This window comes from Tenuifilum sp. (genome assembly GCF_037481895.1).
Lineage (GTDB): Bacteria > Bacteroidota > Bacteroidia > Bacteroidales > Tenuifilaceae > Tenuifilum > Tenuifilum osseticum.
This window is the reverse complement of record NZ_JBBFKU010000010.1, coordinates 1-57671: the sequence shown is the minus strand read 5'-3', so window position 1 is coordinate 57671 and position 57671 is coordinate 1. Positions and strand designations below refer to the sequence as shown.

The 57671-nt window shown below is 39.1% G+C and carries 48 protein-coding genes (1 of these 48 running past the window's edge); 19 read left to right on the top strand and 29 right to left on the bottom strand.

Features of this window, described 5'->3' with window-relative positions; translation table 11 throughout:
* Positions 1-1127: the 5' portion of a DPP IV N-terminal domain-containing protein gene (locus WHS63_RS04605; RefSeq protein WP_445204091.1), read on the bottom strand. The gene continues 1000 nt to the left of window position 1, outside the view; only the first 1127 of its 2127 coding nucleotides appear in the window; its start codon is at positions 1125-1127; the stop codon falls past the left edge of the window.
* Between the two features lie 176 nt (positions 1128-1303).
* Here WHS63_RS04605 and WHS63_RS04600 point away from each other — a divergent pair, with 176 nt between their 5' ends.
* From WHS63_RS04600 to WHS63_RS04590, 3 genes are read left to right on the top strand one after another with little or no spacing between them, the layout of a single operon-like run.
* On the top strand, positions 1304-2212 hold the full coding sequence (locus WHS63_RS04600) for a hypothetical protein (RefSeq protein ID WP_445204090.1): 909 nt from the start codon (positions 1304-1306) through the stop codon (positions 2210-2212).
* Positions 2213-2222: 10 nt separating this feature from the next.
* Positions 2223-2633, top strand: a complete 411-nt coding sequence (locus WHS63_RS04595; RefSeq protein ID WP_369489866.1) for a hypothetical protein — start codon at positions 2223-2225, stop codon at positions 2631-2633.
* A gap of 13 nt (positions 2634-2646) precedes the next feature.
* Positions 2647-5748, top strand: coding sequence for an ATP-binding cassette domain-containing protein (locus tag WHS63_RS04590; RefSeq protein WP_445204089.1), 3102 nt, complete (start codon positions 2647-2649; stop codon positions 5746-5748).
* Between the two features lie 62 nt (positions 5749-5810).
* Here the strand turns inward: WHS63_RS04590 and WHS63_RS04585 are convergent, their stop codons facing one another.
* From WHS63_RS04585 to rpsA, 9 genes are all read right to left on the bottom strand, one after another.
* Positions 5811-6191, bottom strand: a complete 381-nt coding sequence (locus WHS63_RS04585; protein ID WP_369489864.1) for a DUF1987 domain-containing protein — start codon at positions 6189-6191, stop codon at positions 5811-5813.
* Positions 6192-6207: 16 nt separating this feature from the next.
* The gene (locus WHS63_RS04580) at positions 6208-6750 is read right to left on the bottom strand and encodes a SiaB family protein kinase (protein ID WP_369489863.1); all 543 of its coding nucleotides are present in this window, start codon (positions 6748-6750) and stop codon (positions 6208-6210) included.
* A 131-nt stretch (positions 6751-6881) separates the two neighbouring features.
* Entirely contained in the window at positions 6882-8036 is a 1155-nt protein-coding gene (locus WHS63_RS04575) for a THUMP domain-containing class I SAM-dependent RNA methyltransferase (protein WP_445202200.1), read from the bottom strand.
* A 14-nt stretch (positions 8037-8050) separates the two neighbouring features.
* Positions 8051-9628, bottom strand: coding sequence for a DEAD/DEAH box helicase (locus WHS63_RS04570; RefSeq protein WP_445200260.1), 1578 nt, complete (start codon positions 9626-9628; stop codon positions 8051-8053).
* 74 nt (positions 9629-9702) lie between these two features.
* Positions 9703-11295 (bottom strand): S41 family peptidase, encoded by a 1593-nt coding sequence (locus tag WHS63_RS04565; RefSeq protein ID WP_445204088.1) that lies wholly within the window; start codon positions 11293-11295, stop codon positions 9703-9705.
* Between the two features lie 16 nt (positions 11296-11311).
* On the bottom strand, positions 11312-12841 hold the full coding sequence (gene guaA / locus WHS63_RS04560; protein ID WP_445204087.1) for a glutamine-hydrolyzing GMP synthase: 1530 nt from the start codon (positions 12839-12841) through the stop codon (positions 11312-11314).
* A 105-nt stretch (positions 12842-12946) separates the two neighbouring features.
* Entirely contained in the window at positions 12947-13876 is a 930-nt protein-coding gene (locus tag WHS63_RS04555; protein WP_445204086.1) for a ribonuclease Z, read from the bottom strand.
* A complete protein-coding gene (locus WHS63_RS04550; RefSeq protein ID WP_445204085.1) occupies positions 13873-14235 on the bottom strand; it encodes an STAS domain-containing protein in 363 nt (120 codons plus the stop codon). Before WHS63_RS04550 ends, WHS63_RS04555 begins: the two co-directional genes overlap by 4 nt.
* A 41-nt stretch (positions 14236-14276) precedes the next feature.
* Positions 14277-16106, bottom strand: a complete 1830-nt coding sequence (gene rpsA / locus WHS63_RS04545; RefSeq protein ID WP_445204120.1) for a 30S ribosomal protein S1 — start codon at positions 16104-16106, stop codon at positions 14277-14279.
* A 192-nt stretch (positions 16107-16298) separates the two neighbouring features.
* On the opposite strand from rpsA, the gene WHS63_RS04540 reads away from it, so the two are divergent.
* The 6 genes from WHS63_RS04540 (at position 16299) to WHS63_RS04515 (ending at position 21803) form a co-directional block, all read left to right on the top strand.
* Positions 16299-17237, top strand: coding sequence for a UDP-glucuronic acid decarboxylase family protein (locus WHS63_RS04540; protein WP_445204084.1), 939 nt, complete (start codon positions 16299-16301; stop codon positions 17235-17237).
* Positions 17238-17309: 72 nt separating this feature from the next.
* Positions 17310-18188 (top strand): glucose-1-phosphate thymidylyltransferase RfbA, encoded by an 879-nt coding sequence (gene rfbA / locus WHS63_RS04535; protein WP_445204083.1) that lies wholly within the window; start codon positions 17310-17312, stop codon positions 18186-18188.
* 11 nt (positions 18189-18199) lie between these two features.
* A complete protein-coding gene (gene rfbC, locus WHS63_RS04530; RefSeq protein WP_445204082.1) occupies positions 18200-18766 on the top strand; it encodes a dTDP-4-dehydrorhamnose 3,5-epimerase in 567 nt (188 codons plus the stop codon).
* 5 nt (positions 18767-18771) lie between these two features.
* Positions 18772-19629 (top strand): dTDP-4-dehydrorhamnose reductase, encoded by an 858-nt coding sequence (gene rfbD / locus WHS63_RS04525; RefSeq protein WP_445204081.1) that lies wholly within the window; start codon positions 18772-18774, stop codon positions 19627-19629.
* A 21-nt stretch (positions 19630-19650) separates the two neighbouring features.
* Positions 19651-21384 carry a phospho-sugar mutase gene (locus tag WHS63_RS04520; RefSeq protein ID WP_445204080.1) on the top strand — a complete coding sequence of 578 codons (1734 nt, stop codon included), beginning with the start codon at positions 19651-19653 and terminating at the stop codon, positions 21382-21384.
* 2 nt (positions 21385-21386) lie between these two features.
* The gene (locus tag WHS63_RS04515; protein WP_369489850.1) at positions 21387-21803 is read left to right on the top strand and encodes a secondary thiamine-phosphate synthase enzyme YjbQ; all 417 of its coding nucleotides are present in this window, start codon (positions 21387-21389) and stop codon (positions 21801-21803) included.
* Between the two features lie 39 nt (positions 21804-21842).
* Here the strand turns inward: WHS63_RS04515 and WHS63_RS04510 are convergent, their stop codons facing one another.
* Together WHS63_RS04510 and WHS63_RS04505 are read right to left on the bottom strand one after the other, a co-directional pair.
* Positions 21843-23624 (bottom strand): aminopeptidase P family protein, encoded by a 1782-nt coding sequence (locus WHS63_RS04510; protein ID WP_445204079.1) that lies wholly within the window; start codon positions 23622-23624, stop codon positions 21843-21845.
* 54 nt (positions 23625-23678) lie between these two features.
* Complete coding sequence (locus WHS63_RS04505; protein ID WP_445204078.1) at positions 23679-26162, bottom strand: response regulator; 2484 nt, start codon at positions 26160-26162, stop codon at positions 23679-23681.
* 237 nt (positions 26163-26399) lie between these two features.
* Here WHS63_RS04505 and WHS63_RS04500 point away from each other — a divergent pair, with 237 nt between their 5' ends.
* Positions 26400-26603, top strand: coding sequence for a hypothetical protein (locus WHS63_RS04500; protein ID WP_369489847.1), 204 nt, complete (start codon positions 26400-26402; stop codon positions 26601-26603).
* An 8-nt stretch (positions 26604-26611) separates the two neighbouring features.
* Here the strand turns inward: WHS63_RS04500 and WHS63_RS04495 are convergent, their stop codons facing one another.
* The gene (locus WHS63_RS04495; RefSeq protein WP_445204077.1) at positions 26612-29068 is read right to left on the bottom strand and encodes a TonB-dependent receptor; all 2457 of its coding nucleotides are present in this window, start codon (positions 29066-29068) and stop codon (positions 26612-26614) included.
* A 121-nt stretch (positions 29069-29189) separates the two neighbouring features.
* Here WHS63_RS04495 and WHS63_RS04490 point away from each other — a divergent pair, with 121 nt between their 5' ends.
* The 5 genes from WHS63_RS04490 (at position 29190) to WHS63_RS04470 (ending at position 34656) form a co-directional block, all read left to right on the top strand.
* Positions 29190-29615: an arsenate reductase/protein-tyrosine-phosphatase family protein gene (locus WHS63_RS04490; protein ID WP_445200255.1), complete on the top strand. Its 426-nt coding sequence runs from the start codon at positions 29190-29192 to the stop codon at positions 29613-29615.
* A gap of 1 nt (position 29616) precedes the next feature.
* Positions 29617-30024, top strand: coding sequence for a secondary thiamine-phosphate synthase enzyme YjbQ (locus WHS63_RS04485; protein ID WP_445201165.1), 408 nt, complete (start codon positions 29617-29619; stop codon positions 30022-30024).
* A 273-nt stretch (positions 30025-30297) separates the two neighbouring features.
* On the top strand, positions 30298-31914 hold the full coding sequence (locus tag WHS63_RS04480) for a thiamine pyrophosphate-dependent enzyme (RefSeq protein WP_445204076.1): 1617 nt from the start codon (positions 30298-30300) through the stop codon (positions 31912-31914).
* Between the two features lie 18 nt (positions 31915-31932).
* On the top strand, positions 31933-32514 hold the full coding sequence (locus tag WHS63_RS04475) for an indolepyruvate oxidoreductase subunit beta (protein WP_445198761.1): 582 nt from the start codon (positions 31933-31935) through the stop codon (positions 32512-32514).
* A 90-nt stretch (positions 32515-32604) separates the two neighbouring features.
* The gene (locus tag WHS63_RS04470; RefSeq protein ID WP_445204075.1) at positions 32605-34656 is read left to right on the top strand and encodes a cation:proton antiporter domain-containing protein; all 2052 of its coding nucleotides are present in this window, start codon (positions 32605-32607) and stop codon (positions 34654-34656) included.
* Here the strand turns inward: WHS63_RS04470 and WHS63_RS04465 are convergent.
* On the bottom strand, positions 34618-36294 hold the full coding sequence (locus tag WHS63_RS04465) for a nucleoside-triphosphatase (RefSeq protein WP_445204074.1): 1677 nt from the start codon (positions 36292-36294) through the stop codon (positions 34618-34620). The genes WHS63_RS04470 and WHS63_RS04465 overlap by 39 nt on opposite strands.
* A complete protein-coding gene (locus tag WHS63_RS04460) occupies positions 36281-36622 on the bottom strand; it encodes a hypothetical protein (protein ID WP_445202778.1) in 342 nt (113 codons plus the stop codon). The genes WHS63_RS04465 and WHS63_RS04460 overlap by 14 nt, the downstream gene beginning before the upstream one ends.
* A 104-nt stretch (positions 36623-36726) precedes the next feature.
* Between WHS63_RS04460 and WHS63_RS04455 the strand changes: the two genes are divergently transcribed.
* Together WHS63_RS04455 and WHS63_RS04450 are read left to right on the top strand one after the other, a co-directional pair.
* Positions 36727-38439, top strand: a complete 1713-nt coding sequence (locus WHS63_RS04455; protein ID WP_445204073.1) for a M20/M25/M40 family metallo-hydrolase — start codon at positions 36727-36729, stop codon at positions 38437-38439.
* Between the two features lie 21 nt (positions 38440-38460).
* On the top strand, positions 38461-39291 hold the full coding sequence (locus WHS63_RS04450) for a hypothetical protein (RefSeq protein WP_445204072.1): 831 nt from the start codon (positions 38461-38463) through the stop codon (positions 39289-39291).
* A 68-nt stretch (positions 39292-39359) separates the two neighbouring features.
* On the opposite strand, the gene WHS63_RS04445 is transcribed toward WHS63_RS04450, so the two are convergent.
* Entirely contained in the window at positions 39360-39617 is a 258-nt protein-coding gene (locus tag WHS63_RS04445) for a hypothetical protein (RefSeq protein ID WP_445202781.1), read from the bottom strand.
* 72 nt (positions 39618-39689) lie between these two features.
* Positions 39690-41705 carry a TonB-dependent receptor gene (locus WHS63_RS04440; protein WP_445204071.1) on the bottom strand — a complete coding sequence of 672 codons (2016 nt, stop codon included), beginning with the start codon at positions 41703-41705 and terminating at the stop codon, positions 39690-39692.
* Between the two features lie 631 nt (positions 41706-42336).
* On the opposite strand from WHS63_RS04440, the gene WHS63_RS04435 reads away from it, so the two are divergent.
* Positions 42337-42567, top strand: a complete 231-nt coding sequence (locus WHS63_RS04435; RefSeq protein WP_445204070.1) for a hypothetical protein — start codon at positions 42337-42339, stop codon at positions 42565-42567.
* A 584-nt stretch (positions 42568-43151) separates the two neighbouring features.
* Here WHS63_RS04435 and galE read toward each other — a convergent pair.
* Complete coding sequence (gene galE / locus WHS63_RS04430) at positions 43152-44174, bottom strand: UDP-glucose 4-epimerase GalE (RefSeq protein ID WP_445204069.1); 1023 nt, start codon at positions 44172-44174, stop codon at positions 43152-43154.
* Between the two features lie 76 nt (positions 44175-44250).
* Between galE and WHS63_RS04425 the strand changes: the two genes are divergently transcribed.
* On the top strand, positions 44251-45240 hold the full coding sequence (locus tag WHS63_RS04425) for a hypothetical protein (protein WP_445204068.1): 990 nt from the start codon (positions 44251-44253) through the stop codon (positions 45238-45240).
* 83 nt (positions 45241-45323) lie between these two features.
* On the opposite strand, the gene WHS63_RS04420 is transcribed toward WHS63_RS04425, so the two are convergent.
* From WHS63_RS04420 to WHS63_RS04370, 11 genes are all read right to left on the bottom strand, one after another.
* Entirely contained in the window at positions 45324-46583 is a 1260-nt protein-coding gene (locus WHS63_RS04420) for an O-antigen ligase family protein (RefSeq protein ID WP_445204067.1), read from the bottom strand.
* Positions 46584-47134: 551 nt separating this feature from the next.
* Complete coding sequence (locus tag WHS63_RS04415) at positions 47135-47725, bottom strand: sugar transferase (RefSeq protein ID WP_445204066.1); 591 nt, start codon at positions 47723-47725, stop codon at positions 47135-47137.
* Positions 47722-48936 carry a DegT/DnrJ/EryC1/StrS family aminotransferase gene (locus WHS63_RS04410; RefSeq protein WP_445204065.1) on the bottom strand — a complete coding sequence of 405 codons (1215 nt, stop codon included), beginning with the start codon at positions 48934-48936 and terminating at the stop codon, positions 47722-47724. The genes WHS63_RS04415 and WHS63_RS04410 overlap by 4 nt, the downstream gene beginning before the upstream one ends.
* A 2-nt stretch (positions 48937-48938) precedes the next feature.
* On the bottom strand, positions 48939-49985 hold the full coding sequence (locus tag WHS63_RS04405; RefSeq protein WP_445204064.1) for a glycosyltransferase family 2 protein: 1047 nt from the start codon (positions 49983-49985) through the stop codon (positions 48939-48941).
* A gap of 248 nt (positions 49986-50233) precedes the next feature.
* Positions 50234-51370, bottom strand: a complete 1137-nt coding sequence (locus WHS63_RS04400; protein ID WP_445204063.1) for a glycosyltransferase — start codon at positions 51368-51370, stop codon at positions 50234-50236.
* A gap of 2 nt (positions 51371-51372) precedes the next feature.
* Positions 51373-52224 carry a glycosyltransferase family 2 protein gene (locus WHS63_RS04395; protein ID WP_445204062.1) on the bottom strand — a complete coding sequence of 284 codons (852 nt, stop codon included), beginning with the start codon at positions 52222-52224 and terminating at the stop codon, positions 51373-51375.
* Positions 52225-52239: 15 nt separating this feature from the next.
* Positions 52240-53406, bottom strand: a complete 1167-nt coding sequence (locus WHS63_RS04390) for an O-antigen polymerase (protein ID WP_445204061.1) — start codon at positions 53404-53406, stop codon at positions 52240-52242.
* 10 nt (positions 53407-53416) lie between these two features.
* Positions 53417-54679 (bottom strand): oligosaccharide flippase family protein, encoded by a 1263-nt coding sequence (locus tag WHS63_RS04385; protein WP_445204060.1) that lies wholly within the window; start codon positions 54677-54679, stop codon positions 53417-53419.
* 210 nt (positions 54680-54889) lie between these two features.
* Entirely contained in the window at positions 54890-56110 is a 1221-nt protein-coding gene (gene wecC, locus WHS63_RS04380) for a UDP-N-acetyl-D-mannosamine dehydrogenase (RefSeq protein WP_445204059.1), read from the bottom strand.
* 19 nt (positions 56111-56129) lie between these two features.
* Positions 56130-57185 carry an NAD-dependent epimerase gene (locus WHS63_RS04375; protein WP_445204058.1) on the bottom strand — a complete coding sequence of 352 codons (1056 nt, stop codon included), beginning with the start codon at positions 57183-57185 and terminating at the stop codon, positions 56130-56132.
* Positions 57186-57308: 123 nt separating this feature from the next.
* Positions 57309-57671, bottom strand: a 363-nt coding sequence (locus WHS63_RS04370; RefSeq protein ID WP_445204057.1) for a four helix bundle protein, incomplete at its 5' end; no start/stop codon positions are given.

The following is a 57671-nucleotide window of genomic DNA, read 5'->3' as shown; positions in this document are numbered from 1 at the left end:
GACGTAAAGTAAATCAAGCCATTCTTAAAGTCCGTGGCATCTATACTTGTAACCTCCCATTCCCCTCTGGTGAGCTGTTTAACAAACTTACCATCAGCCAAATACAGGTAAATATGATTCCATCCATCGCGACGGCTAAGCCACAAAAATGAGTTACTGTCAATGAACAAAGGCGGTTCAAGTGGTTCAACATACTTACTACTGCTCTCCTCAAACAGGGTTAACTCAAAATCGCCAGTGCTTACGTTGTAACGATTCATGCACATGTGGTTTTGTTCCCTATTCAGAACAGCAATCAGTATGGAACGCTCATCCGGAGTCCAAGCAATATTGGTCAAGTACTGCTCACGGGGTTCACCGGTTTTTAGTTCAACCGTTGAACCGTTTTGAGTATCATAAACCCTAACGGTTACCACATGGCTTTGCATGCCAGCCATAGGATACCGAATGTTCACCAACTCGCCAACACGCTTTGAGATATCAACCAATGGATATTTGGTAACCATACTCTCATCCATGTGGTAATATGCCAGATATCGTCCAGAAGGCGACCAAAACGTACCCTTGTTAATTCCAAACTCATTTCGGTGAACACTCTGCCCGTTAACAATTCCATCAGTAGTATCGTTTGTTACTGTAATAACCTCACCCAGAGCGTTTGCAAGGAAAAGGTTGTTACCAATGGTATATGACATCCACCTGCCATCAGGGCTAAACTCGTGGTTTTCAGAATTATCGGCCACAAGAAACTTTGACGCAATGCTTTTGGTTACAGGGTTATACAACACAAAGTAGTTACCTGCCATGAAGCGGAGCTGCTTGCCATCGCCCCACGCCGATGGTACCCTTTTTAGAGGCTGGAGGCTATTGGCCATAAGAGCCTCATTTACTTCCGATAAGGTAACAGCTCGGTTTTTCTTTGAATCAGTAACATTGACAATGATTAAGCTGTCGTTGCTAACAAAGGAATACTCATCGGTTCCAGGCAACCAGCTAAAACCGGGTAGGGTTTTAGGGCGAAACTCCGTACCCTGGCGCAAAACAGCCTGCTCCAGAGTAAGTTCCTTTTGCCCAAAAACTGTAAATACCAGTGTAATAATCAAAAAGGTTGAAAAAAATCTTTTCATATCTAAAATTTTTAGGGATTGCACTATTGAAATTTAAGCTAAAATAGTTAACTTTATTGTTTAAATTGATACTAAAAAGTTTGTATGGTTTAAAATGTAAAGCAGAAACCTACATATTTCAACATTTGTGGTATTTTTGCTTAGTAAACATTTCGTTAAAAAGCTATTTTTCTTTTATGATTGAAACACTGACAATGAGCTTACGATTACCCAAATCAAAATTAGCCCTAGTACTTATAAGCGCTTTTTTAGCATCCTGTAAACCCTCACCCAAACAGGATAACGAAACAACCCAACCCACAGCCGATACGCTATCGACACTGGTTAAGGTTGAAAATGCCATTTTCCCAATTCCTTCGCCCTGGCAGGTGGTTAACCTGATTCAAAAGAACAACATCCCATTCAATGAATCATGCATTAATAGTACAAAAAATTATCAGCGCTACACTACCTCTTTTAAGCAAGCGGTAAACCTTGGTATTTATGGTACCGACTTAAGCTACCTAAACATATACGATAAAACTCAGGAGTCGCTCCAATACCTAGGTGTAATAAAAAAGCTAAGTGAGCAGCTAAGAATCACTGAATCGTTCGACGAAAAGATATTTGAAAGGATTGAGAACAATATCGAAAATAAAGACTCACTGATAAAAATAATATCGGATACCTACGCAAGTTCTGATTTGTACCTGAAAAAGAATGAACGTTACGATATAAGTGCATTGGTTGTAGCTGGTTGTTGGGTGGAAAGCCTGTTCATTATGACAAAAATTGCCCAGGAGCACAATGATAGAGAGATTATTAACCGTATTGGAGAACAAAAACACCCACTCGATAACCTGGTTGAGCTGTTAACGCCGTTCTACTATAAATCAACCGAATTTGCCAATTTGCTCGACAGCCTTATTGACCTTGCCTATGAGTTTGATGGGATAATCTACTCCTACACATACCGCGAACCAATTGTTGACGAGGCAAATAGGGTTATAACCATTAGAAGCCAATCGCGGGTGGTAATGTCAGAATATCACCTTAAAATTATCAGCAAAAAGATTGAGCAAATACGCTCTTCGCTAACCGAATAAATATTCCAATATGCAGCGCATAGTAATCATATTAACCCTAACACTTTTCAGCCTAAACTCATTCTCACAGATTGAGCAGCTAAAAAAAACATGCTCTATCAATTTCCCATCGAACTACATAAGCGATGGGCAGGAATACTTTGCAGCCCTTAAACCCGACCAGCGGATTGAGTTTAGAACAACCTTTTATGCCGATAATACTTATAGAATATCGGCCTGCACTAATGCCAAAAAGGGAAAACTGGTTTTTACCGTTTACGATACAGAAAAGAACCTACTGTTTACCAATGAAAGTTTCAACTACTCCCCTTTCTGGGATTTTCGGTTTACATCAACAGTAACCTGCATAATTCAGGTAGATGTTAAAAATCCCCAATTCATTCCTGGCTACGTAATGCTACTAATAGGCTTTAAGCAGTAAATTCCTGTAAACCATGAGCGAGTCGATTCTAAAAGCTCTCATGCAACTTTTTGCAATTATTGCCCGCCCGGTTTCCCTGGACGAGAAGGAGAATAACGATTATGCCGACCGGCGAAAGGTTGTGGAAGAGTTCTTGAGGAATCAGCTTAATATCGACCTGGTTAAAGAGTACCTCAAGGTTTTTGACTACTACTATAACCTTTACCAGGAAAAGCAAAGCGAAAAAAGCAAGTCAAAAAAAAGAACATCTTCCAGCTCGGTTAGGGTTCTTAAAATATGCTCCCAAATAAATGAGGAACTACAGCAACAACAAAAAATTGTTGTACTAATCAGGCTGCTTGAATTTGTAAAACCTGACGAAGGCGAGGTTACTGAACAGGAAATGGCTTTCATAAGCACTGTGGCTGAAACCTTTTACGTTCCTGAGAACGAGTTTCAAAACCTTAAGGATTTTGTGCTCTCTGGTTTCGATTCAGTAATCCCGCACCTGAATATCTTGCTTATAAACGACTCTAAAGAGCCTCCCTATGACGATTTGAGGCACCTTTACGCCGAAGGCCTTCATGAACCCATAAAAATTCTTTTTGTTGAGTCGGCAAATATCTTTTTCCTACGCTACAATGGCTTACACGAGCTTTACCTAAATGGGCACTTGCTGGTTAAGGATAAAATTTTTGTTTTAAATAACGGTTCATCAATCCGAAATTCAAAGATAAAGCCAATATACTTTAGCGATATTGTTGGCCGCTTTGTTCAGGATAAGATTAAAGAGAAAATCGTTTTTGAGGCCATCGATATCGAATACCGATTCAAAAGCGGCAAGATTGGGTTGCACCCCATGTCGTTTGTTCAGGAGAGTGGCCACTTGGTTGGGATAATGGGCGCATCGGGCGCCGGTAAAACCACTCTACTCAACGTTTTGAACGGGAGCGAGAAGCCAACAAAAGGGAGTATCCTAATTAATGGCATTGACATACACAACCAAAAGGAACTGGTTGAAGGACAAATAGGATTTGTTTCGCAGGACGATTTACTGATTGAGGAACTAACCGTTTACCAGAACCTATACTTTAACGCCCGCCTTTGCTTTGATAACTACACCCATGAGCAGCTCGAGGCTGCTGTAAACCAAACCCTACAAAACCTTGGGCTATATGAGATCAAGGATATGCGGGTGGGTTCACCCCTAAACAAAAAGATTAGCGGTGGGCAACGCAAGCGACTTAACATTGCGCTGGAACTCATCAGGGAACCGGCAATCCTTTTCCTCGATGAACCTACCTCAGGATTAAGTTCAAGGGATTCCGAGAACATTCTTGACCTCCTAAAGGAACTAACGCTTAAAGGCAAGCTGGTATTTGTGGTTATCCACCAACCCTCGTCGGAAATTTTCAAGATGTTCGACAGGTTACTTATACTGGATACAGGTGGATACCTTATTTACAATGGCGATCCCATTGAATCCATTATCTACTTCAAATCACGAGTACAGCAGGCCAACTGGAACGAGAGCGAGTGCCCCGTTTGCGGTAACGTAAACCCGGAACAAATTTTCAACATAGTTGAATCGAATGTGCTCGATGAGTACGGAAACCCAACCAGAGCAAGAAAGATAAGCCCTTTTGAGTGGAACGAGTACTTTAAACGATTTGCCCCCGAAAACCCTACCCCTGATACACAACCAAAGTCACTCCCTCAAATTCACTTTAAAATTCCTAACTGGGTTAAACAGCTTCGAATTTTTGTAAAGCGCGACATTTTAAGCAAGCTGGCCAATAGCCAGTATATGATAATTAATATCTTTGAAACGCCTCTACTTGCTTTACTATTAGCCTATATCATAAAGTACTACAACGTTGACGTATCAAATAAGCTTGGCTATACACTCCTAGAAAACAGCAACTTACCGGTTTACCTATTCATGTCAGTTATAGTAGGGATTTTTGTGGGGTTAACCGTAAGCGCTGAGGAGATAATAAAAGATAGAAAGATTCTGAAACGCGAAGCGTTCCTGAACCTGAGCTGGTCGAGCTACCTTATGTCAAAAGTTACCATACTTCTGGGCATATCAGCCTTTCAAGCCCTGATGTTTGTAGCTATTGGCAACAGTATAATGGAAATTAAAGGGATGTACTTTGAGTACTGGCTAGTTCTTTTCAGCACATGGTTCTCAGCAAACATGATGGGGTTAGTAATATCGGATAGCTTTAAAACGGTAGTTACCATATATATTCTTATACCTTTCCTTGTAATACCACAAATAATACTTAGCGGTATCATTGTTAAGTATGAGAAACTAAACCCAACCATCTCCTCGCCAAGTAAAATACCAATTTACGGGGAACTAATAGTATCCCGATGGGCCTATGAAGCCTTGGCAGTATACCAGTTCAAGGAAAACAGATACATGAAGCCGCTTTACCGTTTCGATGAAGCAATGAGCTTATCGGACTACAAGCGTAACTATTGGCTAAAATCAATTCAGAATAAGGTTGATTTCTGTATCCGAAACCTTGACGATAAGGAAAAGAAAGCCGAATTCAAAAATGCTCTGGAGCTCATTAGGAATGAACTAATAAAGGAGATGACCGCCGCAAGAACCTCACGTCTTATTTTTAGCAAGTACACCATGCTAACCCCGGAGGAGGTTAATGCTGATATTCTTAAAGAGCTTAACGATTTTCTTGAGCAACTCCGAAAGCACTACGTTAAGCTGTATAACAAAGCAAGTGCGGAAAAAGATAACTATATTACAAGGTTCCAGAATAGCCAACCCAACGGACAACAACTATTCATAGAGCTAAAAAGGCGTTATCACAACGAAAGTTTAAGTGAGTTTGTACGAAACTCGGGCGAGGTTGAGCGAATCATTGAGTATAAGAATCAACTAATCCAGAAGATAGACCCCATATACCAGTTCCCCGAATCAAAATTTCTACGTGCACACTTTTACGCCCCGGTAAAACCCTTCTTTGGTAACTATTTCGGTACTATTTGGGTTAATGTAATTGTGATTTGGCTATCGAGCATTCTGATGTACTTGGTACTCTACTACCGACTCCTCAAACGCTTACTTGAGTGGCTGGAAAGTTTGGGTGGTGAAACGGAAAGTTGATGAACTTGATATAAAAAAGGGGCAACATAATTTGCCCCTTATTTTTTTATACTAATTACTGATTAATCCACTATCTGAATCATCTTAAAGGGAACTTTGATGATTGACTCGTAATCCTCCCCAGCTTCAAGCATATCCTCATCATCCTCCTCGTAGTACCAGTTAATAATTACATCTTTCTGGTTTTTCTTAAGAACCTCAAGCTTTTTAAAAACATCAAGAATACACTTTGATGAGGAAGTGTTGAAATACTCCAACTGAACGTTAACAACCGTATTAGGCTGGGGATTTTTTATGTATTCATCGAGCCATTCCACAACAGGACGATAGAATTCAATTGAATTCTCAGGGATTGATCGACCCTTTATTTCAATTACTCCGGTACTGGGGTTAAGTATAACGGTCGGAGTTTTTGGCGTTCCCTCAATGTTCAGTAATTCCATAATATTGTAGTTTTAATTATTCACTTACTAATACACTTAAATTAAAAAAAGAGTACTCATCGTTATATGGAGTAAACTCGTAATTCAGCTTGTTACCCGTTTTCCTGGCAATATCAATAAGGCCTAACCCCCCACCACCTTTTTCAGAAAACGTCTGATTATTCAGAACAAATTTATAAAATTCTTTCAACTCATCCTTTGAAAGAGAATTAATCTTGTCAATTTTTTCTTTAAGGATATTACTTTTATCGTTACGTACAAGGTTACCGGTGGCAATTCTATACCCATCATTGGTTTTGGAAAGGATAAAAGCACCCATTTTGGGCTCATTCTCTGAGAGCGTTACTTTATCAACATGATGAAAGAGATTTTGGAGGCACTCCACCATCACATTGTAAAGTTTTTTCCGAACCAAGTTTTCAACCATCTCGTGCGAAAGTTTTGCTTCTACCAATCCAAGTGTATCGGCAATGATATTTGCATTAATCTCACCCTTATAGGCTACAATTACATCGCCACTATGCATTTTGGCATAGCATTTTGAAATAAAATCGCTCATCGAATGGTTTGTACTTGATTCAAGCAACACCTATGTAATTTATATTTAAACAAATATAATAAAATTTTAATTGATAAATGCAAGAAAGTACGCACGATTTTTAAACAAAAAAAGCCGTATTTAAATACGGCTTAGCTCTGCTTTGATTTTAAACTTCCCTTATACATTGAAAATCGCTGGTACTTACACTCCAAAGCTCCATTGAGTAAGTTGATTTTTTTTGAGGGACGAAGTCCAAAACTTCTGAGCGCTTCCTGGTTTGAGCTTATAATCCAAACATCGTACCCTGCATACTTATTCTTAAAAACATCGGAGAGCTGCTTATAGAAATTTTCAATCTGCTCCTTCTTTAGCCTTTCGCCGTAAGGCGGGTTGGTTATTACAATGCCCTTATCAACCCTGGGAGGGTTGTAATCGAAAATTGAGGCCACCCCCAAATCAATCTTTTTATTCAACCCCGACTCTTTGATATTTTCCATGGCCGAGGCAATAGCCTGCTTTGATATATCGCGGCCTAGTATCAGGTACTCAAAATCACGTTCCCTACTATCATCGTTGTAAATGGATTGCAGTAGTTGCTCATCAAAATCGAGCCAGTTCTCAAATCCAAAGTGTTGGCGAAAAATACCCGGAGCAATACCATAGGCAATTAGTGCTGCTTCAATCAGAATGGTGCCTGAACCACACATGGGGTCAATAAACACGGAATCGCCATTCCACCCCGATAGCTTGATAAGCCCTGCTGCAAGAACCTCGTTAATTGGAGCAACATCCTGTGCTACCCTATACCCTCGCCTGTGTAGCGACTCGCCCGATGAATCGAGCGATACGGTACAAACATCGTTATTCACATGGATATGAAAGGTGATGTGAGGTTTTTTGGGGTCGACAAAAGGACGCTTGCCAAACCTATCGCGGAACTGGTCGGCAATTGCATCTTTCAGCTTTAAAGCAATGTACCGTGAATGTGGGAATAACTCCGAGTTCACAACGCTCTCCACTGCAAATTTGTGGGAAAGCTCCATTACTGAAGTCCAATCGAACTTGCGGGCATTCCCATAGAACTCATCGATTGTACGGGCGTTGAAAACATAAATGGGTTTTAAAACTCGCAGAGCGGTTCTTAGCCAAAAATTTGATTTATAGAGAGTTTCCTTGGTTCCGTAATAGGAAACCGAACGGCAACCAACCTCAATGTTTTCAGCTCCAATTTCCTTTAGCTCTTCGGCCAATACTTCTTCCAAACCCTGAAGGGTTTTGGCTACCATTTGAAATTTCTCGCTCATGATTACTAAGCTATCTACTTCTTGGGTTTTGCTTTTGTTACCAAAGGTTTACCATCCTGGGTTCTGTTTGAGAATGCTGAGAGAATTTTCTCGGCATCAGTAAACGGTACTGTGATGAACGAAAAGTCATCGCGAACAAGTATATCGTCGATATTCCTATCGGGTATTTTCACCTCTTTACGAATAAACTCTGAAATCTTTTTGGGAGTCATACCATCCTTTTTGCCAAGTCCAATGAACAAGCGTGTTGTTCCCTTGGTATCGACACGGAAGGTTCTAATTTCAGTGTAACTCGATACATCGAGCTGGCTTTTGAAGGCAAGCTTTAGCAGGGCTGCCAGGGCTACCTCTGGACTGTTGGTCTCAATAAGATCATCGGCCATTCCAAGGTAATCCATATAGTTGCCCTGGTTTATAATCTCAACTAACTCCTCTTTAATCTTTTCGCGCTTAACAGCAACAATATCCTCAGCCGTTGGAAGCAACTCTTTACGAATATTAACCTTTGTGGCTTTCTGGAAATAGTTCAGCTTTCGATATTCCTCGGGCGAAACAAATGTAATGGCTGTTCCCTGCTTTCCGGCACGTCCTGTACGCCCTATACGGTGAATGTACGATTCGGGATCCTGTGGAAGGCTGTAGTTAATCACATGGGTTAAATCAACAATGTCGATACCCCGTGCAGCCACATCGGTAGCAATAAGAATATTTATATGCTTTTTACGAAAACGGCTTAAGGTTTTTTCCCGCTGTGCCTGCGAAATTTCACCATGTAATCCCTCAGCAGCATAACCACGTTCAATTAGCTTTCCGGTAACTACATCCACATCGTTGCGGGTACGACAGAAGACCAGTCCGTAAAATTCGGGCTCAATATCAATAATCCGGGTTAGGGCATCAAACTTATCGCCTTCGCGCACCTCAAAGTAAATCTGATCCGTTAAGCCAGTGGTGGGTTTTGCCTTGTCAACCTCAAGCCTCTTGGGCTCCTTCATGTAGTTTTTAGCCAGCTTCACAATACGATCGGGCATTGTAGCCGAGAAAAGTAGCACCCTTTTCTCCTTGGGAGTGTGACGCATAATCTCCTCAATATCCTCAATGAAACCCATGTTAAGCATTTCATCGGCCTCATCGAGAACAAATATCTGGAGCTGACTAAAGTCGAGATCGCCACGGTTGATCAAGTCGAGAATGCGACCGGGTGTGCCAACCACCACATCTACACCTTTTTTTATACGGCGCTGTTGCTCCGAGATTGATTGCCCACCGTAAACTGCGGTAATAATAATTCGCTTATCGGCCAGCGATAGCATCTCGTCGCAAACCTGAAGTGCGAGCTCGCGGGTTGGCACAAGGACTAATGCCTTAATTCCCTTAGGTTGACCATCGAGTAAATCGATTATTGGTAAGCCAAAGGCTGCTGTTTTACCAGTACCTGTTTGAGCTTGGGCTATTATATCGCAGCTTTCACTCAGCAATACCGGAATGGTTATTTTCTGGATAGGCGATGGTTGCTCAAAACCCTTTTTCTTAATTGCTAGAAGGGCTTTTTCCGATAAACCCAACTGCCTGAATTCATTATTTATCTCCATAACATAATTAATTGGTCAAAAAACGACCTGTGAAAAGTATTAAAACACTTAAAATTTAAAAAAAAACTGAAAAATTATTGTACTAAATGCTTATATCGAGTCCAATTGTTAATCACCTCAAGGCTTTTAATGAACGATTCGTTGTGTTCATTGGTAACCTGATAGTAAAAACCTGAACCAAAAAGCGATTGGGCAAACAAACCTTTCAGCTGGAGTTTTAGTTCAGCTTTGGAAGTTTGAATACCAGTGCTATCGCGAGCTATTTGCCGGGATTCGGCATAGGAATAGAGTTCATCCAATATGTTATCGGTAACCTCAAAGTTTTTGTTGTAGACTTCAAACTTCGGGTATTTCTTCTTAAGCAATTCACGGTTAGCATCAACCCAGGTTATAGCAAACTGGTTAATTAAACCTGATCGAACAAGTTTACCGTAGTATTCGGAGTAGTAAGTAGTATCGAGAGGAACAAAAACATCGGGCATTATGCCGCCGCCACCATAAACCACTTTCTTTTTAACCAAAGTGGTGTACTTAAGCGAATCGGGAAAATGGACACTATCCTGATTGAAAAACTCACCTCTACTATACCGTTTATCCAAATCGGAATAGTAATCCTTTACATCACCCATTTTGTATGGTTTCTGGATGGCTCGGCCGGTAGGTGTAAAGTATTTGGCCACGGTTAACCTAATCATGGAACCATCGGGCAAGGGGAGCTGATTCTGGACAAGCCCTTTGCCAAAAGTTCTGCGACCAACAACTATACCACGATCCCAGTCCTGAATTGCACCAGCAAGAATCTCGCTTGCCGAGGCTGAACCCTCGTCGGTTATTATCACAAGCCGGCCCTTAAATGGCTTACGGCCACGGAAATGGGAGAAGTAGTCGGTTCGGGGGCTATTTCGGCCCTGGGTATAAACCACTAGCTTACCGGGTTCAAGAAGGTAGCTTGCCAGCTCGTATGCCGAGTTAAGGAAGCCTCCTCCATTGTTCCTTAAATCGATTATTAAGTCGGCCATTTTCTCCTTCTCAAGTTTCTCAAGAGCCTCAACAAACTCCTGCTCGGTTGTGGCAGCAAATCGATTTATTTTGATATACCCAATACCCGGACGAGCCATGTATGAAGCATCAATACTGTAAATGGGTATTTTATCGCGGATTATGGTAAAATCTAGTAGCTGGGAAACACCCTTACGTAAAATTTTCACATCAACCCTGGTACCTTTGGGCCCACGCAGTAGCTTATGGACATCGGGGATTTTTAACCCAATATTGGTAATTGGCTTCCCGTCAATTTCAACTATCCTGTCACCGGCCATAATACCAACACGTTCCGATGGCCCTCCGGAAATGGGATTAACTACTATTAAGGTATCGTTAAGGATGTTAAACTCAACACCAATACCTTCAAAGTTTCCCTCAAGGGGTTCGTTCATGGCCTGAACATCTTCCTTTGAGATATAGATTGAATGGGGATCGAGCTGTCCCAGAATTTCAATAATGGCATCGTCAACCAGCTGATTTACGTTGATGGTATCAACATAGTTCCCTGATAGGTACTGAATAAAGCGAACAAATTTATATGCGCTAAAGCTAGAATTGTTTTGAGCGCCTGCCGAGTAAAACAGGGCAAAAACTAAAAGAAAAATTGACAATAATTTTTTCATACACAGTAATAAAATTTTACTCCCACTCTATTGTGGCGGGGGGTTTTGAGCTGATATCGTAAACCACTCTATTAATGCCTTTTACCCTATTAATAATCTCGTTTGAGATACGAGCCAGGAATTCGTGAGGGAAATGGAACCAATCAGCGGTCATTCCATCTGTAGAGGTAACAGCACGTAAGGCTACCACAAATTCGTATGTGCGTTCATCGCCCATTACACCCACTGACTGGACGGGAAGTAGAATGGCTCCGGCCTGCCAAATCTTATCGTACAGACCTGCTTCGCGTAATCCTTGTATGTAAATGCTATCGGCCTCCTGCAAGAGTCGTACTTTTTCTGGTGTAACTTCGCCAAGTATTCTAATCCCCAGACCAGGCCCGGGAAAAGGATGGCGATTAAGGATGCCCCCGGGTAAACCCAACTCCTTGCCAACCCTGCGAACCTCATCCTTAAAAAGTAGGCGTAAAGGCTCAATTACCTTTAGGTTCATTTTTTCGGGAAGCCCGCCCACATTATGATGCGATTTTATGGTGGCTGATGGACCATTAACCGATACCGATTCAATTACATCGGGGTAGATAGTTCCCTGACCAAGCCATTTTACATCCTTAATCTTATGCGCTTCCTCGTCAAAAACCTCAATGAAGATTCGCCCAATAATTTTCCGTTTCTGCTCCGGGTCGGAAACGCCCTTTAGCTCACTATAGAATCGTTGACTGGCGTCAACGCCAATTACATTGAGACCCAAATTTTTGTAGGATTCCAACACCTGCGAAAACTCGTTTTTACGAAGTAGTCCATTATCAACAAATATACAGGTCAAATTTGGGCCTACAGCTTTATGCAGCAGCATAGCGGCAACCGATGAGTCCACCCCACCAGAAAGGCCCAGAACAACCTTATCATTACCTAACTGGTTTCTGAGATTCGAGACTGTTTCATCGATAAACGATGCGGGTGTCCAATCCTGGTTGCAGCCACAAATATCAACTACAAAATTTTTGAGTAGCTTTGATCCCTCAACGCTGTGATACACCTCCGGGTGAAACTGAATACCGTAGGTTTGCTCGCCCAACACGCTAAATGCGCCTACTTTTACATCGGCAGTGCTGGCAACAACTTTAAAGTTATCAGGAATTTTTGCTATGGTATCGCCATGCGACATCCAAACCTGCGATTTTGGCGATAGGCTCGTGAAAAGCGGGCAGTTACTATCAACAACCTCCAAAGTAGCCCGGCCGTACTCCCTTATGGCCGATGGTAAAACCTCACCCCCATTGGTATGGGATAGCAGCTGTGCTCCGTAACAAATTCCAAGTAAAGGGTATCTTCCCCTAATATCAGTCAAATCGGGCATTGGAGCATTCCTATCCCTCACGGAAAAAGGGCTTCCGGATAGTATAACCCCCTTAACGGTATTGTCAAGCTTTGGGATTCTGTTAAATGGGTGAATCTCACAGTAAACATTGAACTCTCTAATTCTACGTGCAATTAGCTGGGTATACTGGGAGCCAAAATCGAGTATCAAAATTTTTTGATGCATGGTAATACAAACACTTTGAATTGCAAAGGTAAGAAAATAGAACAAATTATTGGCCGATTTGCTTTTCGGTTTTAATATTTATGATTAAATAGCTCAAATAATTGATTAATAGGTTGATTTTGGTTTAACCGAAAAGGTGAGGCCGTCGTTTACAACTTCTGTTGCTGGGAATATTTCCTGTGCCTCCCTTTGCAAATCCTTTTCATTCTTGTACCGCGATGAGAAGTGCCCAATTAGCAATTTCCCTACGCCTGCCTTTAAGGCAACTGTTGCTGCCTGCTGTGCGGTACTATGACCGGTTAACCGGGCTAATCGTAATTCCGAGTGTAAAAAGGTAGCCTCGTGGTAAAGTAGGTCAACATTTTTCACCAATCCAACTAGCCTTTCGCTGTAAAGCGTATCGGAGCAGTAGGCATAGGACCGGGGTAACGATGAAATATAGGTCAACTCAGCATTTGGAATAACAGTTCCATCGTTTAAAGTATAGTCCGAACCATTTTTTATTTTAACAATCTCTGCGAGTGAAAGGTTGTACTTTGCAATTAGCTCCTTACGTATATTCAGGGGTCGTGGGGCCTCGCGGAACAAATACCCCACCGTTGGAACCCTATGCCGCAAGGGCAAGGTTGTTACAACTACATGCTTATCGGAATAAATTGTTTCAACCTTAAAGGGATCAACAACGTGGTAAATGACCTTAAATGACATTTGGTCAGTAAAGTAGTCGATATTCTTATAGAATATCTCCTCAAAATCGGCTACGCCGTAAACATGTATATCGGACTTGCGCCCTAAAAGATTGAAGGTTGATATTAACCCGAAAATGCCCAGCACATGGTCGCCATGTGAATGGGTAAGAAAGATATGGTTGATGCGGTTCATTGGGAGTTTAAACCTGCGAAGCTGTATTTGGGTTCCCTCGCCGCAATCAATTAAAAACAACCGCTCATGTACATTGAGCACATGAGCGGATGGGAAACGTTTAGATGTAGGTAATGCAGAACTACTACCCAGTATGGTAACTGAAAACGTCACTTTTTAGCTTCGTTTTCGGCTTTCTCAATTATTTGCAATGCCTCATCCTTTGAATAGGCAATATTAAGCACTGTATCGAGTTGCGAAATGGTAATTAAACGTTCAACGGCATCGGTAAGTCCGGTAAGCACAAAAGTTCCACCGGCATTTTTACAGAGCCTGTTTGCAACCAGAATAGCACTTAACCCTGAAGAATCGCAGTATCGACAACTGCTCAGATCGAGTACAATGTTACGCTCACCATTGCCTGAGATTAAAACCAACTCAGATTTTAAACTGGGTGCAATATTGGTATCAAGTTTTTCTTCAAGCACCTCAATCTGGGTGAACTTCTCGAATTTCTGAATTTTGAATTCCATTTCTTTCAGGATTAAATGGTTAAACTTTCGCAACTCAATTATTACTCTTCGCTCTTGGTATCAGATTTTTTCTGATTTGCCTCGAGTTCCGACTTCAGAGCTTGCAGCTCAGAAATATCCCCTAAGGTAGTCTTTTCTATGTTAGAATTCAACTTTTTTACAACTTTTTGTGCGGAAGAGGCCTTAGATTTTTTTTCTGCCTTCTCTTCAACCTTCTTCTCATCCTCAAAAGTACGGCTATGCGAAACGATTATGCGTTTAGCGCTCTTGTTGAATTCCAGAACCTTAAAGGCTAATTTCTCGTCAACCTTAGCAGTTGAACCATCTTCCTTTACCAAATGTTTAGGAGTAGCGAAACCTTCAACACCGTATGGTAAGGCAATTACAGCGCCTTTGTCGAAAATTTCAACTATTGTACCTTCATGAACGGAGTCAACGGTGAAAATGGTCTCAAAAACATCCCATGGGTTTTCCTCAAGCTGTTTGTGACCAAGACTTAAGCGACGGTTTTCCTTGTCGATTTCAAGAACAACCACCTCAATTTCATCGCCAATGTTGGTGAATTCAGCAGGATGCTTAATCTTTTTAGTCCAGCTAAGGTCAGAAATGTGGATTAAGCCATCAACACCTTCCTCTAACTCAACAAACACTCCAAAAGTAGTGAAATTGCGAACTTTTGCCTTGTGCTTTGAGTTAACAGGGTACTTCTCTTCAATGCTTGTCCATGGATCTGGTTTGAGCTGTTTGATACCAAGCGACATCTTGCGCTCTTCACGATCGAGAGTTAGGATAACAGCTTCAACCTCATCGCCTACTTTCAGGAACTCCTGAGCACTGCGTAGGTGCTGACTCCACGACATTTCAGAAACGTGAATTAAACCCTCAACACCAGGGGCAATCTCAACGAATGCACCATAGTCGGCAATAACAACAACTTTACCTTTAACCTTGTCGCCAACTTTAAGGTTTGCATCGAGCGAATCCCAAGGATGAGCAGTGAGCTGCTTGAGACCAAGTGCAATACGTTTCTTATCGTCGTCAAAATCGAGAATTACCACGTTCAGCTTCTGGTCAAGCTGCACAACCTCTTCGGGGTGGTTAACACGGCCCCAGGAAAGGTCAGTGATGTGAATAAGTCCGTCTACGCCGCCAAGGTCGATGAATACACCATAGCTGGTAATATTTTTAACGGTTCCTTCAAGAACCTGACCCTTTTCGAGTTTAGCAATAATATCTTTCTTTTGCTGTTCGAGTTCTTCCTCAATAAGCGCTTTATGCGATACAACAACGTTCTTGTACTCGTGGTTGATTTTTACAACCTTGAACTCCATTACCTTTCCTACAAATACGTCGTAGTCGCGGATAGGTTTAACATCAATTTGTGAACCGGGAAGGAATGCCTCAATACCGAATACATCCACAATCATACCGCCCTTAGTACGGCACTTGATGTAACCCTTAATAATTTCATTTTTGTCAAAGGCCTCATTAACACGTTCCCATGAACGCATTACACGAGCTTTTTTGTGCGAGAGCACAAGCTGACCTTTTTTATCCTCGGAGCTTTCTACATAAACTTCAACCTTGTCGCCAACCTTCAAATCGGGGTTGTAACGGAATTCGTTGATGCTTATTACGCCTTCGGATTTGTAGCCGATGTTTACAAAAACTTCACGTTTTGTAATAGCAACTACAGTACCTTCAACCACCTCATTCTCGGCTACGGTTGATAGGGTTTGATCGTAAACTTTTTCAAGTTCTTTGCGCTGGTTTTGATCGTAGGCATGATCATCTGCGTAAGAAGTCCAATCAAAATCGGGTATTCCAGCACTTTGATTCTTTAAAGCCTCTTTGGCCATTTCGTCATTCATTGTCATTAACTTTCAGATTGTTAATTTGTTAGACATTATTTGTAGATAAAATTCAACTTGCAAAAATACATAACTTTCTAAAATAAAATCAAATTTACCCAATTATTTTGAAATGTATATCAACAAGTTTGTGTGATTTGTATCAAATATGGCCGAAATTACCTACTTTTGGTAAAGTAAATGCTATTGAACATGCGAAAACGAGTACTGGTTACGGGGGGAGCAGGCTTTATTGGCTCCCACCTTTGTGAACGGTTGCTTTCCGAGGGTAACGAAGTAATTTGCCTCGACAACTACTTCAGCGGAAATAAGCAAAATATTGTGCATTTGCTAACTAACCCATACTTTGAGTTGGTTAGGCACGATGTTACCGTTCCTTACTATGCCGAGGTTGACGAAATTTACAACCTGGCCTGCCCCGCCTCGCCAATATACTACCAGCAAAACCCCATTAAAACCATTAAGACATCGGTAATGGGTGCAATTAACATGCTGGGGCTTGCAAAAAGGGTAAAAGCCAAAATATTACAGGCATCAACCAGCGAGGTTTACGGCGACCCTGAGATACACCCCCAACCTGAGCATTACTGGGGCAATGTAAACCCCATTGGGCCAAGGGCCTGTTACGATGAGGGCAAACGCTGCGCCGAAACCCTGTTTGTAAATTACCATATGCAAAATGGCGTTAATATCAAGATTGCTCGTATTTTCAACACCTACGGCCCAAGGATGAGTTTATCCGACGGCAGAGTTATATCTAATTTTACCGTTCAGGCCCTAACCAACCAAAACATAACCATATACGGCGATGGCTCTCAAACCCGTAGCTTTATGTACATTGATGATTTAGTTGATGCTCTGATTATGTTGATGAACACCCCTGAAAATGTTACTGGCCCAATAAACATAGGTAACCCTGAGGAGTATACAATAATTGACCTAGCTAAAAAAATAGTTGCGCTAACAGGGAGCAAATCGGAAATAGTCTACAAAGCTGCCACTGTTGACGACCCAAAGCAACGTAAGCCCGATATGGAATTTGCCCGAAAAATCCTTCCAAAGTGGACGCCAAAGATGAGTATTGATGATGGATTAACAAAAACCATTGAATATTTCAAGCAACAGCTGTAATTAAGATTTTGTGAAACTGATGCTAAAGCCTATTTTTGTGTAATTTTTTTAAAGTTGAAAAGTAAAAAAAACATGAAAGGAATAATTTTAGCGGGAGGAGCCGGAACACGGTTATACCCAATAACCAAAAGCATTTCAAAGCAAATCATCCCTATTTACGATAAACCAATGATTTACTACCCCTTATCGGTGCTTATGCTGGCACAGATTAAGGATATACTCATTATTTCTACACCAAAAGATATACACCTATACCAAGATCTTTTTGGCGATGGCTCGCAATTGGGATTAAATATCCAGTATGCCATTCAACCATCGCCCGATGGTTTGGCTCAAGCCTTTATTATTGGTGAGGGCTTTATTGGTACCGATAGCGTTTGCCTTGTATTGGGCGATAATATATTTTACGGAGGAAATCTTAGCGAACTGCTTAAGGAAAGCGCCAAGTTGAACGATGGTGCTATAGTTTTTGGCTACTACGTTAAAGATCCGCATCGGTATGGTGTTGCTGAGTTTGATGAATCAGGAAAAGTAATAAGCATAGAGGAAAAGCCCGAAAATCCCAAATCGAACTTTGCTGTTACAGGGCTTTACTTCTACAGCAACGATGTGGTAGAAAAGGCAAAATCGCTTAAACCTTCCAAAAGGGGTGAGCTAGAAATTACCGATCTGAACAGGCTTTACCTAAATGAGGGTAGGCTAAACCTTAAAATAATGGGTCGAGGTATGGCCTGGCTCGATACCGGAACCCATGAAAGCTTGCTTCAGGCATCAAACTTTATTCAAACCATTGAGGACAGACAGGGTCTTAAGGTTGCTTGCCTCGAAGAAATTGCTTACCGAAATGGATTTATTTCAAAGGAACAACTGCTAAAACTCGCCGAAGCCCTGGCAAACAACCAGTACGGGCAATACCTTTACAGAATTGCAAACGAAAAAGTTTACCTTTAAAATATTTCAGTATGACTATTGAGCCAACCCAAATTCCCGATGTGGTGATTATTAAACCTAAGGTTTTTACTGACCACAGGGGTTATTTTTTCGAAAGTTACAATGTAGATGCCTTCAAAAAAATGGGAATTGAAATCAATTTTGTTCAGGATAACGAATCGTACTCAAGAAAAAATGTAATACGTGGTCTGCATTATCAACTTTCGCCCTACTCACAAACCAAACTGGTTAGGGTTGTTGCCGGTAGAATATTTGATGTGGCGGTTGATATCAGAAAGAATTCCCCCACATTTGGGCAATATGTTGGTGTTGAACTCTCCGATGATAATAAATATCAACTGCTGATTCCAAAGGGTTTTGCACACGGCTTTACCGTTCTAAGCGATTTTGCTATAGTTAGCTACAAATGCGATCAATACTATAACCCTGAGGCTGATAGGGGAATTCGGTACAACGATCCTGAAATTGGAATTGATTGGAAAATCCCAATGGAGCAAGCCGTTGTATCGGCTAAGGATAATGTTCACCCGGCAATGAAGGATGCCGAGCTAAACTTTGTTTTTGGTTCAATCTACTAACTACCATGAAAATTCTTGTAACCGGAGCAAACGGTCAGCTAGGAACTGCCATTAAAAAGGAATCAAGTATTTTTCCAGAATTAGCTATTTTTTATACCGATATAGAAGAAACCGATATCTGTAGCAAGGAATCGGTTCAGCTGGCACTTAAAAAGTATGCACCTAATGTTGTTGTGAACTGTGCAGCCTATACGGCAGTAGATAAGGCCGAGGATGAAGTAGACAATGCATTTGCCCTGAATGCCGATGCACCCGCAAACCTCGCCGAACAATGCAAATTAATGGGTGTTAAGCTGATACATATTTCAACCGACTATGTTTTTGATGGTAAATCCAATGTCCCCTACGTTGAAACCGATAGGGTTAACCCACTATCGGTTTACGGAAAAAGTAAGCTTGAGGGGGAACTAAGGTCTATGGCATTGGGCAACACAATGGTAATTAGGACATCGTGGTTATACTCGGCTTACGGTAACAACTTCATGAAAACCATGCTTAAATACGGAAAGGAACGTCCTGAGCTTAGAGTGGTTTTTGACCAAACAGGAACCCCTACCCTTGCCAACGATCTTGCATATGCAATTCTACGAATCGCTGAGTCACCCGAGAGGTTATTCGCACCGGAAATCTTCCATTTTTCCAACCAGGGAGTTTGCAGCTGGTACGATTTTGCTTACGAAATCATCAAACAGGCTGGGCTTACCACAAAAATAACCCCCATTACAACCAGTGACTACCCCACTAAAGCAATTCGACCCCAGTATAGCGTGTTGAATAAGCAAAAAATTACTAACTTGCTGGAAATGGAAATCCCACACTGGAGGCAAAGCTTAGTAAAATGCTTACAGGAATACTTAAAGTAAAACACTAAAAAATACTACAATATGGTTGAAAAGGAAATAATGGAAAAAGCCAAGCAATGGCTTAATCCACCTTTTGATGAGGAAACCAGAGCAAGGGTTGCCCAGATGATTGAGCAAGACCCCAAGGAGTTAACCGAATCGTTTTACTGCGATTTGGAGTTTGGTACAGGCGGTTTACGTGGAATTATGGGCGTTGGCACAAATAGAATGAACATATATACTGTTGGCATGGCCACCCAGGGCTTATGTAACTACCTGAAAAATAACTTTAAACATCTACCTGAAATACGGGCCGCCATTGCACACGACTCCCGGAACAACAGCACCCTATTCGCCAATGTGGCAGCGCAGGTTCTAAGTGCCAATGGCATAAAGGTTTACCTGTTCGACGCCCTTAGACCAACACCAGAACTTAGCTTCGCAATCAGAACGTTCAAGTGCCAGTGTGGTATTGTTGTAACTGCATCGCACAATCCAAAGGAATACAACGGCTATAAGGTTTACTGGGAAGATGGTGGTCAAATTGTTCCACCCCACGACAAGGGAATAATCAGTGAAGTTAAGGCTATTTCAAGCATTGAGCAGGTTAACTTTAAAGGGAACGATAACCTAATTGTCAAAATTGGAAGGGAGTTAGATGAGATTTACCTGAATACACTTTCTACGCTTTCACTTTCGCCCGATATCATCGAAAAGTATAGCGATATGCCTATTGTTTACACCCCAATTCACGGAACAGGTGTAAACCTTGTACCCATGGCACTTCGCAAATTTGGCTTTAAAAATATTATCACCGTTGATGAGCAATGCGTGGTTGATGGTAATTTTCCAACAGTAGCATCGCCAAACCCCGAGGAACGTGCTACTATGCAAATGGCAATTGACAAAGCAATTAAAACAAATGCTGAGATTGCCATGGCCACCGACCCCGATGCCGACCGTGTTGGAATTGGGATTCGAAAGCCAAACGGCGAGTTTACCCTGCTTAACGGTAATCAAGCCGCATCAATTCTTATCTACTATATTCTCAAAAAGTGGCATGAACATAACCGCATTACCGGTAATGAGTTTGTGGTTAAAACAATTGTAACCACTGACCTAATTAGTTCCATCGCTCATGGATTTGGGGTTGATTGCTACGAGGTGCTCACCGGATTCAAATATATTGCCGAAAAGATTCGTGAATTTGAAGGGGTAAAGAAATTCATCGCCGGTGGCGAGGAGAGCTACGGTTACCTGTATGGCGATTTTGTCCGCGATAAAGATGCGGTAATCAGCTGCGCCGTGTTCGCCGAGATTGCAGCTTGGGCTAAAAGCCAGAACAAAACCCTGTACGATATTTTGAGCGATATTTACAGGGAATATGGCCTGTACAAAGAGCATTTGATCTCACTTACCCGTAAGGGAATAGATGGCTTAGCAGAGATTAAAGCCATGATGGATGCTTTTCGTAGTAAACCCCCACAAACCATTGGTGGTTCAAAGGTAACTTCCATTATCGACTACCAAAATCAAATTTTCGTTGATGTTCATACCGGAAAGGAAAAGCATACAAACCAGCCAAAATCCGATGTAATGCAGTTCATCACTGCCGATGGCACCAAAGTATCGGTTCGCCCATCGGGGACTGAACCCAAAATAAAATTCTACATAGGTGTTAAAGGTACTATGGCTGCAAACGATGATATTGACACGGCATTGGCAAAACTCGACAAAAAAATTGAAACTATTGTAGCAGAGTTTAACCTTAAATAGCAATGAAATCGTATCGCAAAGAACTATGGTTCGAGACACGGAATCGGCGTGAGTATATCAACATTACACGCGATGTTGAAGTTTGCCTTGCCGAGAGCGGAATTAAGGAAGGACTATGCCTGGTAAACGCCATGCACATTACATCGAGCGTGTTCATCAACGACGACGAAAGTGGATTGCACCACGATTTTGAAGTATGGCTCGAAAAGCTTGCACCCGAAAAACCTTACTCACAGTACAAACACAACGGGTTTGAGGATAATGCCGATGCACACCTAAAACGAACCATTATGGGACGTGAAGTGGTTGTTGCTGTTACCAATGGCAAACTCGATTTTGGTCCCTGGGAACAAATTTTCTACGGTGAATTCGATGGCAAACGCCGAAAAAGGGTTCTGGTTAAGATTATTGGTGAATAGTTAAAAGGCTGTCAGTAAATGACAGCCTTCTTTATTTTCCTATAAGGGTTTAGTAATTTCCTTTAGCCATTTTTCATGCTCTGCTGTCAGGTGTGGCGACAGCTTAAAGTAAACCAACTGATGGTAATGGTTTAACCACTCTCGCTCCTGAACGGTTAGCATATCAAGGTCAATGGCTTTGGTATCAATTGGGCAAAGGGTAAGGGTATCGAAACGTAGGAATGAACCAAAGTCGTTTGTTTCATCCTCAACGCAAACAATCAGGTTTTCAATTCTAATGCCATAGGCATTGGGTCGGTATAATCCGGGTTCATTGGACATAACCATACCGGGCTCAATGGGAAGATGATTTTCCGGTCTTATCTGTTGCGGTCCCTCATGCACATTCAAGAAGTATCCAACACCATGCCCTGTTCCGTGCCCATAGTTTAGCCCCTGACTCCATAAAGCCATTCGGGCATAAGTATCGAGCTGTGAACCCCTAGTACCCTTAGGAAACTTTGCCAATGAAAGCCTTACCATACCCTGCAAAACAAGCGTGAAATCACGCTTCTCCTGAGGGGTTGGGTTACCAAGGTGAATGGTGCGGGTAATATCGGTAGTGCCATTTAAGTATTGTCCACCGGAATCAACCAATAGGAAACCTTCAGGTTTGATGGTGTAGCTAGTTTGAGGGGTTGCGCTATAATGCACTATAGCCCCATGATCGGCGTATCCTACAATACTCCCAAAACTCTCACAGATAAAATTCTTGCGTTTGCTCCTAAATTCCAGTAACTTTTCGGCAACAGTAATCTCAGTTACCTTGCCCGATTTAACATTCTGCTCCAACCAGTATAGGAACTCAACCATGGCAATTCCATCCTGCACCATTGCATCGTTAATACCCTCAACCTCAACAGGTTGTTTTCGGGCCTTAATTTGGGTTGCCAAACCAGTTGTTTCAATAACTTTAGTATTACCTGGTATTGCAGAGTAAATTGAGAAGTTAACCTTGGCAGGGTCTAATACCAGTACATCCTTCTTTTTAAGCTTTGCTAACTTGTCGAATATTTTACTGTAAGGTTTTACCGATACCTGCTCATTGGCAAGGAATTGTATAACCTCATCGGTTAGCTTGTTTTCATCAACATATAGCGTTGCTTTATCATCGTCAACAATTGCATATGCAAGAAAAACAGGATTGTACGAAATATCGGCACCCCTAATATTAAAAGTCCAGCATATCTCATCGAGTGCGCACATCAGGTATGCTGTAGCATTTCGTACCAGTAGCTCTTTCCTTATTCTTCCCAGTTTCTCCTGTACGGAAACCTTGGCGAATTCAGCAGTATGAACAAAAACTTTTTGCTGAGGTATGGGAGGTCTATCGTCCCAAATTTTACTCACTAAATCGGTATCGAACCTTACCTTGAACTTTTTTGCTTTTAAGTTCTCGCTTAGGGTTCTTTGATTCGAGAGTGAGATAAGCAGTCCATTGCAAGCAACTATTGAGTTTTGCTTAAGGTTAAGAGCCAACCACGATTGAATGTCAGGCGTTTCGGGCATACCAATTTTACACAGCTCTATGCCAGTACCACTTAGCTGCATTTCGGCTTGGATAAAATACCTTGAGTCAGTCCACAGGGCAGCGTTTTTCTGGGTAACCACTAAGGTGCCAGCAGAACCTGTAAACCCCGACAGCCATTCGCGTTCCTTCCAGTAGTCTGGAATATACTCACTAAGATGTGGATCGCTATGGTGGACAATGTAGGCATCTACATCGGCCTTTTTCATTTGCTTTCGGAGTAGACTTAATCTCTCCTGAATGGTTAAAGTCATATCTTTTTAATGTTAAACTCGGAATGGGTTACAAAAATAGCTTATTGCAATGATTCAGGCTAAATACATTTCAAGAACATGGTGTAAAATGTTGGGGTCGATGGGTTTTGTGATGTAACCATTACATCCAGCTGCCTGAGCTTTTAAACGCTCCTGTGGCGCCGAGAAGGCTGTTTGGGCCACAACAGGAATAGCAGAATTAACTTGTTTTATTTCCATAGTTGCTGCATAACCATCCATTACTGGCATCCTAATATCCATAAGGATGAGGTTAATACCTTGATTAAGCGAACTGACTAAATCTACTGCTTCTCTACCATTTTTAGCCCAAATGGTTGACACCCCCCATGCCGTCAGAAGTTCGTTTAGGATTAAATAGTTAATCTCTTCATCTTCAACAATTAGAACTACACTATTCTTGAATTCAACTCTCTTTATGGCCTGTTCCTCGCTTAGTTCATCGGCTTGGGGCTGGGTCTCGTTAGCAATTAAACCAAATTTCACCTCAAGTTTTAACTTGCCGTCGTTGAGTATCTCCACCTCACCCTCAAGTAAGGTTAAAAGCCTGTTGGCCAACAATATGTTGAAATGGGAAGAATGGCTATAGGTGCCGTTTAGCAAGGCTTTTAAGTCATCAGTAAATAATGTTCGTATTTTTGAGTCAATTGATGAATCCCCTTCATGAATAAAAATCTTAATCTTATCATCCTCAATTGAATATCCAATATTTAGGCTTCCGGTTTGAATGAATTTTATGAATTGAATGAAATAGATGCTTAGTGCCTGATTTAAACGCCCGGAATCAATGTAGAGTTCAAGAAAATCAGTATTTTCAGGAATTGTATAGTTAACCTTTATGTTGTAGAGTTCCAGCAACCCCAATCGAAAATCGATATTTGCTTTTAGCTCATGAAAAAAGTCATTTACATTTTGCTTGGTTTTAATAACTGTGAGCGCCCCAGTACTAATTCTGACAAAATCCTGTAATTCATTGGTGAGGTCCAACAGCGATTTGCTTTGGTTTTGAATAATTCTAAGGTATTCGGTTTGCAGCGACTTATCTAACTCAGTTAAATCGAGCATACTGCTAAACCCAATTATAGAGTTAAGCGGGGTTCTAATGCTGTGATTAATGTATGTTAATAGCTCATACTTCTCGGCAAGCTGTTTTTTTAACCCATCAACCATTTGGCATGAATCCAGATTCGCTTTACTCATATCGATAACCGTTGAGGCTACTATCGATATTCTATTCAAGAATTGTGTATCAATCGGTTCAGAATCGGATGTTTGAAATAGTATGATTCCACCATACAGTTTGTCGTCCTTAACAATCCCGGAAATGTAGTTCTTGCCTATCTTAAAGGTTCGCTCAAATACTTTAAAGGTTGTTGCCGATACTATGCCATCAAGCAACTCATTGAAGAGAATAATGTTCTCCTGTACGTTGGCCGAAATTAAGGTGGCAAGTTTCTCCTTTTCAATAAAAAGCCTACGGCCAACCGGGTTCCAACCCAGCTCAACAATAAAAGTATCCCACGCTTTGGTCTTTACCCCAAAAATTGATTCCAGCGTAACAAAGCTATCGTCGGCACTGTAGGAAAAAACTATGGATATTGATTTAGGGAAAGCCTTTTCAATGGTTTGGCCAAGCAGTAGGAAAATCTCATCGGGTGTTGTTTGCCCTTTAATCTGAGAGAAGAACGATGATATTACCTCATTCTGAAAATCATGTCTTTTGATTTGGTTTTGAAACTCAACAAGCTGACTAATATCGCGTGCTGCTACTATAAATCTTTTTTTATCTTGAGGAATATCGGCAAGTTTTGACCAGCTTAGATTAAACTCGTTTCCACTGATATTTCTATAGATTGAGGTAAAAGGCTTCCCTGAACCACTAAGCAACCACTCCTGAAATTTTTTCCAGGTATCATCGGCAAAGCCTTCCCTAAGCGAAACTGATTGTGTATTCGATGAATCGAACTGAAAAAGCCTTGTGGTACTTTTGTTCCAGTTCACAACGGTGCCATCCAAATCAATCTCAAGCAAAGCAAGCTGATGCTTATGTAGTAGGTTGGCAAAACGTTCGAATGTAATGGACTCATCATGGGTATTTGTATCACTCTTGACCGGGTCAACATTTCTGAACTGTCCAATAATGTAGTAACTGCTTGCATCGGGGTTATCCTTAACTGCAAATGCAAAAATCCTCTTATGCTGCCACTCCTCACGAATCTTTAATCTAAAATCCATCTCCTGGTGTAAGGCAGAATTATGTCTTAACCTCTGGAACGATTTTTCCAGGGACTTTTTATCATCTCTATGAACTAATTTGAAAAATTCATCAAGGGGAATGTTATCATTATCGGATTCCTTAAAGCCCAAAGCATTAACAAACTTTTTCCCAAAATGAATTCTATTGGTGTTTGAATCCCAAAACCAAAATCCTGCTTTATAGTATCGGTTTAGGTTCGACAGAAAATGCCTAACGTTAAAAGGATAGCCTAAGCCAAGGTTATTGTTATGGTTCTGCAGCATAACGTATGGTTATAATGACTAAGGTTATGTTAATAAATCCTAAATTTAAAACGTTTTGGGTAATAATCAAAATAGATCAGTGTAAGTTAAATGGCAAAAAGGAACTAATTTGCTACAAGCTAAAGTATTAAAGAGGTTTACATATAGCAGTTGTTAAAAACTTTTTGATAACTGTATGAACCAATAATGAAAACCGATGAAAAAAGTTGGTTTATTTGCAAAAAAGTCATTTAACCGATGAATAGCCGACGTAGAGGGTTCAATACCGAAAAGCTAAAACGGGTTCATAGAAAAGAGATACTGTTTAACACCAGCGAGTTAGAAGCCATTAACCACTACTGCAAGCGGTATAAGGTAAGGAACAAGTCAAAGTTCCTGCGTGAGGCAATCATCTCAAAAATTTTAAACAAATTCGATCAGGATTACCCCCGTTTATTCTAGAGGTATTGCTAAAAATTCATTTGAAACCTAACATTAACTCTGCGCGAAGTTAGATAGTTGGGCACGGCAAACCGATAGGAGTTACCCTCCTGGTTGGCTACAGTCTGCACCCATAAATAGGAAACCGTATTGTTAAAGTTGAAAAGATTAAAAATATCGACCCCTACTGAGAGGTTAGCAATTTTTAAATTACCCACCAGTCGTTTCCCATTGTCAATAAAGGATTTTGTGAATCCAACATCAATCCTCTTGTACGATGGCATCCTAAAGCTTTTTTGATCAGGAACGGAGCTATCCAACATTGGCAGGCCACTGCCGTATACCCCGGTAAGGTTAACCCTAAAGCTTTTATCGCCAGGCAGGTAATCCTGCAAAAATAAACTAACGGAAAAGGTTTGATCGGTAGGGCGGAAATAGTATCCGGGGTAAACCGTATTCCCACCTTCATCGGTATATGAGTCGTAAAGATTATCCTCCTTTGTTTTGAGAATCGAAAGGCTGAGCCACGATTCGGCTCCGGAAACCAGCTCACCATTTATCTTTAGGTCGGCTCCTCGTGCGTATCCCCTTGCCAGGTTTTCGCCGGAGTAGCGTAAACGAACGTTATCAACTGAGTATGGAATTAAACGGTTTAGCCACTTATTATAGAACTCTAGGCTCATTCGGAATGGTCGGCTCCAAGCTGTAAAGTAATACTCGGCTCCTGCAAGTGCATGAATGGATTGTTGCGCTTTGATGTTCCTATTTAGCTCACCGCTAGCCAAACGAATCTCCCTATAAAAGGGAGGTTGATAGTAATACCCATACGAAAGGTGATACTGTAAACTTCTATAGTTTGAATGATTAAAGCTGAGTGCTAAGCGGGGGCTAAAAAGAATTTCCTTGTTAAAACTCCAGTGGCTTACCCTGAATCCTATATTAGTTCTATACTGCCAATTTCCAACGTTAAAATGTAAATCGGCCTGAACAAACCCTAATGCGCGGTACGACTCAATTGTTGAGGCTGCCCCAAAAAATCTATCAAGCCCAACCTGTGAGCCTGTGTAGGGTATAGCGTATCCCGATGAATCAACCAATCCCCACTCCAGGAGCTCATCACTTAAAACTTCGCGCTGCAACTGCACCCCCAATTTAATTAGGCTTTTCCCGAACCACATATCGCCAAGCAGGTTTAAGCTTTGAACTTTAAGGTTGATATGGTTACGGGCATGATCCAGAAATCCTCCAATCCCAACATTTATCAGGCTATCGCCATAAGTTTTTGATCCCATGGAGTTATCGAGCTCATTCAGGAAATACTGTCCAAGCAAATCGTATGTTTCCCGTTCGTTTGAGTAATATGATGACCCAATTACCTTGACATTAAAATTGGGAGTTACCCTAATTGTAGTAATTAAGGCAGCCATTGACGATAAATACCTGTCTTTCTCTTGGCCATCGTAGTATATTTTTAGCTGAAGGGTGTTGTTAAAAACACCAAAACGGGTTTCACGTACCCTTGGCTGAAAGTCGAAACGGTTTATGGCCACATTGCCCAACAGCCCAATGGTAATCCTCTCGGAGAGTTTATAGTCAGCTATGCCTTGCCAATCGAAGAACGAAGGAGTATAATCGCCTTTGGTTTCCAGTGAGTTGAGTATATAACGCGATGTCTTATAGCGCACCCCTGACATATAGGTAAGCGAGTTGCCATTGGCAACTCCTTCCAGAGTTGCCGAAGCACCCAGCAAACCGGCACTGACCCTTAACGCATTCGCCTTTGGCTCACGGTAACGCACATTAAGCACCGACGACATCTTATCGCCAAATTCAGCCGTAAACCCACCCGATGAGAACTCAACCGCCCCAACCATATCGGGGTTTATGAAACTTAAACCCTCCTGCTGAGCTGAGCGAATCAGGAAAGGCCTGTAAACCTCAACATCGTTAACGTAAACCAAATTTTCATCAAAATTCCCTCCTCTTACACTATACTGTGAGCTCAGCTCATTGGACGATGAAACTCCGGGCAAAAGCTTTACCAGTGACTCCAACCCGCCCGACACATTCGGGGACGTTTTTAATCCATCAATTCCAATGCGCTCAATGTTTCCCACCTTCCGTTGCTGCGAACGAACGTAAACCCCTTCAATATGCTCTTCCGATGGTTTTAAAATTACCTCAAGGAACTTACCCCTTTCAGCTTTAACATTCATTTCCTGTGTTTGGTATCCCAGGCACGAAAACCTAATAGATATTGTATCAATATCGGTTACTGTGATTGAGAAGCGCCCCTCATCGTCGGTTGAAACACCTAAAGAACTTCCTACAATAATAACGCTTGCCGAGGGTATAGGCATATTAAGCGTATCCTTAACAATGCCAGATATCTTCACCCTTCGCTCCTGAGCATGTAGCGACGCAAAACCGGTGATAAATATCACCAAAACACATTGAAAGATGTAATATGGCGGTTTTACGCTCATTTAGCCATTGGAAATTTAACCCCAAAGGTAGTAATCGAACCAAACATCGTAAACCATAAACTCAAAATCTTTACCTTTATTGTGTTTTTTGTTATTCTCGGAAAATCATAACTGAAAAAGGATGAAGGAAATACTTATAGTTTCGCAGAACAACGCCTGCCGTTCGGCCATGGCCGAAGGTTGGTTTAAATACTATGCTCGTGGTGCAGCAAATGTAACCAGCGCAGGAATTGAACCTACACAACTTGACCTTAACGCAGCTCAAAGCATGATGGATGCTGTAATTGATATAACCAAGCATCAACCCAAAAGCCTTAACTCGCTTACCGACAAGGAATTCGACATTGTTTTGGTTTTGGATAATAAGGTGGCAAAAACTGCAAGCAGTAATCTGCAATATAAAAACCTATATGTATTTCATTTCGACAGCCCTAAAGCTGCTAAGAGTGACGATTCGCTTACCCGTAAAGCCTACGATACTCTGAGAGATGACATTGAGAACTGGGCTTTCGATTTCATTCACCAACACATTAAAAGGTTGATGTAGTATGATAAAACAGATAGAAATAGTGCTTAGACCTTACCCCCAAGGTTTTCATCTGGTAACTGCAGAAATAGTAAACCAGCTACCTGAACTACCACTGGTAGGTTTACTTCACCTATTCATTAAGCATACATCAGCGGCACTGAGCATCAATGAGAATGCAGACCCCAGCGTTAGAACTGACCTGAATGCTTTCTTTAACAGGCACTACCCCATGGAGCCATACTTTAATCACGACCTGGAAGGCGATGACGATATGCCAGCACACATAAAAACCACAGTTGTAGGAACATCGATATCTATACCCATAACTAACGGAAGATTAAACCTGGGAACTTGGCAAGGAATATACCTTTGTGAGTTCCGAAAACACGGTGGGAGTCGAAAAATTATTGCAACAGTTATTGAATAAACACTCAATTACAATATTTTATATTTTTCAGCATTTTACTTTATTGCAATTATTGTTTTTTGTATTTTTGCTAACAACATTAAATTGATTAACCAGCATCAATTACAAATTGTAAGTTTAATGGATGTAAGTTTTATTTACTACCTGCATAATGTAGCATTGAATGTTGGCTTTTTAAAGCGTTTTGGCGGTCTATAAGTTTATTTTTTATCACTTAAGGCTTTACTACTAGAAATTCAACCCAAGTAAAACAACAAGAAACACAATAACAATATGAATAACAACAAGTTACTACTATTAGGCGACGAAGCGATAGCGCAAGGTGCAATTGATGGAGGGCTTTCAGGGATATACGCTTATCCTGGCACCCCATCAACCGAAATAATGGAATACGTGCAAGCCTCAAAGCAAGCAGCCGAATTGAATATTCACAGGCAATGGTCAGCTAACGAGAAAACTGCCATGGAGGCCGCCATCGGTATGTCGTATGCCGGTAAAAGGGCCATGGTATGTTTTAAGCATGTTGGGCTTAACGTAGCCGCCGATGCTTTTATTAATGCCTCCATTACCGGGGTTAACGGTGGACTAATTGTGGTTTCAGCCGATGACCCATCGATGCACTCCTCACAGAATGAGCAGGATTCACGCTTTTACGGTAAGTTCTCAATGATTCCCATTCTGGAACCATCGAACCAACAGGAGGCTTACGATATGGCATATTTCGGATTTGAACTATCCGAAAGGCTTAACGTTCCTGTATTAATGCGTATTACTACACGCATGGCTCACTCAAGAGCCGGGGTGCAGCGTCGCGAGTCAAGACCCCAAAATGAACTCCGACTGCCATCGGATCCACGCCAGTTTGTTTTGCTTCCCTCCATTGCTCGCAAGAACTACAAAAAACTACTGGTTTCCCAAACTGCAATGGAACTTGAGTCTGAAAAATCGGCCTATAACCAGATGATTGAGGGAACCGATAAAAGTTTAGGTATAATAACAACTGGCATAGCCTACAATTACCTTATCGAGAATTTCCCAGACCATAAATGTCCATATCCGGTTCTTAAAATTTGCCAATACCCAATACCTCGCAAACAGGTTACTGAACTCTATAATAGCTGCAGTAAACTTTTGATCCTTGAGGAAGGATATCCCCTTGTTGAGGAAATGATAAAAGGTTTCCTAAACATTGGAAAAACCATTCACGGACGACTTGATGGAACATTACCCCGCGATGGCGAACTTAACCCCAACATTGTAGCCAAAGCCCTTGGGCTAACGGTTACTGAGGGGGAGCCTGTGCCCGAGGTTGTAAAAAACCGCCCCCCATCACTCTGTCAGGGTTGTGGGCATAGGGATGTTTACGAGGATTTGAATGAGGCACTAAAGGAATACGGAACGGGAAGGGTTTTCTCCGATATTGGTTGCTACACCCTGGGTGCGCTGCCCCCATTCAATGCTATTAACTCCTGTGTTGATATGGGAGCCTCCATTACCATGGCTAAAGGTGCTGCCGATGCAGGTCTTGTTCCAGCGGTTGCTGTTATTGGCGATTCAACATTTACACATAGCGGAATGACCGGCCTTTTGGACGCTGTTGTAGAGAACTCGCCCATCACAGTTATTATTTCTGACAACTCAACAACCGGAATGACAGGAGGCCAGCATTCTTCGGCTACCGGACGAATAGTTGAAATATGTAAAGGAATTGGCGTTCACCCTGACCACATAAGGGTTGTAACCCCCTTAAAGAAAAATCACGAAGAGAACGTGAAAATCATTAAGGAAGAGCTGGCTTACAATGGCGTTTCGGTTATTATTCCTCAGCGTGAATGTATCCAGACCTTTGCCCGACGCAAAAAGGCTGAGAAGAAAGAGACTAATGAGTAACATAAAACGACTACGATCATGAAAAACGACATAATACTTGCAGGCGTAGGCGGACAGGGAATACTTTCCATTGCAGCAGCCATTGGACTTGCCGCCGTAAACAGCAATCTCTACATCAAACAATCCGAGGTGCACGGTATGAGCCAACGTGGCGGCGACGTGCAGTCGCACCTTCGAATATCCGATAAGCCAATTGCCTCCGACCTCATTCCGGCTGGCAAAGCCGATATGATTATTTCTGTTGAGCCCATGGAGGGCCTCAGGTATTTACCCTTTTTGGCCCAAACAGGCTGGTTGGTAACCAATGTTACCCCCTTTAACAACATCCCCGATTACCCCAATATCAACGATATACTATCTAAAATTAAAGCTGTAAAGAACCACATTGCTATTGATGCCGATGCCATTGCTAAGGAAGCAGGCTCAACAAAAGCTTCAAACATAGTAATGCTTGGCGCTGCCTCGCTATTCCTCGATATTCCTTTCGAAAAAATCGAAGAAGGAATACGCCAGCTTTTTGGTAGAAAAGGCGACGAGGTGGTTCAGCTAAACCTTAAGGCACTCCGGTTAGGGCGTGAGTTCAGCGAAAAAAACAAATAATTTGAGTGATTGATTTAAAAGCCACCCTCCAGGTGGCTTTTTTTTTAGATTAACCTTTAGTATTTTACGCTAAATTTAATCCAACTTCAAATGGAAAATTTAGGGTTTCATCTCCCAATTAGTGAACCCATTACAGTATTTGGAATTACCCTTTTGGTGATTTTTATTGTCCCTTTAGTTTTTTCAAAGCTAAAACTTCCTGGCATCATTGGTCTTATTATTGCAGGCATGATACTGGGAACATCTGGACTAAACATTCTTGATAAGGAGAGAAGTATTGAACTACTTGGAAACGTAGGACTAATATATTTAATGTTTTTGGCCGGACTAGAATTAGAGGTTGGAAGTTTTTTAAAAAATCAACGCAAGAACATCACTTTTGGTCTTTTTACCTTTACAATTCCTTTCCTATTTGGTTTTACTATCTGCAAGTATTTTCTGGGGTTTGGTTATTTGCCATCGCTCCTGATTGCAAGCATGTTCTCAACTCAAACCATGATTTCATTCCCAATAGTTTCGCGCCTTCGACTCACAAAAACATTGCCGGTTGAAATATCAATTGGTGGAACAATAATAACCGATACCCTAGTTCTTCTCATTTTTGTTATCATAACATCGTTATCAGCAAATAGCGGTTTAAATGGATTCCTTCTGCTTATACCCAAGATACTGGCATTTGTCCTTTTTATCATTCTTTTACTTCCTCGGTTTACCCACTGGTTTCTGAGAAACCTTTCCTCCGACCAAATGGCTCAATACGTTTTTGTTCTTGCAACAGTATTTACTACCAGTGCAATTGCACGGTTTTTAGGAATTGAACCCATAATAGGGGCCTTCCTGGCAGGAATAGTACTTAACAGGCAAATTCCACCCTCAGCCATGCTCATGAACCGTATCGAGTTTATTGGAAACGCCCTATTTATCCCTATCTTTCTTTTTTACGTTGGAATGCTAATTGACCTAAAAGCTTTTGTAAGCGGATACGAATCGCTTGAGCTATCCGCAATTCTCATATCATTCGCCATAATCTCAAAATGGCTGGCGGCATACCTCACTCAAAAAATATTTAAGCTAAAAACACTCGATCGGCAACTAATTTTTGGTTTGAGCACCGCTCACGCGGCCGCTACCATAGCAATTATTCTGGTTGGTTACAAGATTGGCATTGTGGATATTAATGTGTTGAACGCCACTATTGTGGTGATTTTTGCCTCGTGTGTTGTGAGTGCAATGGTAACCGAAAGGGCTGCAAGGAACTATGCCATAGCCTTCCCGGCTGTAAGTTTTAAACCATACGATACTGAAAAAGTATTGATTCCGGTGGCAAATCCGGCAAACATTGAGTACCTAATTGAGTTTGCAGGATATGTAAACGATCAGACAAAAAAGACCCCCATCACCTTACTAAAGGTAGTAAAAGACGATGATGAAATTCCTAAAGTTAATTACTTGGCAGCTAAAGCAGAAGATATTAGCCATAGCTTTGGAATAGAAACCGAATGGGCTATTCGGGTTGATGTCAACATTTCATCAGGCATAGTGAGGGCCGCCAAGGAAATGCTTGCTTCTAAAATTATTATGGGGTGGTCGGGGAAATACGTTTCATCGCGCCGATGGATTTTTGGGACAATACTCGAAGGGGTTTTAGCCGATGTAAAACAACCCGTTTACATTTGCAGCCTTAAGCAATCAATTGCTCAAATTTCGCAAGTGCATATTTTAATTCCTAGGAATGCTGAGTTTGACCCCGATTTTAAGAACTACATGAAAAGCCTTGAGAGGATTATTAAAAAAACACGTCAACAGGTTACCATCATTGTTGATAAAATTCATACCGAGAATGTTATAGCAGAACTTCCTCCTACATTCAGCAAGCTAAAACCAACCGTAAAGGAAATTAGGAAATGGGAGGAGGGTTTTAACCACCTGAAAGGTATTGATAGTAACGCTCTAGGAATTATAATATCTGCGCGCAAAGGAACTATTGCTTACAATAGCGATATCCAAAACACTCTGATATTCACTAGCCAAATAATCTCCGATAAAAATGTAGTAATTGTTTACCCTGCCATCCACGGTACATCAATTATTGATTCACGTTCATTACTTTCGGGAACTGGCCGCGTGGTAACTGAGAACTAAATTTTTAATGCTATTTGCAGCATCGGTTACACCAACCTTATTAATATCAAATACGTAGGCATCGGTTAGGTTCCACCTTTCCACAACATGCATTAGGTTTTCCCGCCTCACTGTTAGTATCAAAACATTCTTAGTTTTAGTAAGATGATGTTCTATTAGCCCTGCCCACACCTCACCATACAGCTCCATTCGGCCAACCTCATCAATAACCAATATATCATCGGCATTAATAGCAGCCAAATCAGTGGTTAACCGCCCTATAACCCCATCGTTAAACTCGAACGACTTATTAGGCAAACCACAAGTTCCAATCCTACGGCACAACATCAAGTCGGTTCCATCTGGTATAATCCAAAGATTATATCCCTCGCGTAGCGGTGGCGCACCTATACCCCTGGCAATAAATCCCTTAAAACTCAAGCCTTTTTCCTTCCCAAAAATTTCCAGCAGATTTTCTAAATATGTTGATTTTCCTTCACCTAAACCGCCTGTAATGATAAATATAGGCCTATTACCGCACCAACTCGAATTATTAATAACACCCTGAATACTTTTAAGCATTGATGAAGCCGTAAATTTGGATTTCTCAAAAGCTTCCAGGTATATGGGTAAGGCATTAAATGCCATGCTTGATGCATAGTAAACCGGACTTAGAAATCCTCTACTAAAAAGCTGACTAACGGAAGGTTTGGCTAACTCTGTTCCAATTGCAGCTAATGTTACCACAACAAAGATTGCCCTAACAAAAATATATGAGCCATACATTGGAACCAGGATTAACTTGGTTGTGATTAATGGGATAAAAAAAGCAAATGCCAGAACGGGCAATATAAAAATAGGCTTTAATAGCATTCTTCGGGGCCTTTCATAATAGGTTAAAACAAGGGTTGAATATAACCCACCGCCCAAAATGGCAAACCAAGTAGGCAATACTGAGGCAAAAGCAAGATATGACACAAGGACAATTATATGGATTATCAATAGTAAATAAGTTCTGAAATTCAGATTATTGCCAACTCTTGCAAAAACTGTAATTTCAATTGGATTCATAGCAATGGGCAAATTATTTTTCCCTAGGCTATACCCAATCAATGCCGAAATGATACCAAGTGACAAATAAATAATCAGTAAGGTATAAATCAAATAATTGGTTACAATTACATTATCGCTTCCAGTTAATTGGATTAACAAGCTATTAAAAAATTCAACAATGCCTTGTCCGTAAATCATGTATAGTCTAATAGCTTTAAAAAGCGGAATTGAGAGCAGAGCCAAACCTCCACCCAGTAAAAGTCCAAGTACATTTGTGCCCAATATTAGTAATCCTAACTCCATAAGAACCCCTTCAAGTGCAATTCCCACCATTGGAGGTAGAATTACCGCGCTAGGCGATACTGACTTAAGTAAGGCACAAATCAGCGCTGCCCGCCAGAAGAATCCTCTCTGGATTGCCGGTGCCGAAATAGCAGAAACGGTTAATACACCAAGCGATGCAAGTAATGTTCCTGCAGCCATAGGAACCATCAGGTTGTGAAGTACAGAACCCAATGTGATTTCCAGAGCACCCCAAATACTCCCACCTATAATTGCCCTTTGCCACAATGGGCTGAGCTTATATGCCACGCTATTCCCTTCCACCTGGTACTCTTGGATTTTGTACAACAATCAAGTAGTCAATGGCCAGAACAAAAAGCAATACAAACTCTACATCTTGAAATCCTAAAAGGTTTAGGATAATAGTAGCAATGATAAACCCCAAGGTAAAGCGCCTATACCTGTCAACCTTATGTAAATTTTTAACATTCCTAATATAAAACCTCAACCTATGCAAAATAATTGGTACAAATGCCAAGTAGAATAGCCATACTCCCACTTTGTAAAATCCCAATCGAACTATTCCTGCCACTATAAGCAAACCAACAGTAAAAAGAATTAGCTTCCGCTCTGATATTCTGATTTTTCCCATTACTTAAAAAATTGGTACCAAAATTGACAGCAATAATAAAAAAATTAGTTGATGATTTAAGCTATATTTGAATTCTATTGTTAACAATACAAATTTTTACCATCATGCAAAGGATTTTTCTTGTTGTTTTGCTATTCGTTTCTTCTACCCTATTCGCCCAGATTAAACGAAGTGCTAATATCACCAGTAACGAACTTTTATACCACGTAAGCTTTCTGGCTTCCGATAGTTTAAAGGGGCGGCAACCAGGTACAGTTCAGGACAAAATTGCAGCTAAGTATATCCGCGACGAGTTTCGTGAATACGGCCTAACCCTATTAGGCAAAAAAGGGTATCAATTCTTTTCCTTTAAGAATTTTAACCCTGAATTCGAAAAGAAAACCAGCTTAACGATAAATGGTGAGAGGCTTGAGTTCAGTCGCGATTTTTCAGCACCTACTGTAAACGGGTCGGACTCACTCTGCGCCGAAGCAATATTTGTTGGCAAAGGCGATAGTGTTGCATGCTATGAAAACATCAAGGTTCGAAGGAAATGGGCTGTAATTTATTACCCATTAGGTGACTCAAAATACGTTTACTTGAACACTAAACCTATAGAGATTGCTAAAAATCAAGGTGCTGCTGGAATTATTATTGTAAGTAACGACACATTATCAAAGTATATTGATGTTGACTTCCGTTCCCTTCCTAAACTCCCTATTTTCATTCTTTCGCCCGAGGCTTCAGCAAAACTTATTGCACCTATTGGCCAACCCTCCGCTATTGCTCAGCAAATTGCTGAGAACAGGATCCTCTCGCAACCCTTAGGAATTAATGTATGTGGAAAGGTAGCAAAGCTTTATAACTCCATTGAAACCCAGAATGTGGTTGCCATGCTCCGTGGCACCGACCCCAAGTACGCTAATGAATACATTGTAATTGGTGCACATTACGACCATTTAGGAATGGGTGAAATGGGGGGTAGCAGAAACCCCGGCCAACTTGCCGTTCATAATGGAGCCGACGATAACGCTTCAGGCGTTGTGGCCATGCTTGAAATTGCTCAAAAGTTAGCATCGGAACAGAATAAAATTAAGCGTAGCATTGTGTTTGTGGCTTTTGGAGCCGAAGAAAAAGGACTTATAGGCTCGCAACGGTTTGTTGACTCTGCTCTCATTCCGGTTGAAAACATAAAGGCTATGATTAACCTCGATATGGTGGGGCGATTACGCAACCGTGAACTTGAGGTTCACGGGTCAAAAACCTCCCTTGAGGCCGATTCCATTCTGAACGCCCTGAATTCCGATAGTCTTTTCAACCTAAAACTGGTTCCCGATGGCTTTGGCCCTTCCGACCATGCCTCATTCTACTCCAAAAACATACCTGTTTTCTTTATTCACACCGGATTACATGAGGATTACCATACCCCAAACGATGATATAGCACTACTCAACATTGATGGTATGCAAAATGTTTCCGATTACACATACCGCTTGGCCCGAGAACTGGCAACCATGCAAAAACCCCTCACCTTTACAAAATCAAGCACCCGCTCCATTTCATCATCGCGTTCACCAAAAATTAAAGTTAAGCTGGGAATTATGCCCGATGTGAGTGGTGCATCGGACGAGGGACTCAAAGTTATTGGCGTTACCGAAGGTAAGCCTGCCGAAATTGCTGGGATTAAGGTAGGCGACCTGATTATTGCCATAAATCAGAAAAGTATTAAGAATATTTACGATTACACCGAGGCCCTTTCAACCCTTGAACCGGGCACTAAAGCAACTGTTAGAGTTGTAAGGGATAAAGTAGAAATGGAATTAACTGTTGAACTTTAATCATAACCATATCAATTAACCATGAAAAAATATTTAATTTTTTCCCTGGCGCTTACAATAACCCTGGCAGCCGCTGTTTATCAACGCCTCACGGGGCCTACCCATCCTAAACGAGTTAGCTATTTAATTGATAGTGTTGAGTATAAATCCAAGCTGATACGTAGCGGGGAAAGCGATAAGGACACTAAAATTACCCTTCACCTCCCAATAAATGCCATTGCTACTCTACATTACAAGCGATTCAAGGTTAACGAGGATTTTTCATCTATTCCATTTCTTGCAGTTGATGAAAACCGTCAGGAAGCATACCTTCCTAAAATGCCTGCTGCTGCAAAACTCGAATACTATATTGAAATAGTTGAGGGTGCTAACACCCATTTTTTGTTCAAAGAAAATCCTATTACCATAAGATATAAAGACCCGGTGCCTGCTTGGGTCTTAATCCCACATATATTATTCATGTTCTTAGCCATGTTATTCTCGAACCTAACAGGTTTACAGGCTACATTCAACATCCCGTCATACAAACAAAATATCACCGTAAGCCTTGCTTTACTATTTCTAGGTGGTTTAATCCTTGGTCCTATTGTTCAGAAATATGCATTTGGGGCATACTGGACAGGGTTCCCTTTTGGCTATGACCTTACCGATAATAAAACCCTTATTGCTTTTGCAGCATGGCTAATTGCATTTATTACTAATCGCAAAAACAACAGGCCTGTAATGGTTATACTTGCAGCAGTGGTTACCATTATTATTTTCTCAATCCCTCACAGCCTTTTTGGATCGGAACTCGACTATGAAAGTGGAAAAGTGATTACAGGTTTTGTTCACTCATTATGCTTGTTTTAGGCGAACCAGCAAAAAAGAAAGGCCGCTGATTGTAATCAACGGCCTTTTCAATTTTAACCTATATACGATTAGTGCTTGTGCTCACAGGGTTTATCGCAGGTTTCCTTCTGCTCCTTACCGCTGCAGCAACCATCTTTCTTGGTGCTATCGGCAGGCGCGTTAACCTTTGTTGAGTCGCAGCAACTCTTTCCCTCTTCCTTGCTGTGACCACCACAGCATTCAGTTTTTTCTTGGTTTGTGGCATCGCTCGCCTTGGAACCGCAAGATGTCAAAGCTAAACTGCTGACAATAAGTAGCGATGAAGCAATCAATACTATTTTCTTCATTTTACAAGCTGTTTTTGGTTTGAATTTGCAAATAAAACCAATTCAACAAAAATGGGCAAATTTTTAAACATGTTATAAATCAAATCGGTAATTTATACCTAGCCCAAACCATCTGCCAGGTTGATTCACATTTGCTATATCAACATAATGGTTATCAAACAGATTATTCACATCAAAATAGATGTTTAGCCTTTTAAAACTATATCCGGCTCTTACATCTAGAAGCATAACATCGGGATATGGAGTTGGTTTTGATGTGTTAGTATCGATATATTTTAAATACTCACCGTTACGGTCCTGATACCTTAGGGTCCAGTTCAGGAATAGATTTTTAAAGGTATGCTGGGAGTATACGGTTATACAATGCTTAAGGTAATCGAGCACATAGTACGAATCTAGTTCGCTTTTCCCCTTACTGCTTTCAGTGTAAGCGTACGATAGGGTAATCCTATCGGTATAAATATTCAGATTTTTAGTATTCAAGCTAAGATTAATGTTGGTTCCCCAGGAGTTTAATTCTGTGTAGTTAATGGTTGTCCAAACCGTTTCGTTTGCTGGCTTTACCCAGTCGATAATGTCGGTACCCTGCCTGTAAAATAAAGCAATTTCAACCCTTAGGATATTCTGATTCAATTTTAAACCCGATTCATATGTGGTGGCATATTCAGCCTTCAGGTTTGGGTTGCCAATATTGGTAGGTCCCTGGTAGTACAAATCGGTAAAAGTTGGGAGCCTAAACGAACGATTCACCGATGCAAATGGTCTAATATTTTTAAACAGATTGTAGGATAAATCGGCACCCCAAGTCCAAATATCGCCAAACTTATTTGAATGATTATACTGCCCACCAAGCGAGAATGAGAACTGCTCAAAAAAGAAACCCTGGGTGGCGTAAGCCAAAAAATGATTGCGGGAATCGCCCTTTTTGTAGTAAACATTTTCACCCCAAACCTTAACGGAATCGGTCAGTGGGCTTCCAAGCTTGTTGCTCAATATTTCTTCACGTCTCAGCTCAACTCCTGCTTCGGTTTTCCCCCATTGATAATACCGGCCTACCGATAGCTTTCCACCATAAACATCGGTTGCATGGTAGTTGTGGCCGGTATACCACGAGGCTGGATTGGTTCGGAAAAGTTCAAACCTATCGGTATGTTTACGGTAATAACCTGCCGCTTTGACCGTAAAATTGTTCCAGGTTCTATCAAAACCAAGCGAGCCTAAAATAGCCCTGGTTGCCTCATACTGATTGGGATACTTTGGGGTATAAAAGCTATTAGCGCCAAATCCTTTATCCTGGTATCCCGCAAAGAAATTTAGTTCTGATTTGTTGAATGAATAGGATGTATGAAGGTAGACGTTCAGGTTTTTGAAATCGGTATTTTCAATATACCCGTCGCTCCTGTCATATGAGGTTGCTATAAACGAACGAAGATTTTTGCTGCCTATATTTTGCGAAGCCGAAACCTTGGTTAAGCCATACTCCCCTGCAAAGAACGAAAGTTCACCTCTACCGCTGCCATCGGGTTTTGTGATTATGTTAATAGCTCCGGCAAATGCTCCAGCACCATACTCACGTGCTCCGGGGCCTTGTAGAATTTCTATCCTATCAACCGCATCAATGTTTATGGGGATGTTCAGGTTATGATGTCCAGTTTGTGGATCGGTAATGTTGATTCCGTTTAGCAGAACCATAACCTGATCGAACGAACCGCCCCTGAAATTAATGTCGGCCTGAACACCATTTGTTCCACGCTGCCTGATATCAATTGCCGCCACCTGCTCAAGCAACTCGCCAAGCGCGGTGGCCTTAAGTTGCCCCAACTCATCGCGGTTAACAACCCTTACTACCCTAGTAAGCTCCGAATAGGTGCTCGCTTTCTTGCTGGCATTTACTACAACCTCCTCAATATCGACATTTTTTGTTATCGCAACACTATCGGGCTGTGCAAACGTTGCCATTGGCATGGCAAGTAAACAATACGAAAAGGGCAATACCCCGATGGTTACTACCGTTTTAAAACTTTCAAATACTCCGTAACCCTTGTGCGACCATTTGGTAAATCGCTTTACCGCGTTACTGAAAAACATTTTTTTACGCATAGTTTGATTGATTAATTAGTTAAACATTAATTACGTTGAGCATTTAAAACTCAACTCCTGCAAAGGTAAACATTATAAAAAGTATTAATAAACGTACGGAAATGTTTAACAACAAGCAAATAATAATCCTAGAGGTATTCGTGAATTGGAAGAACACACGCGACAGGAGACGCGTGCAAACGATGTGATTTGGTTGATAGTTGGCTAGAGAATCTTAAATGTTGATTCAATGTCGTTTAGTTAGCAAAAATATTCATGCCTGTCATCCTGAGCGGCCTGTCCCGCCCTAGCGGGGAGCGAAGGATCTCTAATCGACCCCATGAGACGTTTCGCTTGCGCGCAACATGATTAAGTGAGTGAGAGAGCCAATGGTATTGTCATTCCGAGCTAGTCGAGGAATCTCCTTCATGTATCCCTTGAACAGCCCCGTAGGGGCGTAATGTTTGTAACCCAAATGCTACCCCCACTAGAATAGCGATGCACGCAATAATTTTTCCAAAGAGTAAAACTGAAACGTTGCATCGCAACAGAAAAGCATGACAAAGAGCAGTTTACATGTTCTTTCTTGTCTTGATACAAGAAAGAACCAAAGAAAATCAAGGCTGAAAAGCCCGACCCGATGGGTGCCCCGCGGGTGGAACTGCCCCGCGATACAATTCGCCACGCCTGTGGCGTGACTCATGTGGTATCGCTTACAAAAACCCACCGCCACGTTCCACCCCCGACCCATTGCCGGGTCAGGCTTTCATGCCACTGCTTGCTTCTTCCGCTCCATTCCCCCTCAGGGAAAAGGGCTGGGGAGAGGTCATATACCATATTCAACCTAGATGACCCCCTAAATCTCCCCTGAGAGGGGAGACTTTAGTCCTGCAATAAGGTCTACTAATGTTTCTCCCCTCTCCTATCAGGAGAGGGCGGGGGTGAGGTCAATTTCATAAACCAACGAGCAACGAACAACGCTTCCAGCCCCGTAGGGGCGTAATATTTGTAACACCATGATTATTCCCACATGTATAGCGATGCACGCAATACTTAAGCCAAAGAGCAAGGGTAAAGCTTTGCATCGCAACAGAAAAAACTGAAAAGAGCGATTTCCAAAAAAAACAATAAGAATAAAAGGGATTAAGGCAAAGCGATGCTTTGGCTAGCTCAGCATGACAAGGGAGCAGAAAGGAAGATAGGGTTTTTGTCATCCCCAACTAAGTCGAGGGATCTCTTCAAAGGATCGAAGAGAAAAGAGCAATGAGATGCTTCGGCGAAGTCTATCCCTATAAATTTGGACTCAGAACGACAGCGTGATGTTTCGCTTGCGCGCAACATGATAAAAGACCTTGACTAAACGACATTGAATTTTGAATCTTGAACCCCGCAGTGCGGGGCGGGCTCTTTAACCTTTATCTTTATCCTTTATCCTTTATCCTTTATCCTTTATCCTCACATCCCCCTCACCTTCTTCTCCCAGTTCCAGGCAGTAAGCAAGGCATACTCAAGAGTGCTTTCGGTTTTCCACCCAAGCTCTTTTTGTGCCAAAGTGGTATCGGCCCAAACCTTTTCAATATCACCAGCCCTGCGCCCCACAATCTCATAGTTCAGCTTAACACCGGTCACATTCTCAAAAGCTTTAACTATTTCAAGCACAGTAATACCCCTACCCGCACCAACATTAAACACCTCGTAGGGGCTGGTACTTCTTCCGTCAATCATCCTCTGCAAGGCCAGCACATGAGCCTTGGCCAAATCCACTACATGAAAATAGTCGCGTATAGCGGTGCCATCGGGTGTATTGTAATCACCTCCAAAAATTTGAAGTTTCTCACGAATTCCGGCAGCAGTTTGAGTAATGAATGGAACAAGGTTATCGGGTTTCCCCAAAGGCAACTCGCCAATCTCAGCTGAAGGATGTGCTCCAATTGGGTTGAAATACCTTAACGCAATGGCTAAAACTCCACTGGTTGAGTTTACTGTATCCTGAATGATATCCTCGCCCACCCTTTTGGTATTTCCATAAGGCGACATAGCTGGTTTACGTGGGGTATGCTCGGTTACCGGTAAAACATCGGGCTGCCCGTAAACTGTACAGGAACTTGAAAACACCATGTATTTGCCCCCAAATTCCTTTAGCATCTGCATCATATTGATGGTTGAAAGCAGGTTATTCCTGTAGTAATCGAGGGGTTTCTCCACACTCTCACCCACAGCTTTCAGCGCTGCAAAATGGATAATCCCTTCGATATTGCCTTCGGCAGAAAAGAGGTTTCGCATGGAAGCTAAGTCCGAACAGTCGGCCTCAACAAGTTTAGGACGTATACCTGTTATCCTTTCAATTCCATCAATTGCCTTTGGCGAAGAGTTTGAAAAGTTATCAACTATAACTACCTCAAAACCGGCATTAATAAGTTCAACCACAGTGTGGGAGCCAATATATCCAGCACCACCGGTAACTAAAATTTTCGACATTGCTTAAAAAATTTGCCCAAAAGTAATATTTTTGTAAGTAGAAAATATAACGAACACTAACGAATACTATCACAATATGAACAACGACCAAATTACACGTCAGCAAACAACCGATGAAATTGATTTGCTTGAACTTTTCAACCGAATGGGACGGGGTATCAAAAAGGGAATACTTTGGGTTTATCGGTTAATATTAGACTTTCTGAAGCTAATACTTAGTAAAACGGTTTGGATTCTAGCCTTTGTAGTTATAGGGCTAATTGTTGCATATGTGCTTTATTCAAACACTCGCCGCTACTACTCTTCGGAAATGACAGCCATATCGAACTCAATTAACAACACCTATGTTGTTAGCTCCATAAACTTGCTTAACGATTTGTTTAAGCAAAGGAATTATTCAATTGCAGCTAGCTACCTTAACATCGATATTTCTCGGGCCCAACAAATTAAATCGGTTGAAGCATTTTACACCATAGATATTAATAAAGACAGAATACCTGATTACACCGATTATAAAAGGCTATACAACCCCAAAGATACCCTAGTAAAAAGGCTCGATAACTACTTTGTAATCCGCTTAGAGGTATACGATGAGGGCGTATTTGCCCAGGTACGCGATGGTATTAAAAGCTACATTTACAAGAATAAATTTGTAGTGGATAACAACACCGAACGTATTAGGCAGAATAAAATACTTATTGAAACCATTGAAAACGAAATTCGTAAATTGGATAGCCTGCAAAAAGTTGAATATTTTGAACTACCTCAAATGCAGAGAGCGTCATCAAACCAAATGGTTGTACTTAATGAAAAGGACAGAAAATTATACCACGATCAGAAGTTAGCCCTAGAAAGGGAAAAACTTAAACTAGAAAAAGACCTTAATATCAACAGCGAGCCAATTACTGTAGTTCAGGATTTTACTCCGCTATCCAAAGCCGAAAACCCCTACTCAAGGTATGCTGTAAAGATTGGTCTATTCTTTGCCATTTTAGGTTTTGCACTTTCAATCATTTGGCAAAACAAAAAGAAGATTTTTGATCATATTTTCAAGAAAAACAGCTAGAGAGCTAATATATCGGGACAAAAAAAGCCAGGTTTTCCCTGGCTTTTTTACTTATATTTCTTAAAAATTGATAATCAGGAAACCTATACCTTACTCCCTTTATAAGATTTTGAAGTAAGAAACAGAAGAAAAAATGTAAAGTAAATTACCCCAAAAACGCGCTCTAGTACTGATTCAAACATAAAGTTTATAGAGATAATAATCAGGAAAAGAAATAATAACATATTCCTATTCTTATAGGCAAACCAGAAACCGTAGCCAATAATAGTTGATAAAAACAATAAGCCTAAAATGCCAGCGCTTACAAGTGTTTGTAAAAATTGGTTATGAGCATTTAACTCGGTAGCAGCCGCATATTCTAAATTGTGATTTTTATAGGCTTCAATAAAACGTTGATTTGTGTCACCTATGCCAACACCAAACATAACCTCATCAATATTTAAATCCTTTAAAATAACAGGCCACATTTTTACCCTTATCATAACCTGGCTTTCATACTCCTCCTTCAATTGGGTATTATTGTCAAATAATATATTAACATAATTAATTATGGTCTTAAATCTAGGATTATCTGAAAGTTCATATATTGTAATAGAGAGTATTACAACCGATGATAGAAATGCAATAAATTGTCCTCTTCGGTTTAAAAGCCATAACCCAATTAATGGAATTATTATTATTAAAGTAACTAAACCTGCTCTTGAGGATGTTAAAATTATACCAAGTATTAATAACAATGATATTGCTGATAGTAAAATTTTAGTAGATATAAATTTACTTAATTTAACAAATTCAAGGGCAAAAACTAAAGCAAGGGTTAAATACATTGCAAAATAGGAAGGGTGATGGGGCTTTACAAACTCTTGATAATAAAAGAGACTACCATACGAAGCGTTATTACTGTGAAAGTTAAATGTTAAAACCCCATTCTCAATGGTTGACGATAAATAGAATGCCCTTAAGAGAAAGAAAAATAAAACCGCAGTGGCAGAGCCAATAAAAGCAAGTTTTATTCGCTTCCTATCATCTTCATCCAGGTCATATGCTAAAAATAATGGTAAAATAAGGATGGAAATCATCCTAAAAATTTTATTATACCCATAAGTTAAATCAGATGAATATAGTAAACTTATGAAATGGATTAACCAAAATAGAATAAGCAAAATATTAAACTTATTACCCAAAATCCCTTTAAAGTAAATTTTTTTATCGATATTATATGCTATGCCCATAATTAGGGCAAATGCTAAGGCATAAAGCGATACCCTGAAATGAATGGGTATTGACATAGCCAAAAGGGTAAGAGAAAAGAGGTAAATAGTTTTCAGACTAATGTTCTTCATAGCATTTATCTAAATATATGATAATTATTAAAACGACAAAACTTTTAGATTAATTTACCTACCCTTTCAGGACGCATTATTATTTTGGTATTGTGCATAACCCAATGCGGTGCGTTGGGTTAAATTGACCTGCCCCATCAGGGCGTGTTAATATTTTGTTACTGTGCGTTACCCAATGCAATGCGTTGGGTTAGATTAACCTGCCCCTTCAGGGCGATTTGTGTTTCTGTTATTCTATAACCAATGCGGTGCGTTGGGTTAAATTGACCTGCCCCATCAGGGCGTGTTAATATTTTGTTACTGTGCATTACCCAATGCAATGCGTTGGGTTAGATTAACCTGCCCCTTCGGGGCGTTTACTTTTTTCTGTTATTCGATACTCAACGCGTTGACTTGGATTCAATTGACCTGCCCTTACGGGGCGGAATATTTAATTGGTTGTTAACTTCGGTTAGGGCTTCTCGGGCTGTAAGCCCAACTCTCGCTAACATTGGGCAACGCCCAATGGAAAGAGAAACCTTCAAATCACCGCCCTGTAAGGGCAGGTAAATTTATCGAAAAAAGACAGATTTTATTGTTTTGAATATTATTAGAAAATAAGTTTTTATATTATAATTCTTTATATAAATTAAATTTAACCTGATTTTTTGGGGTATTAAATATTTTATATAATACTCTTCGGGATTTTTCTTGCTTTCTAAAATTTCATTTTCATTTTTAAAATAAATAGAGGCAAAATCGGTGATACCCGGCTTAATTGACAACACCTTACGTTGATAATCGTTATACAATTCAACATATTTACTAACCTCAGGCCTTGGTCCAACCAAACTCATAGAACCATTCAAAACATTTATGAGTTGCGGTAACTCATCAATTTTATATTTTCTGATAAAACGACCTATACTGGTTATGCGACTATCATTATTCCCTATTGTTATCAATCCTTTTTTATCGGATTCAGTAAACATCGATCGAAACTTCAATAGTGAAAATTTTACTCCATTTTTTCCTATCCTTTGTTGTCGATAAAAAATTGGACCCTTTGAATCGATTTTTATAGCAATTGCAACAATAACAAAAATAGGTGAAAGTAAGATTAATCCGATTAGAGAAAATAATATATCAAAAAAACGAATCATAAAACTACCTTATTATATGCATTTACAAGAGTATCTACAACAAGTTGTACCTGGCTATCGTCTAATTGAGGATAAATGGGTAACGAAATTTCACAACAATAATTTTTATAGGCATTGGGGTAATCATTAATACAATATCCCATCTGCTTAAAAAATGTAAGCATAGGCAAAGGAATAAAATGAACATTTACCGCAACTTTATGATGTGATATTTCATTAATAATCATATCACGTTGTGCTTCGGTTATGTTTTTTATCCTTAATGGGTAAATATGGTAAGAGGTTTCAGTGCTATCATTCTCAAGGCAAGGCAGTAGAGCCCAGTTGTAAGGTTTTAAGAGCCTTTCATAGGTTTTTGCAACACGTTTACGTTCAGGTAATAAAAAATTATTATATTTTCGAATTTGTGCTAGGCCAATTGCTGCAAGCACATCGGGCATATTAACCTTTAGGCCACCAAGCACTATATCGTATTTCCATCCTCCAGCTTTTGTTTTTGTATAGGCGTCTTTTGTTTGTCCGTTAAGTGTCATTAAGCGCATTTCTTTATACTCTTTCTCCTGATCGATACTTTTGGGGAGATTTAATGCAATAGCACCACCCTCGGCAGTAGTAATGTTTTTAACAGCATGAAACGAAAACACAGTTATATCGGCTGCATGCCCCATAGGCAATCCCTTATACTTTGCCCCCAGGGAATGCGCGGCATCGGACAACAGTAGAATACGACCCAGTTTTTCTTGTTTTTTGCTATTTGGTGTAAATTGCCTTAAAGCCTCTGGACTTGATATTACAGCCCTTATCGAATCGTAATCGGCCGGATAACCGGCAATATCAACTGGTATAACAGCTTTGGTTTTTGATGTAATGGCCTTGGATATAGTGTCAGGATCAATAGTAAAATCATCTTTAACATCTACTATGACAGGTTTTGCACCAATATGATAAACAGCAAGGGCGGTTGCAGCATAGGTATATGCAGGTACAATTACCTCATCACCGGCACCAACGCCAAACCACTTAAGCGCAAGCATTAACCCAGATGTTGCTGAATTAACACATAGTACCCCTTTTAAATCCGTTAACTCTTCAACAGCCGATTCAAGTTGCTGCACCTTTGGGCCAGTAGTAATCCAACCTGAAAGAAGTGAATCGTTTACTTCTTTAATAACATCATTGTCAATGAAAGGGGGAGAGAATGGAATTTTCATATTTATCTGCTTAGTTCAACTTCTACTTTATTTCTGGTATGCACTTTTCGTACTGGGAAATCTATAAAACCCTTAATATACCCTAATCCATAACTTACATGCGAAACAAAATAAGCCCACATTACATAGGGAATTAACTTTAAACTGTTTCTTGTAAAGCATTTAAAAGTTGCAAATAGAAGAGAGGAAATTGTATAAATTACAATAACAAAAATCCATAGGTAAAGGAGTGGCATGAAAATTAAACCGCCAAAAGGTAAAAAAAACAATGCAAGGACAAAAATTGTAGGTATATAACGCCTCAGACGAGTGGGACGCCCTAACTTAATGTCAACCAATGGGCCAAAGTAACCATACTGGTAAAACATTTTGAAGAGCTTAGAATAGTTTTCGCGTGCGTAATACTTAATTTTTAAAGAAGGTATTAGATAAATTTTTCCGCCAGTTTTCCTAAGCCGCTCATTGAATTCATTATCCTGGTTCCGAGTTAATTGCTCATCGAATAGCCCAATTCTTTCAAAAATCTCTCTTCGGTAACAACCAAAAGGGACTGTATCAACTTCTATATATTCAACGGATTTGTTATTGTCTAAACGAAAAGTTGCATTCCCAACTCCAAATCTTGATGAAAGGGCAATGGCAATGGATTTTGCTTTTAAAGAACTATTCGCAGGTAACGTTATAACCGAAGCCCCTACATTATCGGCATTTAGCTTAGTTAGGTAATGCACAAGAGTTGAAATATAGTTCTTAGGATACTCGGCATGTACATCAAGCCGGATAATAATATCGCCTTTAGCTTCCTTAATACCAAGATTTAGGGCATAGGGGACAGTCTTATTGTGATTAGTAAGTAATTTAATAAAACCATACTTTTGTGTATAGGAATTAATAATTTCTGTAGTACCATCGGTACTTAGCCCATCAATTAAAAAGATTTCAAGTAAATCCTTGTTATAATCCTGCTCTAATATCGAATTAATTGCCTTAGAAATAAAGGCTCTCTCATTTCTTACAGGAACAATGATTGAAACAAAATTAAGATTCATAATTTTTTCTATTAATTTAAATAATAAATTGTTTTAACTACACTACGCAGTAATCCTCAACGAGTACTCATTTATAGTACAATTCATTTCTTTCTTAACCTAAAATAGTTAGTTAACTCATTGAAAAAAAACTTCAAACACTACCATTTTCTAAAACTTACTGACTAAAAATAATTTTTTCATAAAATAGTTTTCCCTCAAGTAAAATTAATATAGTTATTTTAACCATAAAGTTTTATTTGCAAATTTTAATTTGAAAGCAAATGTTCATATAATTGAAAAGTTTTTTGTTGGATATTTTCCCATTCATAATTTTTAACAACGTTGTTCCATCCTTCAAAATTATTTAACACATCATCTATCAATTTTCTATTACTTACTAAAAGTTTCAATTTTTCTGATAATGAAACAGAATCACCTGCACGAATTTTCCAACCAATCTTACCATATTTTAAAGGATCTGATAATCCACCCGCATCCGATACTAAAACTGGCTTACGTAAACCGATTGCCGTAAGCAAAACGCCGCTTTGCGAAATTTTACGATAAGGTAAGAGCACAACATCTGCCAATGACATGTAAGTAACAAATGTTAAATCATCAATAAATTTATTTTCTATAATTACATTTTGTAGTTTTACTAATTCTTCTATTCTTGGAATTGAGCCTTTGCCAGCAATTAATAAAATAATACTTTCATTATTTCTTAAATCAGGTGTATCCAACCATACATTAACTAAAATATCAATTCCTTTATAATAATGCTGGGAACCAAGACTAACAAATACGGTTTTGTTTTCCAGTTTATGTAAGAAATCTAAACTATTAAGTTTTTTTTGGATATCATTTGAAGAGAATGGGTACTTTAAAATACCATGTGGGATAACAATAAATTTGTCAGTATTCGATGAAGTAAGTTTTTTGATTTCAGCAAGAGAATTTTCTGTATGTAAAATAATAGAGTCAAACAAAAGATATAATTTACAAAAATATTTTTTATCTTTTTCTTTGAAATTATGAGGAAGAACATTATGAGCTGTATGAACTAACTTTATTTTTGGATAAAATAATTTTATTAGTTTGTAGTAATATAATTCGAAAACAGGTAAACGAAACCACTGAACATGAATTAAATTAATTTTATAAAATTTAACAAAAATAAACAGTTGAAACATTGAAATAAGATATGATATAACTTTAGCGATACCTTTTTTATCATTATAGTTGAAAATCCTTTTAATTACTCCACCATTTAGATATTGTGTTATTAGTTTCGTGCTACAGAAAAAATATATTTTAAATTTTTTATTATTTGATAATAAAGCAACATCATACATTTCTAAATTATTATAAGACATTGGATCAATATATGCCAGTACTTTCATAATTAAAATTTAGTTGATTCTAAGAAAAATAATCTAAAAATAAAAACTTTAAAACAATTTAAAATTCTATTAAATTTAAATATTTTTAAAAAAAATATATAGATAGTTGGCTTGTAATGACAGAATAATTCTCGAAGAGATTTTTCCATATCCAATTTGCCTTTATTTTGGCCTGAATGCAATCGATAATAAAACAAACTTTTATAAATATATTTATATTTACATTTATGCAACGTTGAATTTAATAAAAGTCCGTAATCATCAGTTCCTTTATGAATTAATTCAGGGAATCCTTTAATCTTTTTAAATGTCTCAGCTGAGATAAGATATTGACCAGGGGAATAAATATAATTACCTGCTAGAAAAAAACGCAAGGCCCAAAGATTACCATAATTACTTATGATTTTTATAAATAATTTTTTATAATAGTTTTTTATTTTTCCATTTCTCACTAACTTAATATTAGCTATTACAAAATCGACCTTACTGTCCGAAAAAAAAGGAATCATTCTACTGTAAAACTTGTCATCAATATAATCATCTTGATCTATAAAATGCAACACATTTCCTTTAGAATTCTCAAAACCTATATTCCTAGATTTAGCTTGACCAACATTAACTTCATTATTAATTATAGTTATAAGATTCATATATTTTCTGCTAATTTCAAAAACTCTTTTATCTATAACTACATTAGGCTCATCATTAACTATAATAATCTGACAAATTTCAAATTCTGTTTTATTTGCTTTTTCGATATTCGCAAAAATTGAATTCAGAAGATTTTTGAAATACATCCAATTATTATCTGATAAAACATTATAAACAGGTATAATTACAGAAATTTTTACCATATGCTAAAATTTAAATCATTTAATCCTAAAAAAAACAGCGAAAAAAAATGAAAAAAGTAAAGCGACAAAGTAACTGCCAAAACTAAAAATATTATATATTGGAGTAAAGAAAATCCATGTAATAAAAAACATTTGTAATACAATAAATTCTAAAGTTTTATATTTAAAAACATTACCTATAACTATACCATAAAAAATTGGAATAAAAACAAGACCTAAATATGAAAAATCTTCAATTAAATATTTTATAATAGTGTATACATTATACTTAAATGGTATATACACAGGTACTTCATAAAGAGAAGCGGTTTGAAATCCAAATATGCGGCCTAGAATATTATAAATTGGTAAAAATAATTGCTTTCCAAAAGTAAGCTGATGATCTTCTTTTAAATAGGCATCTAAAGCATATAAACTACTAAAATAGTATACAAAAACTACTAAAAATATATTAAATATATTTGGTATATGAAATTTAATTGGGATTTTATTTAGTGTTGCAGAAAAATTGTCAAAAGATCCCCTAATAAGCCTTGGTAAATTCAATAGATAAATTAGAATTAAAATAATAAAAACATTTCTAATATTAATAATTTTAACATTGTTAATTAACAAAATAGCAGTTAATAAAAATATATTAAATAAAATTGAGACTCTACCAAACATTATAAAACTATCTAAAATAGCAGTAATAAATGAAAATACAGCTAAAAACATATAAATTTTTCTCTTTCTACTAATATATAATACTAACATTAACGCAAAACTAAAGTGTTGTATGCCAGTTAAATAACCTGCTAAAAGTGGGTAAAGATTAATTTCCCTTTTAATAAATTTCCATCTTATATCATCAGCAGTTTCGATTACTTTTTTTATGCTTCCTGCATATTCAACAACTGTACTTAATTTATAAATTGTTAAAGAAAATGAAAACAAAACAAGTAAAAATGATAATAGTTCTATATTATTAATAATAATTTTTTGTTTTAGAATTAATCTTGGTGTTTTAAGTCCAATTGAAATTCCTAAGAGTAGAAAAAATACATAAGTACTATAAATTAAAATTACTTTAAATGAAATATCATTATAATCAATAATATTACTACCTGCAAGTGTAAATAAAAAATAGAGAATATAAAAATAAAATACAAATTTTAATATACTAAATTTAGTATTATTCATGACTTATATCTTACATAATTTTAGAAAAAAATCCTATATTATAAAATTTAAAAACTATTAAAATTAGAAGTAACAATTCAGAAAAAAGAAAAGCTATTGAAGCACCAATGTCAAATAAAAACAACGACAACACGAAACAAGAAACTAAACTAAAAAAAGAAACATATATTATGAACTTTTTAAAAACTTTATCTAATTTTAAGTTAATTAATCCAATTATTCCTAAATAATAATTTAGCATACCTACCAAAATAATAGGACTTAGAATTCTGATATTTAAAGCAACTCTTTCATATCCTGAACCGAGATAAGAATAAACTATATCATCAGCAAATATAATTACAATTAAAAAAATCAATATAAAAATAAAACTTAAATATTTCAAACCTCTAAAAAATATTTTTGTTTCTTTAATTATTTTATTCTTGCTGAAATAAGGGAACAAGGCATACGTTATAGGCTGACTTAAACTTTGTATGGCCTTTACTAATCTTTCAGCTATTCCATAGTAACTAGAGAATGTATAATTACTAATTGCTGATAGAATCAACAAGTTTGAATCTCTGTAAATTGAGATCAAAATTGTTGAAATAAATATATTCCAACCTTTTTTAAATTGTTCCAAAGCCCCCTTAAATGATGCAATTTTCAGAGTAATCCCAAATTTTAAATAAATGATCACCATACTTATGAAGCCAGATATTAAGTAAGAAATAGAATCGAATAGCATTAAAAAAAAATAATCACTCCTCTTTTTTAAAAAAATAATTGTTAATAAAAAAGAAATTAACTTAGAACTTATAACAATAAGTGTTATAAGTTTCATGTCTTGCATTCCTTGGTAAAACCAAAGAGATTGCATTGAATAACCAATCAATACCCCAATTCCATATAAATAAAGTAATGGTGTTTGAGTAAACCAAATGGAAAAAACTAATAAAAATATTACAGTTAGTAACATTAATATTAACCTAGCTAAAAAAATTTCTGAATATAATATTTGTATTTTATTTTTTGAATTTTCAGTATCAGCAATATCACGAACCCCAGTAAATTGAAAACCATAATCAATTATAATTAATAAATACTGTATTACTGCAAATGCTGTAATATATCGTCCATAATTTTCAGAACCAATAATATTAAGTATAAAAGGTATAATTATAATTGGGAAAAAATAACCAACAACTTTAATAAAACTTAATGAAAAAATATTAACAACTAATCTTTTTAAAGCATAATTATTTTTAATTTTTCTAATAAAATAAAACATAATTAAAAATTTATATTAAATTCTATTTTCTGCCTTACACTCTTAATAAGGATTGTGAGTCTTAGACATAGCATCACACTGATTGAAATAAGTAATTAATTCGTTTACTTTATTAATTAATATTTTGTAGGTACCTAACAACTTAATGGTTCCTGCTTCAACGACCTCCAGTCGGGTACCAAAAACAATAAGTATTTTCTTTTTCATCTTTTATTTTCTTACCCCACAAAAATCTAATTCAATCTTGGTATTATTTCTTTCAATATGTTTATACTGCTTGTGTGATACCAGAAAAACTACTATATCTGCTTTTTCGTATGCATCAATATAATTAATGTTTTTAATATCTTTATATTGAATAACATTTGGTTCATTTACCAGAAAATCTGCATTTAAATTGCTGTTTGATGTTAACAGTTCTACCACTTCAACTGCCGGTGACTCCCTTAAATCATCAATATCGGGTTTAAATGCTAACCCCATTAAAGCAACTACAGGTTTACGATTATACTTACTGTTAAATTCAAGAATACTCTTTTTTATTTGTTCAATAACCCATAAAGGCTTGTAATTATTAATTTCGCGTGCTGTTCTAATTATACGAGCTTCATTAGGAAAGTCGTTTACAATAAACCAAGGATCAATTGCAATGCAGTGACCTCCAACCCCTGTTCCGGGCCAAAGAATATTAACCCTTGGATGTTTATTGGCTAATTGTATTAACTCCCAAACATTAATGCCGGCTTTATCACAAATTAGCGAAAGCTCATTAGCAAATGCAATATTTACATCTCGAAATGAATTCTCAGTCAACTTACACATCTCAGCTGTTCGAGCATTTGTGGGATGAAGTTGAGACTTAACAAATAAACTGTAAAATTTAATCGCTTCAGCTGTAGATTGGGTATTTATTCCTCCTATTACCCTATCGTTATTTTCTAGTTCATAAATCACATTTCCTGGCAAAACGCGTTCGGGACAGTAAGCAATATATACTTTTTCTTTAAGTTCGGGTCTAGAAGCAAAAATTAGTTCAGCCATTTTTTCTGTAGTACCAACTGGACTTGTTGATTCAATAATAAACAAATTACCTTCTCTAAGAAATGGGATAACGCTTTTAGTAGCCATTTCAACATATGAAATATCAGGCTCATAATTTCCCTTAAACGGAGTAGGTACGGCAATAACAAAAACATCTGCAAAGTCAGGTTTTACTTGGGCTTTAAGGTTACCACTTTCAACTACATGTTTTACAAGGCCATCTAAATCAGGCTCAACAATATGAATTTTACCTTTATTAATTGTTTCAACAACTTTTTCGTTAATGTCGACACCTACTACCTTAATATTATTCTTTGCAATCAATGCAGCGGTGGGCAAACCAATATAGCCTAACCCTAAAAATACAACTTTAGATTTTTCTGAAATCATGTCTTTGTTTTTTAAGTTATTATTTATTACTGTAATTTTCCCTATACCATTCCACAAACTGTTTAACACCGTACTTAATATCGGTATCTGGTCTATAATCGAGATCGTCAACCAGATCGCTCACATCGGCCCAGGTGGCAGGAACATCGCCGGGCTGCATGGGCAGAAAATTCTTTGTGGCCCTTTTGCCCAGGGCATCCTCAATGGCCTCGATAAAGTCAAGCAGCTTTACGGGTTTGCTATTGCCGATGTTATATACACGGTAGGGGGCAACGGAGGTACCCGGGTCGGGTTGCTTGCCCGACCAACCAGGGGTTCCTGCTGGCGGGCTGTCTATAACCCTCACCACTCCCTCCACAATATCATCAATGTAGGTGAAGTCGCGGCTCATGTTCCCATTGTTGAACACGTCAATTGGTTTGCCTTCCAGAATAGCCTTGGTAAACAGGAATAGCGCCATGTCGGGGCGGCCCCAGGGGCCATAAACGGTAAAAAACCTTAATCCGGTTGTGGGAATGCCATACAAGTAGCTGTAGGTGTGGGCCATCAGCTCGTTGCTCTTCTTGCTAGCGGCATAGAGGCTTACCGGGTGGTCAACGTTGTGATGAACGGAGAAGGGCATTTCCTCGTTTAGCCCATATACGCTGGAGCTGCTGGCGTAAGCCAAATGCTTTACACCATTGTGCCTACATCCCTCCAGAATGTTCAAAAAGCCGTTGATATTACTATCGATATAGGTAAACGGGTTCTGGATGCTGTACCGCACTCCGGCCTGGGCAGCCAGGTTGCATACCCTATCGAATTTTTCTGTGGCAAATAATTTTAGTATGGCTTCCCTATCCTCTAGCTTTAGCTGGATAAAGCGGTAGTTTGGATAGATTGTACTCTGTACAAACTTACCGTATTCAATTTCACTACGTTCAATTCCTGTAATCTCCAGCCTGGAGTATTTCAGGTTTACATCGTAGTAATCGTTAATGCAATCGAGCCCTACCACCTCATCGCCACGTTCAAGTAAACGCTTGGCAAGGTGGAAGCCAATAAAACCTGCGGTGCCGGTGAGAAGGAACTTCATTGATTTAAGATTTAAGATTCAAAATTCAAGATTCAAAATTCAAAATTCAAAATTCAAAATTCAAGATTCAAAATTCAAAATTCAAGATTCAAGAACCTGTCCCGCCTTAGCGGGATTCAAAATTCAAGGTTTATATTTAATTCCTTTATAATCTGATTTTTTTAGATATGATATGAATCCTGATAGTTTTTTACTAATTGATAAAAGCATTTCAACTACGCGATCACATTCTTGCTTTGTAATATAACCAAAATCAAATGCTCTATAAATCTGAGATCTTGTTTCTCCACAAGAGCCTTTAGATATAAATAAAAATTGAATTAATTCTTTATTCCCTCCACGCTCAAATCCCTCGGCAATATTGTCCATGATTGAACCACTTGATGAAAGAATCTGATTTCTTAAAATATAATCTTTCGCAAATTTTTCATTATCGCATAAACCTTTTATAATACTGCATAATTCTCTTGCATCTTGCCAAATATC

What these genes read in the sequence shown, in the direction of transcription:
- WHS63_RS04600 (WP_445204090.1), top strand. Translation starts at nt 1,304, where the DNA reads ATGATTGAAACACTGACAATGAGCTTACGATTACCCAAATCAAAATTA.
- WHS63_RS04595 (WP_369489866.1), top strand. Translation starts at nt 2,223, where the DNA reads ATGCAGCGCATAGTAATCATATTAACCCTAACACTTTTCAGCCTAAAC.
- WHS63_RS04590 (WP_445204089.1), top strand. Translation starts at nt 2,647, where the DNA reads ATGAGCGAGTCGATTCTAAAAGCTCTCATGCAACTTTTTGCAATTATT.
- WHS63_RS04585 (WP_369489864.1), bottom strand. Translation starts at nt 6,191, where the DNA reads ATGGAATTACTGAACATTGAGGGAACGCCAAAAACTCCGACCGTTATA.
- WHS63_RS04580 (WP_369489863.1), bottom strand. Translation starts at nt 6,750, where the DNA reads ATGAGCGATTTTATTTCAAAATGCTATGCCAAAATGCATAGTGGCGAT.
- WHS63_RS04575 (WP_445202200.1), bottom strand. Translation starts at nt 8,036, where the DNA reads ATGAGCGAGAAATTTCAAATGGTAGCCAAAACCCTTCAGGGTTTGGAA.
- WHS63_RS04570 (WP_445200260.1), bottom strand. Translation starts at nt 9,628, where the DNA reads ATGGAGATAAATAATGAATTCAGGCAGTTGGGTTTATCGGAAAAAGCC.
- WHS63_RS04565 (WP_445204088.1), bottom strand. Translation starts at nt 11,295, where the DNA reads ATGAAAAAATTATTGTCAATTTTTCTTTTAGTTTTTGCCCTGTTTTAC.
- guaA (WP_445204087.1), bottom strand. Translation starts at nt 12,841, where the DNA reads ATGCATCAAAAAATTTTGATACTCGATTTTGGCTCCCAGTATACCCAG.
- WHS63_RS04550 (WP_445204085.1), bottom strand. Translation starts at nt 14,235, where the DNA reads ATGGAATTCAAAATTCAGAAATTCGAGAAGTTCACCCAGATTGAGGTG.
- rpsA (WP_445204120.1), bottom strand. Translation starts at nt 16,106, where the DNA reads ATGAATGACGAAATGGCCAAAGAGGCTTTAAAGAATCAAAGTGCTGGA.
- WHS63_RS04540 (WP_445204084.1), top strand. Translation starts at nt 16,299, where the DNA reads ATGCGAAAACGAGTACTGGTTACGGGGGGAGCAGGCTTTATTGGCTCC.
- rfbA (WP_445204083.1), top strand. Translation starts at nt 17,310, where the DNA reads ATGAAAGGAATAATTTTAGCGGGAGGAGCCGGAACACGGTTATACCCA.
- rfbC (WP_445204082.1), top strand. Translation starts at nt 18,200, where the DNA reads ATGACTATTGAGCCAACCCAAATTCCCGATGTGGTGATTATTAAACCT.
- rfbD (WP_445204081.1), top strand. Translation starts at nt 18,772, where the DNA reads ATGAAAATTCTTGTAACCGGAGCAAACGGTCAGCTAGGAACTGCCATT.
- WHS63_RS04520 (WP_445204080.1), top strand. Translation starts at nt 19,651, where the DNA reads ATGGTTGAAAAGGAAATAATGGAAAAAGCCAAGCAATGGCTTAATCCA.
- WHS63_RS04515 (WP_369489850.1), top strand. Translation starts at nt 21,387, where the DNA reads ATGAAATCGTATCGCAAAGAACTATGGTTCGAGACACGGAATCGGCGT.
- WHS63_RS04510 (WP_445204079.1), bottom strand. Translation starts at nt 23,624, where the DNA reads ATGACTTTAACCATTCAGGAGAGATTAAGTCTACTCCGAAAGCAAATG.
- WHS63_RS04505 (WP_445204078.1), bottom strand. Translation starts at nt 26,162, where the DNA reads ATGCTGCAGAACCATAACAATAACCTTGGCTTAGGCTATCCTTTTAAC.
- WHS63_RS04500 (WP_369489847.1), top strand. Translation starts at nt 26,400, where the DNA reads ATGAATAGCCGACGTAGAGGGTTCAATACCGAAAAGCTAAAACGGGTT.
- WHS63_RS04495 (WP_445204077.1), bottom strand. Translation starts at nt 29,068, where the DNA reads ATGAGCGTAAAACCGCCATATTACATCTTTCAATGTGTTTTGGTGATA.
- WHS63_RS04490 (WP_445200255.1), top strand. Translation starts at nt 29,190, where the DNA reads ATGAAGGAAATACTTATAGTTTCGCAGAACAACGCCTGCCGTTCGGCC.
- WHS63_RS04485 (WP_445201165.1), top strand. Translation starts at nt 29,617, where the DNA reads ATGATAAAACAGATAGAAATAGTGCTTAGACCTTACCCCCAAGGTTTT.
- WHS63_RS04480 (WP_445204076.1), top strand. Translation starts at nt 30,298, where the DNA reads ATGAATAACAACAAGTTACTACTATTAGGCGACGAAGCGATAGCGCAA.
- WHS63_RS04475 (WP_445198761.1), top strand. Translation starts at nt 31,933, where the DNA reads ATGAAAAACGACATAATACTTGCAGGCGTAGGCGGACAGGGAATACTT.
- WHS63_RS04470 (WP_445204075.1), top strand. Translation starts at nt 32,605, where the DNA reads ATGGAAAATTTAGGGTTTCATCTCCCAATTAGTGAACCCATTACAGTA.
- WHS63_RS04460 (WP_445202778.1), bottom strand. Translation starts at nt 36,622, where the DNA reads ATGGGAAAAATCAGAATATCAGAGCGGAAGCTAATTCTTTTTACTGTT.
- WHS63_RS04455 (WP_445204073.1), top strand. Translation starts at nt 36,727, where the DNA reads ATGCAAAGGATTTTTCTTGTTGTTTTGCTATTCGTTTCTTCTACCCTA.
- WHS63_RS04450 (WP_445204072.1), top strand. Translation starts at nt 38,461, where the DNA reads ATGAAAAAATATTTAATTTTTTCCCTGGCGCTTACAATAACCCTGGCA.
- WHS63_RS04445 (WP_445202781.1), bottom strand. Translation starts at nt 39,617, where the DNA reads ATGAAGAAAATAGTATTGATTGCTTCATCGCTACTTATTGTCAGCAGT.
- WHS63_RS04440 (WP_445204071.1), bottom strand. Translation starts at nt 41,705, where the DNA reads ATGTTTTTCAGTAACGCGGTAAAGCGATTTACCAAATGGTCGCACAAG.
- WHS63_RS04435 (WP_445204070.1), top strand. Translation starts at nt 42,337, where the DNA reads ATGGGTGCCCCGCGGGTGGAACTGCCCCGCGATACAATTCGCCACGCC.
- galE (WP_445204069.1), bottom strand. Translation starts at nt 44,174, where the DNA reads ATGTCGAAAATTTTAGTTACCGGTGGTGCTGGATATATTGGCTCCCAC.
- WHS63_RS04425 (WP_445204068.1), top strand. Translation starts at nt 44,251, where the DNA reads ATGAACAACGACCAAATTACACGTCAGCAAACAACCGATGAAATTGAT.
- WHS63_RS04420 (WP_445204067.1), bottom strand. Translation starts at nt 46,583, where the DNA reads ATGAAGAACATTAGTCTGAAAACTATTTACCTCTTTTCTCTTACCCTT.
- WHS63_RS04415 (WP_445204066.1), bottom strand. Translation starts at nt 47,725, where the DNA reads ATGATTCGTTTTTTTGATATATTATTTTCTCTAATCGGATTAATCTTA.
- WHS63_RS04410 (WP_445204065.1), bottom strand. Translation starts at nt 48,936, where the DNA reads ATGAAAATTCCATTCTCTCCCCCTTTCATTGACAATGATGTTATTAAA.
- WHS63_RS04405 (WP_445204064.1), bottom strand. Translation starts at nt 49,985, where the DNA reads ATGAATCTTAATTTTGTTTCAATCATTGTTCCTGTAAGAAATGAGAGA.
- WHS63_RS04400 (WP_445204063.1), bottom strand. Translation starts at nt 51,370, where the DNA reads ATGAAAGTACTGGCATATATTGATCCAATGTCTTATAATAATTTAGAA.
- WHS63_RS04395 (WP_445204062.1), bottom strand. Translation starts at nt 52,224, where the DNA reads ATGGTAAAAATTTCTGTAATTATACCTGTTTATAATGTTTTATCAGAT.
- WHS63_RS04390 (WP_445204061.1), bottom strand. Translation starts at nt 53,406, where the DNA reads ATGAATAATACTAAATTTAGTATATTAAAATTTGTATTTTATTTTTAT.
- WHS63_RS04385 (WP_445204060.1), bottom strand. Translation starts at nt 54,679, where the DNA reads ATGTTTTATTTTATTAGAAAAATTAAAAATAATTATGCTTTAAAAAGA.
- wecC (WP_445204059.1), bottom strand. Translation starts at nt 56,110, where the DNA reads ATGATTTCAGAAAAATCTAAAGTTGTATTTTTAGGGTTAGGCTATATT.
- WHS63_RS04375 (WP_445204058.1), bottom strand. Translation starts at nt 57,185, where the DNA reads ATGAAGTTCCTTCTCACCGGCACCGCAGGTTTTATTGGCTTCCACCTT.